This window comes from Rathayibacter sp. PhB151, assembly GCF_004366415.1.
GTDB lineage: Bacteria > Actinomycetota > Actinomycetes > Actinomycetales > Microbacteriaceae > Rathayibacter > Rathayibacter festucae.
In genome coordinates this window covers 1-57,671 of sequence record NZ_SOEN01000008.1, presented here as the reverse complement: position 1 = coordinate 57,671, position 57,671 = coordinate 1, and the positions used below count along the sequence as shown (strand labels likewise).

Here is a 57,671-nt window from a genome sequence, read left to right as displayed (position 1 = left end):
CCGTCGCAGCCGAATGCTTGCCTGGGAAACCATAGCTGAATCACTTTCCTGGTCAAGTGAAATCCGGCTACGCTCGGGGGATGCCCGATCCCGACGACTCCCCGCTCGACGGGGAGGACCTCGCGGCCTGGAGCGCGCTCGCGACCCTCCTCGAGTGGCTTCCCGCGGCGCTCGACGCGCAGCTGCTGAAGGACTCCGGCCTCAGCCACTTCGAGTACGGCGTCCTCTACGCCCTGGCCGCCGCGCCGGAGCGGACGCTGCGGATGAGCGCACTGGCCGGCTTCGCGAACAGCTCGCTGTCGCGGTTGTCGCGGGCGGTCTCGCGACTGGAGAAGCGCGGCTGGGTCGAGCGGCGGGCCGACCCGGAAGACGGGCGCACGACCCTCGCGACACTGACCGCGGCGGGACTCGCTCAGCAGGCGAGCGCGGCTCCGGGGCACGAGGCCCTGGTGCGCGACGTCGTCCTCGGACCGCTCAGCGAGCGGCAGCGCCGGGAGCTGCGCGGGATCGCCACGACCATCGCCGGCGCGCTCCGCCCGGACGGCTCGTGGTCGGCGCCGCGGGGCGGCCGTGCCGCGGGGTGAGCCCTCGCGGCGCGGCCGAACGGCGGCCTCACCGGGGCGTCACCAGGTGAACGTGTAGCCGGGAAGGTTGAAGACGCTCTGGTAGAACCACGCGACGGAGGGGTTCCCGGCGGGCATCTCCCCGGGGTAGCTCCGCTCCGCGAGGACCGTGCCCGAGGCGTCCTTCACCTGGAGGTCGACCTCGCGATCATCGCCCTGGAGGATGGTCTGCCACGCGGGACCACCGGGCTGGAGGAGCGGGGACACCTCCTTGAAGGAGTCGCCGTTGCCCTGCTGGTAGCGCACCTCGAGGTACGCGGCGCTCGGAGCCTGCGGGGGGTTCGTGAAGGTCAGCGTCCTCTTGGGGGCCGGGGTCGCGGCCGGGTCGACCACCCGGTACTCGACGGTCCGCTCCTCGACCGGGACGAGTCGGTAGCCGGGCGTCTCGAGGTCGCGCGCGGGTCCGGTCAGGAGCGCCGAGAGGTCGTGCGCGGGGGCCAGCGCGGCCGCGACCGGTCCGCTGCCCTCCGTCGGTGCCGCCGTCGCCGGGGCGGCGGACAGCCCTGCGAGCAAGGCCGCCGTCGAGCAGATCGCCGTCGTCTTCCAGAGTCTCATCGTGATCCCTTCTCTCGCCGCGCGCGGGAGGACCCGGTCGATCGGGTCACCGCTCGCGGACCGTGGATCCCACAGTCTGCGAGTGACGCGCCGGATCTCCCCAGTCCGCGTCGGAGAACGATCGGGATGGCACGGAACGGTGCGACCGGCGTCCGGTCGCCGGGCGCGTGGAGCACTCCCCGGCGGAGTCAGCTCACGACGATGCGGGTGAAGACGGTGCTCTCGTCGGGGGCCGCGTTCACGTAGGCGTAGCGGCGGGCGGTCGAGAAGGCGACGTGCTGCCCGGTCGCGAGCCGGAGGTCCGGCTCGCCCTCGCGCTCGAGCAGGAGCACACCCGCGGTGACGAGGAGGATCTCGTGCCAGCCGTCGGGATCGGGCTGCGCCTGGTAGCGGTCGCCGGGGCCGAGGGTCCAGGTCCAGAGCTGCGCCTCGGCGCGGGCCGGGACGGAGGCGAGCAGCACGGCGACGCTCCCCGCGTCCTCGCCGCGCCAGGCCACCTCGTCGATCGCCGTGGGAACGGAGCCGGGAGCGGAGACGAGGGCGGTGAAGCTGGAGCCGAGCGCGCTCGCGAGGCGGTCGACGCCGGTGAGGCTGATGTTCGCCTCGCCCGCCTCGACGTTGACGATCGTGCGCCGGCTGATGCCGGAGAGCTCGGCGAGCGCCGCCTGACTCAGCCCGGCGTCCAGCCGCGCCCGGCGGAGGTTGCTGCCGACGTGAGCGAGGACGGCGGAGGGCTCTGGCGTGCGCATCGTTCTGCACTCTATAGTGTGCAGAATGCTGCGCAACCGCCTTCTCTCCGCCGTCCGGTTCTCACGACCCGAGTGGGCGCTGATCGGCATCACGGCGCTCTGGGGCGGCACCTTCCTGGCGGTGCACGTGGCGATGCAGCACAGCGGTCCGCTCTTCTTCGTCGGGGTGCGGTTCCTGGCGGCGGGAGTCATCAGCGCGGTGGTCTTCCACCGATCGCTGCGCGGGATGCGGCGGATCGATCTCGGCGCGGGGGCCGCGATCGGGGTGATGATCGTCCTCGGCTACGGGCTGCAGACCTCCGGGCTGCAGACGATCCCGAGCAGCACCTCCGCCTTCCTCACCGCGCTCTACGTGCCGCTGGTGCCGCTGCTGCAGTGGGTCGTGCTGCGGAAGCGGCCCGGTGCCCTCACGCTGGTCGGCGTCGGGCTCGCGTTCGTCGGGCTGCTGCTGATCGCGGGGCCGCAGACGGGAGTGGGACTGGGCCCGGGCGAGCTGGCGACGCTGATCAGCACCCTCCCGATCGCCGCCGAGATCATCCTGATCAGCGCGTTCGCCGGCCGGGTCGACCTCGGGCGCGTGACCGTGGTGCAGCTCCTGGTCGCCGGGCTGCTCTCCTTCGCCGGCATGCCCTTCGCGGGCGAGGCGATCCCGGCGTTCTCCTGGGTCTGGCTGATCGCCGCCCTCGCCCTCGGGGCCAGCAGCTGCCTCATCCAGCTGACGATGAACTGGGCCCAGCGCTCCGTCTCGCCGACCCGCGCGACGATCATCTACTCCGCCGAGCCGGTCTGGGGCGGCGTGATCGGACGGCTCGCCGGCGACCGGCTGCCGGCGCTCGCGCTGGCGGGGGCGGCGCTGATCGTCGCGGGGACGCTGGTGAGCGAGCTGCGGCCTCGGCGGGCGGGCGGGGACGCGGCGGAGGTGGACGCGCAGGCACCGGAGGGGGCTCCGGAGGCGGCCGTTCCTGCCCCGGAGCGGCTGGACCGCACCTCCGGCTCGTGAGAACGCCTCCGGCTCTGTTCCACGAGTCGAACCTCGCGCCTCCTGACCTCCGGCTCGCAGAAGCACCCTCGGCTCGCCGGAATCCGCAGGTTCCGCGCGCCCGGGGCGGTTTCACGAGCCGAACCTCGGGCGCGACGAGCTACGGCTCGCAGGAACACCCGCGGCTCGCCGGATCCCGCAGATTCCACGTGCCCGGGGCGGCTTCACGAGCCGAACCTCCGACGCGACGAGCTCCGGCTCGCAGAAACACCTTCGGCTCGCCGGGAACCGCGGATTCCGCGTGCCCGGGGCGGTTTCACGAGCCGAACCTCGGCGCGACGAGCTCCGGCTCGCAGAAACAGCTTCGGCTCGCCGGAACCCGCCGATTTCGCGTGCCCGGAGCGGTTTGACGAGCCGAACCTTCGGCGCGACGAGCTCCGGCTCGCAGAAACACCTTCGGCTCGCCGGAATCCGCCGATTCCGCGTGCCGGACGCGGTTCCGCGTGCCGGACGTCGGACGGAGCGACCGCATGCCCAGCAGAGCCAGGCCGGCGGACGACCAGACCCCGGGACTGGCCCGCGGGCAGGAAGTTAGGTTAGGTTAACCTTCGCAACCCCGTCACCCCCTCCGAAGGATCGCCGTGCCCGTCTCCCGCATCCCCCTCCGCCGCACGCCTCTGCGCGTCTCCGCCGTCGCCGCGCTCGGGCTCTCCGCCCTGCTGCTGACCGGCTGCTCCGCGGGGGCCGACGCCGCCGGCACCGACGGAGGCACCGACGCCGCCGCGACCGGCGCGGGCTTCCCCGTCACCGTCGAGCACGCCTTCGGCGAGACGACCGTCGAGTCGGCGGACCGCGTGGTCGCGACCAGCTGGACCAACCAGGACGTGGCGCTCGCCCTCGGCGTGACCCCGGTCGGCTTCGCGAAGGCGTCCTACGGCGACGAGGACGGTGACGGCCTGCTCGCCTGGACCAAGGAGGCGCTCGACGCGAGCGGCGCCGAGACGCCGACCCTCTTCGACGAGACCGACGGCGTGCCGTTCGAGGCGATCTCCGACCTCACCCCCGACGTGATCCTCTCCGCCTACTCCGGCCTCACGCAGCAGGACTACGACACCCTCAGCCAGATCGCCCCGACCGTCGCCTACCCCGGTCTGCCCTGGGCGACCACCTGGCAGGACTCCGCGAAGCTCGACGGCGAGGCGCTCGGACTGGGCGACGAGGCCGAGGCGAAGGTCGCCGAGGTCGAGGGCGAGATCGACGCCGCCGTCGCCGCGAAGCCCTCGCTGGCCGGCAAGACCTTCACCTACGGCTGGTACGACCCGACCGACGCCAGCACCTTCACCTACTACACCGGCAACGACGCGCGCGTGAAGTTCGTCGAGGACCTCGGCCTCGAGCTCGCCCCGAGCGTCGTCTCGCTCACCGGCGACTCCGAGCTGTTCAGCGGCACGGTCAGCTCCGAGAACGCCGACCAGCTCGACGCCGACGTGCTCATTGTCTACGGCGACGACACCACCCTCGCGGCGCTGCAGGCCGACCCGCTGCTCTCCAAGATCCCCGCGGTCGCCCGCGGCTCGGTCTACGTCCTCACCGACGACTCCTCCGAGGCGATGGCGACCTCGTCGCCGAACCTGCTGAGCATCCCGTGGGTGCTCGACGAGTACACGACCGGCCTCGCGACCGCCGCCGACAAGGTGTCGTGACCGCCGAGGCCACGGCACCCCACCGGCGCCCCGGACGCGACGACACTCGCCTCCGGGGCGCCGGTGCGCGCTGGCGCGTCCCGGCGCTGATCGCCGTGCTCGCCGCGCTGGTCGTCGCGTCGGTGCTCTCGCTGGTCTACGGCTCGCGCGAGATCCCGCTCGGCGAGATCTGGCCGGCGCTCACCGCACCCGACCCGGACTCGATCGTCGACGCGGCGGTGCAGGGGCGCGTCCCGCGCACGGTCCTGGCGCTGCTCGTCGGCGCCGCGCTCGGGCTCGCCGGCGCGGTGATGCAGGGGATGACCCGCAACCCGCTCGCCGATCCGGGGATCCTGGGGCTGAACGCGGGCGCGTCCCTCGCGGTCGTGCTCGGGATCTCGACGGTCGGAGCGACGACGCTCCCCCAGTTCATCTGGCTCGCCTTCCTCGGCGCGGCGGCGGCCGGCGCCTTCGTCTACGCGGTCGCCTCGCTGGGTCGCGAGGGCGCCACTCCCCTCAAGCTCGCGCTCGCCGGCGCCGCGACCGCCGCGGCCCTCGCCTCGCTGATCAGCGCGGTGCTGCTCACCCAGGACGCGACGCTCAACCGCTTCCGGTTCTGGCAGGTCGGCGGAGTGGGCGGCGCCGAGTTCACGAGCATCGTCCAGGTCCTGCCGTTCCTCGCGGTCGGCGGTGCGCTCGCGATCGGCAGTGCTCGCGGGCTCGACGCCCTCGCTCTCGGCGACGACCTCGCCAAGGGGCTCGGCCGCCGCGTCGGCCGGACGCGCCTGGTCGCGGGGCTCGCCGCGGTGCTGCTCTGCGGAGCGGCGACCGCGATCGCGGGGCCGATCGGCTTCATCGGGCTCACCGTGCCGCATCTCGCGCGGCGGTTCACCGGGCCGTCGCACTCCTGGCTGCTCCCCTCCTCCGCACTGCTCGGCGCGCTGCTGCTCCTGGTCGCCGACGTGATCGGGCGGGTCGTCGCGCGACCGAGCGATGTGGAGGTGGGCATCGTCACCGCGCTGATCGGGGCGCCGGTGCTGATCGCGATCGTGCGCCGCTCGAAGGTGCGGGCCCTGTGAGCGCCGCCCCGTCGCTCCGCTCTTCTGCGGGTGCTCCCCCGCTCGGCGTCGCCGCGGGCCGTCGCCGCCGAGCCCGCCGCACCGCGCTGGGCTGCACCGTGCTCGCGCTGGTCGCCCTCGCGCTCGCCGTCGTGTCGCTCACCGTCGGCAGCACCGTCTACTCGCCGCTCGAGGTGCTGCGGGTGATGCTCGGCGAGACCGTGCCGGGCGCCTCCTTCACCGTCGGCACCCTGCGGCTGCCGCGCACGCTCACCGCCGCGCTGGTCGGCCTGGGCTTCGGGATGGGCGGCGTGATCTTCCAGACGATGCTGCGGAACGCGCTCGCCAGCCCGGACATCATCGGCATCACCTCGGGTGCGAGCGCGGCGGCGGTCGTCGCGATCGCGTTCTTCGGACTCTCGGGAGGCGCGGTCTCGGTGATCGCGGTCGCAGCGGCCCTCGTCACGGCGCTGCTGATCGCCCGGCTCGCCGACGGCAGCGGAGTGATCGGCGCCCGGCTGATCCTGATCGGCATCGGGATCGCCGCGATGCTGCAGAGCGTCATCGCCTACGTGCAGACGCGCGCGCAGTTCGAGGACGTGCAGGAGTCGCTGCGCTGGCTGACCGGGAGCCTCAACTCCGCGTCGTGGGCGGGGGTGCCGGCGCTCGCGCTGTCGATGCTGGTGCTCGTGCCGCTCGCGCTGCTGCTGGCCGGGCGGCTCTCGATGCTGCAGCTCGGCGACGAGTCGGCGACCGCGCTGGGCGTCGACGTGCGGCGCAGCCGCCTGGGGCTGCTCGCGGTGGCGGTGTGCCTCGTCGCGGTCGCGACCGCGGCCACCGGTCCGATCGCGTTCGTCGCCTTCGTCTCCGGGCCGATCGCGCGGCGGCTCGTGCCGGACGCGCGCGTGCCGCTGATCCCGTCCGCGCTGGTCGGGATCGTCGTCGTGCTCGCAGCGGACCTGGTCGCGCAGCACGTCGCCGGGCTCGCCTTCTCGGGCGCCCGCTTCCCCGTCGGAGTGGTGACGGGTGCGCTCGGCGCGCCGTTCCTGCTCTGGCTCCTCGCCCGCCGCAACCGCACCGGAGGATCACTGTGACCGCCCCGACCTTCCCCGTGGCCGCCGGTCACTCCACGCTGTCCGTCGACGGCGTGACGCTCGCCTACGACGAGCGCGTGGTCGTCGACGGGCTGTCGCTGACCGTGCCGACCGGGGCGATCAGCGTGATCGTCGGGGCGAACGCCTGCGGCAAGTCGACGCTGCTGCGCGCGATGGCGCGGCTGATCACGCCGAGCGCCGGGGCCGTGCTGCTCGACGGCGAGGCGATCCACCGGCTCCCGACGCGGCAGGTCGCGCAGCGGGTGGGGCTGCTGCCGCAGACGCCGATCGCGCCCGAGGGGATCGCCGTGGCGGATCTGGTGGCGCGCGGGCGGTACCCGCACCGCGGCTGGTTCGGGCGGGGCGCCTCCGCGGACGACGACGCGATCGTGGAGGACGCCCTGCGCGCGACCGGGACGCTGGAGATCGCGGACCGGCCGGTGGACGAGCTGTCCGGCGGGCAGCGGCAGCGGGTGTGGATCGCGCTGGCGCTCGCCCAGCGGACCGACGTGCTGCTGCTGGACGAGCCGACGACCTACCTCGACGTGTCGCACCAGGTCGAGGTGCTGGACCTGCTGACCGACCTCAACCGCGAGCGCGGCACGACGATCGTGATCGTGCTGCACGACCTGAATCTGGCGGCGCGGTACGCGGACCACCTCTTCGCGGTGCGGGCGGGCGCGCTGTACGCCTCGGGCACGCCGGCCGAGGTGGTGACCGCGGAGACGGTGCGCGCGGTCTTCGGCATGGAGTCGCGCGTGATCGCGGACCCGGTGTCCGGGACGCCGCTGGTGCTGCCGATCGGCCGGCACCACTCGAGTTGACGGGCCTCGACACGCCCCTGCGGGGCCACTCGACCAGCGTCTTGCGCCGAGACGTCCTCGGACGGTCGAGGCGTCCCGGTACTGCTGGACGCCTCGACCGTTGCAGGACGCCTCGGCGGGGTGCACTCCATGCTGATCGAGTAGGCCGCGCAGCGGGCGTATCGAGATCCACCGGTGCCGAACGGGCGGTCTGCAGACCAGCCGTTTTGACGACCGTGGGTCTGCTGCGCCCCTCCGGGCCGCTCGACCAGCATGCAGGGGTCGCTGCACGTCTCGGCGGGGTGCTGCCAGACTCTCCGGCGTGGAGATCGTGGAGCTCGGTACCGGCGTGTTCGGCACCGCCGCGTTCCGGCACCTGCTGTGGCTCGCGGTGGAGGTCGACGAGGCGGCGATAGACGCGATCATCGTGGACGAGCTGCCGGGCCTCCGCGTTCAGGGCGCGGTGGAGGGCGGAGCCGTCACGGCATTCGTCGCCTACGAGGAGCGACCCGACGGGGTGCTGATCGACTACCTCGCCTCGGCCGAGTCGCAGCGCGGGACGGGGCTGGGCCGGGCACTCCTCGCGGAGATCGCCCACCTGCACCCGCACGCCGCGCTCCGCGCCCAGACCGACGACGACGCGATCGGCTTCTACCGGTCCCTCGGCTTCGCGGACTCGCCGGCGCCACCGGACCCGCGCTGGCCGGACCGACCCCGCTATGACTGCGTCCTCGCCGGGTGAGCTCCCTGCTGATCGAGCAGCCCGCGCAGCGGGCGTATCGAGATCCACCACCGTCAGAACGCGAGTCTGCAGACCCGCCCTGCTGATGACGGCGGGTCTCGAGACGCCCCTGCGGGGCCACTCGACCAGGGCGCTGCGGCGAGACGTCCTCGGACGGTCGAGGCGTCCCGGTGCTGCTGGACGCCTCGACGGTTGCAGGACGCCTCGGCGGGGTGCACTCCATGCTGATCGAGCAGGCCGCGTAGCGGGCGCATCGAGATCCACCGGTGCCTAACGGGTGGTCCGCAGACCAGCCGCCCTGACGACGGCCGGTCTCGCTGCGCCCCTCCGAGGCCGCTCGACCAGCGTGCGGTGTGCGGTGGGAGCGGTTTCCTGGGGCGGGTGTCGGAGGCGTGTGGCACCCTCCTCCGAGGAGTCCGCAGGCGGCGGACGGAGCGGAGCGGCATGATCGAGCTGGACCTGAGCGGACGGACGGCCCTGGTGACGGGGTCGGGGCAGGGCATCGGACTGGCGATCGCCGTCGGGCTGGCGCGCGCCGGCGCCGAGGTGGTCGTCAACGCGCGGTCGGAGCGATCGGTGCGGCGCGCGATCAAGGACGTGCGCGCGGCGGTGCCCGACGCCACCGTGCGCGGTGTGGCCGCCGACGTCTCCAGCGAGGCCGGGACGGCGAAGCTGCTCGAGTCCGTGCCGCGCGTGGACGTGCTGGTCAACAACCTCGGCATCTTCGGCAGCACCGAGCCGCTCGACATCACCGACGACGAGTGGCGCCGCTACTTCGAAGTCAACGTGCTCACCGGCGTCCGCCTCACCCGCGCCTACCTGCCCGCGATGACGGAGGCGGGCTGGGGCCGCGTCCTCTACATCGGCAGCGACTCCGCCGTCGTCACGCCGGCCGAGATGATCCACTACGGCGTCTCGAAGACCGCGCTGCTCGGCGTCTCCCGCGGCTTCGCGAAGGCCGCCGCCGGCACCGGCGTCACCGTCAACAGCGTGCTCGCCGGGCCGACCCACACCGGCGGCGTCGAGGACTTCGTCTACGAGCTCGTCGACCACTCCCTCCCCTGGGAGGAGGCGCAGCGCGAGTTCATGCGGCTGCACCGCCCGCAGTCGCTGCTCCAGCGCCTGATCGAGCCGGAGGAGATCGCCAACATGGTCGTCTACCTGTCATCGCCGCTCGCCTCGGCGACCACGGGCGCCGCGGTGCGGGTGGACGGCGGGTACATCGACGCGATCGTGCCGTGAGGTGCCGGGAGGTGCCGGGAGGTGCCGGGAGGCAGGGGCGTGAGCTGCGGCAGTGCCGGGCTCCCCTCCTCCGCCCACCGGCCCGGCCCCTCGACCCGGATCAGCACTCCCCGGATCGCCCTGCTTGAATGAGTCGATGACCTCCCGCGCCGACCACCTCGCCGACTTCGCCGAGTTCCTCACCGCCTCGCCCTCCTCCTTCCACGCCGCGGCGGAGACCGCGCGGCGGCTGGCGGCGGCGGGGTTCGACGCGGTCGACGAGACCGCCGCGTGGCCTGCCGAGCCCGGGCGCTACTTCGTCCTCCGCGACGGCGCGGTCATCGCCTGGCACGTCCCGGCCGGGGCCACCGCGGTGACGCCGTTCCGCATCCTCGGCGCGCACACCGACTCCCCCGGCTTCAAGCTCAAGCCCCGGCCGACGGTCGAGTCGAAGGGCTGGCTGCAGGCCGGTGTCGAGGTCTACGGCGGACCGCTGCTCAACTCCTGGCTCGACCGCGAGCTCGAGCTGGCCGGGCGGATCGTCACCTGCGACGGCGCCGAGGTGCTCGTGCGCACCGGGCCGTTCCTGCGCATCCCGCAGCTCGCGATCCACCTCGACCGCGAGGCGAACGACGGCCTGAAGCTCGACCGGCAGAAGCACACCGTCCCCGTCTACGGCCTGGGCGACGCGGACGGGAACGACCTGCTCGAGATCCTCGCGGCGAAGGCCGGGCTCGACGGCGCCGCCGACATCGCCGGTTACGACCTCATCACCGCGGACACCCAGCCGCCCGCTCGCTTCGGCCTCGACGACGCGCTCTTCGCGGCCGGGCGGATGGACGACCTCAGCTCGATGCACGCGGGGCTCGTGGCGCTGCTCGCGGCGAGCGGCGGGGATGCGGACTCGGACTCGAACGCGGAGCCGGGGCACATCAGCATGCTCGCCGCCTTCGACCACGAGGAGCTCGGCTCGGCCAGCCGCTCCGGAGCGAGCGGTCCCTTCCTCGAGGACGTGCTCACCCGCATCGGCGCCGCGCTCGGCGCGGGTGTCGACGAGCGCGCCCGCGCGATGGCGCGGTCCTGGTGCCTCTCCGCCGACGCCGGCCACTCCCTGCACCCGAACTACCCGGAGAAGCACGACCCGGTGAACCAGCCCGTCGCCGGCAAGGGCCCGCTGCTCAAGATCAACGCCTCGCAGCGATACGCGACCGACGCGCGCGGCGCCGCGCTCTGGGCCGGAGTGTGCGCGCGGGCCGGAGTGGAGTTCCAGGAGTTCGTCTCGAACAACACGGTCCCCTGCGGCTCCACGATCGGCCCGCTCACCGCGACCCGCCTCGGCATCTCGACCGTCGACGTCGGGGTCCCGCTGCTGTCGATGCACTCCGCGCGCGAGCTCGCCCACGTCGACGACCTCGTCGCCCTGACCCGCGCGATCGAGGCGTTCTTCGCCGCTGCCGACTGAGGCCGGCGGGTCGGCGGGCCGCCGTCTCGACGGGGCCGGATCTCGATACGCGCGCTGCGCGCGCTACTCGATCAGCAAGGAAGGGCGCTCCGCGCGCTACTCGATCAGCAGGGAGAGGCGCCCCGCGCGCTACCCGATCAGCAGGGAGAGGCGCCCCGCGCGCTACCCGATCAGCAGGGAGGGGCGCCCGAGCGCTGCTCGATCGGCAGGAGGGGGACTGCGCCCGCTGCTCGATCGGCATGCAAGGCGGCCTCTGCCTGATCATGCTGGTCGAGTAGCCCCGGAGGGGCGTCTCGAGACCCGCCGCCGCCGCGAGGGCGGCTCTGCAGACTCGACCTCTGATGCTGATGGCTCGCGCGACGCGCGCTGCTCGCCGCTCGATCAGCATGGGCCGAACCCCGCCCATTCGACGAGAAGTGTCGGTAAGGCTCGCGCAGAACAGCGTTTCTCGTCGAATGGACGCATCACCTCCGAGTGAGGACCGTCGCGGGCGGGCGATCAGCGGGCTCCCCAGGATCGCAACCCCCTTGTCGGGGTCCCCGGGTACGGGGTGGTCTGGGGCATGCGCGAAGTGAAGCTCGTCCGTCTCGTCAGCCGTCTCGAGAACGTCGCCGCCCTCGATCCGCTCGTCGACCGGGTCAAGAAGGTGGTCGACGCGGTCATCCGGCCGCAGCCCGTGCGAGACGTGCTGCACGGCGTCCCGATCGGGCACCCCGTGCATCCGCTGCTCGTGCTCGTGCCGACCGGCGCATGGGTGTCGGCGGCGGTCCTCGATCTGCTGCCCGGCAACGAGCGCGCGGCGCGCACCCTCGTCGGCCTGGGGATCGTCAGCGTGCTGCCCACCGCCGCCGCCGGCTACACCGACTGGTCCGAGCTGCACGAGCAGCAGAAGCGCGTCGGGCTCGTCCACGCGGCGGCCAACGTCGCCGGGACCGTCCTCTACACCGCGTCCTTCGTCCAGCGCGTGCGCGGGCGGCGCACCAGCGGGAAGGTGCTCAGCGCGCTCGGCCTCGCCGTCGTCTCCGGCGGCGGCTACCTCGGCGGCCACCTCAGCTACCGCCAGGCGGCCGGCGCGAATCACACCGAGGACGTGCCGCACCGCTTCCCGACCGGCTGGCAGCCCCTCGGCCCGCTCGCCGAGCTGCCGCAGAACTCCCCCGTGAAGAGGACCGTCGCCGAGACCCCGCTGCTCGCCGTCCGCCGCGGCGACCGCGTCGACGTGCTCTCGAACGTCTGCAGCCACCTCTCCGGACCCCTCGACGAGGGCGAGTTCCGCGGCACCGGCGCCGATGCCTGCATCACCTGCCCCTGGCACGCGAGCGCCTTCTCGCTCGAGACCGGCGAGGTCGTCCGCGGCCCCGCCACCTCGCCCCAGCCGCGCTTCGAGACGCGCGTCACCGACGGCCTGGTGGAGGTGCTGCTGCCGCACGCGGGGTGAGCGCGACCCCCGCGGCGCCACGGTGCCGGCGGAGCAGCAGTGTCCGGGCGCTTCCCGCCCACGCCGGACCGTCCCGTCGAGCGACCCTGGCCGAGGACTCCTCGCCGCGGTCGTCCCGAATGGACGCGCAACGGGCTTCGGCTGCGCTCAGACCCCGTCGTCCGTCCACTCGCGGGCGGGCACGCGGGCGACCGGACGCGAAGAGGGCTGTGGGACGTGCCACGAGCCCGTTCCGGGTCCACTCGCGCGCGAACCACGGCAGCTGCGGCGCTGGACGACGGCGGGTGCCCGACTCGGCGGTCAGCTCCGCTCCGCAGGTCCAGGCGCGCCTCCCCCGCTCCGCCGCTCCTCCGCCAGCGCTGCGAGCTGCTCGCGGCAGCGCGCCAGCAGCGCGTCCTTCTGCTGCTGCGGCTCCAGCGGGAACAGCTCGCCGGGGCGGGTCCAGTCGGCCGTGGCCGGGATCGCGGCCTCCTCGTCGATCCACTCGGAGAAGGCCGTCGTCAGGCGGTCGGCCTCAGCGCGGCGCCCGAGCGCCAGGAGCGCGCGGATCGCGGAGACCGTCTGCTCGTCATAGCGCGGCGCCGTCACGGCGTCGCCGGTCAGCCCGGCCGCCGCCTCCCAGTCGTCGGCGGCGCCCGCGTCGTCGCCGAGGCGCGCACGCGCGGCACCGCGGCGGAGCAGCAGCCCGGCGGGGACGGCCGACGGCGGGCGCTCCTCGCCGAGGCAGGCGGGCGGCGCGAGAGCGGCGCAGAGGAAGGTCAGCGCGTCGGCGGGCGACGACGCATCGGCGAGCGCGATCATCGTCGCGTCCCAGACCTCGAGCACACGCCCTTCGGGGATCCGGCTCCCGGGGCCCTCCCCCTCCCCGAGCACCCGGCCCAGCAGCAGGCCCTGAGCGCGACCCGCGCGGCCGTCGGCGACCAGCAGCGCCGCGTACTCCAGGGTCAGATCGTCGCGTTCGAGGACGAGTGCCTCGTTCTCCTCGAGGAGGGCGAGCCGCCCCTCGTGCCCGAGGAGCACCCGGAGCCGGTCGTACTCGACGAGGAGCTCTGCGTCGCCGGGGGCGAGGTGCCGCGCGCGCTCGAGGTAGGCGAGCCCCGCCTCGGCGTCGCCGTAGGCGGTGCAGGAGGCCGCTCCCAGCGCGCGCAGCGCGGCCACCCGCACCCACGCCCTCGGGTCGTGGGCGGCGGCGGTCCACGAGGCCGCGAAGGCGTCCTCGACCCGACCCACTGCGGCGTACCAGCCGCCGAGGAGGAAGCGGGCGGTGGTGTCCTCGGCGTCCGCCGCCTCCAGCGCCTCGACGTCCTCGAGGCGGACCGGGCGGCAGCCCTCGAGCGGCGCCTGCTGCGCGGTCCGCCGGGCGGCCCGCGCCTGGTCGGGCCGACCCTGCCGCTCGTGCAGCAGTGCGGCGTGGTAGTGCACCAGCGGCACCACCCCGGTCCGCTCGGAGGGCGTGCGCCGCGCGGCATCGGCTGCGAGCGCGAGGGCGAGCAGCCGCAGTGCGTCGTCCGGCAGGCCTGCGTCACGGTACTCCAGCGCGACGTCGAGCAGCGCGTCGGCGTCGGCGTCGAGCGGGCGGCCGGCGAGGTCGCGCGCCCAGTGGTCGAGCGGATCGCGCGCGAGCACGCTCTCGAGCAGCGCCCTCGACTGCTGCGCCCGCCGGCAGCGCCGGAGCACGACGGCGAGCAGGACCGTCGCCCGCGCGTGCTGCCCGTCGATCGCGCGCACCTCGCGCAGCACGGCCTCGGCCTCCTCGAGACGGTCCGCCGCCAGGAGGAGCCGCCCGAGCGCGACACCGGACGAGACGCGCCAGGCCCTCGCCCTCCGCGCCGTGCTCAGAGCCTCGAGCGCCTCCTCCGGCCGTCCCTGCCGGGCGAGGAGCTCGCCCAGCCGGTGGTGCGCCTCGCCGTCGGCCGGCACCACGCCCAGGGAGGTCAGCCGCTCGATCGCGGAGCGGAGGTGGCCCTCCGCCTCGTCGAAGCGGGCCGCGACGGCGAGCGACCGCGCGAGCGCGACATGGCAGCGGGTGTCGCCGGGGTCCCGCCAGACCGCCTCCTCCCAGTAGTGCTCGGGCGCGCATCCGGAGCGCGGGCGCTCCTCGAGGTGCAGGCCGAGGAGGAACAGCTCGTCGTTGGACGCGACGTCCTCCGGGGCGGGCGGAGGGGGCGGCGCCGCAGCGCTTCCCCTGGACGTTCCACTGGTACTGTCTGCGGGAATGGCAGCGCTGTCATCGAGCATGTCGCCCAGTCAAGATCAGATTCGGGGCCGGGACGGAGGACGGAAACCGTGGAACTTCTGGACGGAACGCTGATGCGGTGCGCACGGACGCCGAAGATCCTCGGCGCGGGCTTCCCGGGCGAGACGATGCACGTCCTGCCGCGACCCCGCGTGCGGGAGGCGCTGACGCAGCCGGGGACGTCGCACCTCCTGGTCACCGACTGCGGCCACTTCCCCGAGGCGCGCGGGCACGGGCGGGTGCGCACCAGCCCGATCGCGGACGCCGTCGTCCTGGTCTGCACCCGGGGCTCCGGCTGGTGCACGACGGCGGCGGGGACCTTCGCCGTGACCGCGGGGCAGATCGTCCTGCTGCCGCCCGGCGAGCCGCACGGCTACGGGTCCGACGCCGCCGACCCGTGGACGCTGTGGTGGCTGCACCTCGCCGGCAGCGATCTGCCCGAGTTCCTGCAGGCCGCGCGCGCGACGGTCGACGCGCCGGTGCGCACCCTGTCCGACGTCTACGCCGCGGTCGCGCTGATCTCGGCGGCGATCACGCACCTGGGCTGCGACTCGACGACGAACAGCCTGCTCGCCGCATCGGGCGCCGCCTGGCACCTGCTGGCGATCCTCGCCTCGGACCGCCCGCCCGGTGACGCGCGCAGCACCGCCCTCGACCGGGCCGCGCAGTTCCTCCACGACCACCCCGCGGAGCGGATCGAGGTGGCGGAGCTCGCCTCGATGGCCTGCCTGAGCCCGTCGCACTTCGCGGCCCTCTTCCGGCGCCGGTTCGGGATGCCGGTGCTGCAGTACCGGACCGAGCTGCGGATGGCGCGGGCCCGCGAGCTGCTCGACATGACGGAGCGGCCGATCGCCGAGGTGGCCGCCGCCGCCGGCTACGAGGACTCCTTCTACTTCGCCCGGCAGTTCAAGCGGATCCACGGCCTGACTCCGCACGCGTACCGGACGCGGAACTGAGCCGAGCGAAACCGAGCGGCGCGGAGGCTAGCGGCGCGGAGGCTAGCGGCGCGGAGGACAGCGTCGCGGGCCCGGACTCCCCGGACGCCAGGACGAGGCCGTTCAGCCGCCGCTGCAGCTCGACGTTCGACCAGCCCGGGTGCTGCGGTGCGGAGTTGGAGCCGACGAGCGTGCCCCAGTAGCCGAGGTCGATGCAGCGCTGGACGGCGTAGCCGGCGAGGACCTGACCGGCCGGCCCGTCCTCGAACTCCGCCTCCAGCGGCGTGTAGCCGATCCAGCCCTCGCCGACCACGGCGGGCACTCCGCGGCGGCGGGCCCAGGTCGCCACCGCGCGCAGCCGGACGTCGATCGCCTCCCGCATCGCGACCTCGTAGCGGCCGTAGTGCGAGGAGAGCCAGGCGTCCCAGGCGACCGGATCGACCCGGTCGTAGGCGTAGAACATGCTCGGGCTGATGCCGGTCGCCGCGAGCCGCCACGGTTCGACGGCGTGCGCCACGGCGTCGAACTCGGGCGCCCCCTCGCGCAGCAGCGACCTCAGCTCGGCGCTCGGGAACACCGGCGGCTCGGCCCGCACTCCCGCCCACTCCTCCAGCGCCGCGAGGACCCCGTAGACGTAGAAGTGCACGTGCGCGACCTGCGCGTTCTCCGGCACGGAGTCGAGGTCGAGGTACGGCGGGATCCCGTAGCAGACGGTCGACAGGACGTCCGGATGCTCCGCCTGCAGGATCTCCAGCGCGGCGGTCAGGTACGGCTTCTGCGCCCAGAAGGTGTCGAGCCCCTCCGCCGGCACCTCGCCGAGCCGGGACAGGTCGACCTCGTTGTGCACCTCGACGTAGGCGATGCGGTCGGCCAGCCCCTCGGCCTCGAGGAAGGCGATCAGCCGCGATTCGGCGCGGGCGAGAGCCTCGTGCCGCTCGGTCGGCGGGATCGCCGTCAGCATGTCGTACCAGGACGAGTCGCTGAGGAACGCGGGGCTCTGCTGGTACTCCCAGGAGGAGACGATGACGTGCACGTCGTGCGCGGCCGCCTGGCGGAACAGCTCGACCAGGCGCGCCCGCAGGTCGAGCACCGCGCCGCCGACGGCGTCGTACCAGCGCGTGCCCCGGCCGATGTCACCGCCCATGTTCGAGAAGCGCAGCTGCGAGGTGTCGATCGAGTGGTCGCCGAACAGCAGGAGCGGAGCCGCGCAGATCCGGACCGTGTTGCAGCCGCGCTCCACCGCCTCGTCGAACGCGCGCCCGAGGTCGTGGAAGGGCTCGCCCGGCATCGTCCGCGTGTACCAGGAGAAGTCCCAGAGCGAGAGGGTCAGCCGCGGCGGCAGGTGGGCGGGCGGAGGGGCTGATCGGGTCGCGCGGGTCATGCCGGGTGCTCCTTCGGGCCGGAACGGTGCTCCCACGCTAGGCCTCGTGCCGCCCGACCCACACGGGCGATCCTCCGGAGAAGACTGGAGGATTCGCTGATCATTCAAGAACCGCCAGTCACGACCAGTCTCTGCCACCTGGACGATGGGACGGTCGGCAGACCGGTGCGGTGCGAGCGCGCTGGTGCTCAGCCGCGCGGCGCCGCGACGGACCCGCCCGGGCGCCACGGCCCGCCGATGCGCTCCTGCAGCAGCGGCGCGGCCGGGTCGGCGAGGCGCGCGAGCAGCGCCTCCACCCCGCGGCGGCCGAGCGCGTGGCCCGGCGCGACGAGCAGGTCGAGCGCCGGATCCGCGAGGTCCGCGACGTCGGGGTCGGAGGCGAGCAGGACGATCGAGAGGTCCTCGGGCACCCGCACGCCGCGGTGGCGCAGCTCGTGCGCGAAGCCGACCGCGGCGCCGCCGTTGATCACCAGGACCGCTGTGGCCGCCTCCGGGTCGAGCGAGCGGGCCAGCGCGCGGCCGCCGGCCGGCGACTCCTCGCAGTGCAGGAGCGCGGCGGTCAGGCCGCGGGCCGCGGCCGCCCGCTCGAACGCCTCCCGGGTCCGCGCGTACGGGCCGAAGTCCGCGCCGCCCTCCGGCCCGAGCACGAGCGCGACCCGGCGGTGCCCGAGCGCGGTCAGGCGCTCGAGCGCCTCCTCGACCATGCCCTCGAAGTCGATGTCCACCCAGTCCAGCGACGAGGGGTCGCGGGTGCGGCCGAGCAGGGCGAACGGGGTGCCGGAGTCGCGCAGGACCGCCACCCGCTCGTCGTCCGAGGTCACCTGCATCAGCACGACGCCGTCGAGCAGCCCGTCGGCGCGCAGATCGGCGAGCTTCTCCGCGCCGCCGACCGTGGGCCAGAGCACGATCGAGTAGCCGCTCTCGGCGGCCGCCTCCGCGGCGCCGGCGAGGAACGTCGTCGCGGTGTTCAGCGGACGCGAGGGGACCAGCGGGTAGACGATCGCGATCATCATCGAGCGCCGGCGGGCCAGCGCGCGGGCGAGGGCGTGCGGGCGGTAGCCGAGCTCGCGCATCGCCTCCCGGACCCGCTCGGCCGTCTCCGGCGAGACCGGCTTGCTGGCGTTGACGACGAAGGAGACGGTCGCGATCGACACGCCGGCGCGGCGCGCGACGTCCTGCATGGTCGCCATCGCGCCTCCCTCCGCTCGACGCGCCCCGTCGCGGTTGACGCGGGGGCGCGGTGTCCCGCAGTCTAAGAGCACTCGCCGGTAAAGCGCTTAACCGCTGCATCGGCGCACTCGACACCTCCGACGAAGAAGGACCCTCCGTGACCACACCCGCCGCTCCCCTCCGCGTCCTCGTCTGGGGCGAGAACCGCCACGAGCAGATCGAGGAGAAGGTCCGCGCGATCTACCCCGACGGCATGCACACGACGATCGCCGCCGGCATCACCGAGAACCTCGGCGAGCGCGCGACCGTCTCGACCACCACGCTCGACGAGCCCGAGCACGGCCTCACCGAGGAGGTCCTCGCCGGCACCGACGTGCTGGTCTGGTGGGGCCACATGGCGCACGACGCCGTCGCCGACGAGATCGTCGAGCGCGTGCACCGCCACGTCCTCTCCGGCATGGGGCTCGTCGTCCTGCACTCCGGCCACTGGTCGAAGATCTTCGGGAAGCTGATGGGCACGACCTGCACGCTGCGCTGGCGCTCGGCCGAGGACCGCGAGATCGTCTGGACCGTCGATCCGACCCACCCCATCGCGCAGGGCGTGCCGCATCCCTTCACGATCCCGCAGCAGGAGATGTACGGCGAGTTCTTCGACGTCCCCGCGCCCGACGAGCTGGTCTTCCTCTCCACCTTCTCCGGCGGCGAGGTCTTCCGCTCCGGGATGACCTGGAAGCGCGGCCACGGCCGGATTTTCTTCTTCTCGCCCGGCGACCAGGACTTCCCCGTCTACCACCACGCCGACGTCCGCCGCGTGATCGCGAACGGCGTCGAGTGGGCGCGCTCCGACCGCCCCGAGCGCCGCCTGCCCGTGCTGCAGCGCTACGAGTCCGGCGAGTTCTTCGCCGGCGAGGACTACCGCGGGGCGCTCGTCCGATGACCGTCCGTCTCGTCCAGGTCGGAGCGGGCGCCATGGGGCGCGCGTGGATCCGCACCATCCGCGACCACCCCGACGCCGAGCTGGTCGGCCTCGTCGACCTCGATGTCGCGCTCGCCGAGCGGGCCGCCGAGGAGGAGGGGGTCGGGCCGATCGCGGTCGGCAGCTCCGTCGCCGAGGTCGCCGCGCGCTCCGGTGCCGACGCGGTCGTCAACGTGACCGTGCCGCGCGCGCACCTGCCGGTGAGCAGCGAGGCGCTCTTCGCCGGGCTGCCGGTGCTGTCGGAGAAGCCGATCGCGCCGACGATCGCCGAGTCGCTGATCCTCGCCGCGACGAGCGAGGTCGCCGGGCGGCTGCTGATGACCAGCCAGTCGCGGCGCTACTACCCCGCGATCGCCGCGTTCCGCGAGCAGGTCGCCGGGCTCGGGGAGCTGGGGACGGCGTCGGTGCTCTTCGCGAAGGCGCCGCACTTCGGCGGCTTCCGCGAGGAGATGCCGCACGTGCTGCTGGTGGACATGGCGATCCACGCCTTCGACGCGGCGCGCTACGTCCTGGACCGCGACCCGGTCGCCGTCTACTGCGAGGAGTACAACCCGGGCTGGAGCTGGTACGCCGACGGCGCCGCGGCGAGCGCCGTCTTCGAGTTCGCCGGCGGCGTCCGCTTCAGCTACACCGGCAGCTGGTGCGCCGACGGGCTCGAGACATCCTGGAACGGCGACTGGCGCGTGACCGGCGCGGGCGGCACCGCGCACTGGGACGGCGACGGCGCCCCCTCCTGGCATGCGCGCGAGTCGGAGGCGGTGCAGACCGCGACGCTCGAGCCCGGCCCGCAGGAGATAGCCGGCTCGCTCGCCGAGTTCGTGCGCGTGCTCGGGACCGGCGCCGTGCCCTCGGGCGAGGTGCACGCGAACGTGCGGAGCCTCGCGATGGTCGAGGCGGCGGTGCGCTCCTCCGAGACGGGCGCCCGCGTCCGGATCGACGACGTGCTGGAGGAGGGCTACGCCGAGGCGCTCGCGCTGGCGCGCGACGAGCGCGTGCGCGCCGCCCTGGCCGGCTGGGGCTCGGCGGCGGCGGGCCTCGCGGCCCGCTGATGCGGCGGGCGAGGGCGCGCCGGCCCATGCTGGTCGAGTAGCCGCGGCACGCGGCGTATCGAGACCCGGCGTCCTCAGCAGGAAGGGTCTGCAGACCACTGTTCTGACGCGGGTGGATCTCGATACGGCCGCTCCGCGGCCTACTCGATCAGCATGCACCTCCCCCACGTGCGGGTTGCATGCTGGTCGAGTAGCCGCGGCACGCGGCGTATCGAGACCCGGCGTCACCAGCAGGGCGGGTCCGCAGACTCCTCCTTCCGACCCCGCCGCCCCCGGGCGTTCGCCCGCCGGACACCTGCGCGCGCCGTCGCGTTCACCCGGAGAGGCCAGCGTGGGCGGGTTCCTTCGAAACCGCTCAGGAGACCCGTGCCCCGTCACTTCGCCCCCCGCCGCACCGCCGGCGCCGCGCTCACCCTCGTCCTCGCGAGCTGCACCGTCGGCGCCGCGCTGCCCGCCACCGCCGCCGGCGACTCCTTCTTCACCCGCGTCGCCACGGTGCCCGCGTACCTCAACGCCGCCGACCCGGCCGTCGACTCCGCCGTCGCCGAGATCTCCAGCGCCTCGCCCGACGGCCGCCTGGTCTACTCCACCGACTCCGCCGGCCAGCGGATCAACGTCCTCGACATCAGCGACCCGGATGCGCCGAAGCCCCTCGGCGGCGTCGGCGTCGGCGGCGAGCCCACCTCGGTCTACGCGACCGGCGAGTACGTGCTCGCGGTCGTCGACACCTCCGACGGCGACTTCGCGAACCCCTCGGGCCACGTCAGCGTCCTGCACGCCAGCGACCTCGCCCCGGTCGCGACGATCGAGCTCGGCGGCCAGCCCGACTCCATCGACGTCACCACCGCAGGCGACCTCGCCGTCATCGCGATCGAGAACCAGCGCGACGAGGAGTTCACGCCCGAGGGCGCCGAGGAGGGCGACCTCCCGCAGGCCCCCGCGGGCGAGCTCGTCATCATGGACCTCACCGCCGACCCGTCCGCCTGGGTCGCCGAGCACATCGCGCTCACCGGCCTCGCGGGCCTCGACACCCCGAGCGACCCGGAGCCCGAGTACGTCTCGATCAACCCCGCCGACACCGCCGTCGCGGTGACCCTGCAGGAGAACAACGCCGTCGCGATCCTCGACCTGGCCACCCGCACCGTCACCGCGTCCTACTCGGCCGGCACCGCCTCCGTCTCCGGGATCGACACCCTCGACGACGACCACATCGCGCTGACCGACTCGATCACCGACGTCCCGCGCGAGCCCGACGCGATCGGCTGGGTCGGCGACGACCACGTCGCGATCGCGAACGAGGGCGACTGGAAGGGCGGCACCCGCGGCTGGTCGATCCTCGACGCGGCCTCCGGCGCCGTGGTCTGGGACGCCGGCAACACCTTCGACCACCTCGCCGTCAGCCTCGGCCTCTACCCCGACAAGCGGTCCGACGCGAAGGGCTCCGAGCCGGAGGGACTGCTCTCGGCGACCTTCGACGGCGTGCCCTACGTCTTCGTCGGCGCAGAGCGCGCCAACTTCGTCGCGGTCTACGACGTCTCCGACCCCACCGCGCCCCGCCTCGTGCAGGCGCTGCCGTCCACGCCCGGCCCGGAGGGGCTGCTCGCCCTGCCCGAGCGCGACCTGCTGGTCGTCTCGAGCGAGACCGACGACGCCGAGGCCGCGGTCCGCGCGAGCGTGCAGCTCTACGCTCTCGGCGCCTCCTCCCCCGCCTTCCCGACCATCGCGTCGGCCGACGTCGACGGCTCGCCGCTGCCGTGGGGCGCGCTCTCGGGCCTCTCGGGCGACCCGGCCGCCGCGGATCGTCTCTACGCCGTGAGCGACAGCGCCTACGCGCCGAGCACGGTCTACTCCGTCGACACCTCGGTCGTCCCGGCGCTGATCGACTCCACGCTCACCGTGACGGAGGCGGGCGAGCCGGCCGCCCTCGACCTCGAGGGCATCGCCGCTCGCGAGGACGGCGGCTTCTGGGCCGTGACCGAGGGCGCGACCGGTCCCGAGAACGCGCTGCTGCGCCTGGACGCCTCCGCCGCCGTGCTCGAGCGCATCGCGCTCCCCGCCGAGCTGGGCGACGCGCTCGGCTCGCAGGGCTTCGAGGGCGTCACGATCGAGGCTGGCGAGGGCGGCGAGATCGTCTGGACCGCACTGCAGCGGGAGGCGTCGACCGACGCCGACGGGATCGTCCGGATCGGCCGCTATGACGTCGCTGCAGGCAGCTGGAGCTTCTTCGGCTACCCGCTGGAGGCGCCGTCCGGCGCCGAGGGCGACTGGAACGGCCTCTCCGAGATCACGCTGACGCCCGCCGGGACCCTCGCGGTCATCGAGCGCGACAAGCGCAACGGACCGGACGCGGCGCTCAAGGCCGTGTACACGGTGCCGCTGCCGACCGGCCCGGGCGCCGCGATCGGCGAGGAGCTCCCCGTGCTGGAGAAGACGCTCGCCGTCGACGTCCTGCCCGCGCTCGAGGCCGGCAACGGCTGGACGCAGGAGAAGCTCGAGGGCCTGGGCATCACCGGCTCCGGCGAGGTCTTCGCGGTCACCGACAACGACGGCGTCGACGACGCGAACGGCGAGACGGTGCTCGCGTCGCTCGGCTCCGCGGCCGACGTGTTCGGAGCGGCGGTGACGCCGACCCCGGTGCCGACGACCGAGCCGACCGCGGTGCCGACGGCCGGACCGACCGCAGTGCCCACGACCGAGCCGACCGCTGCGCCCACCGCACAGCCCACGGCCGGACCCACGTCGCAGCCCTCGGCCGCGCCGACGCATCCCGCCGGTGCCGTGCCGCCGCGGACGGGCTCCGGCTCCGGCTCGCTCGCCTCCACCGGCGTCGAGACCGGCTGGCTCTCGGCCGCCGCGCTGTCCCTCCTCGCCGGCGGAGCCCTCGTGCTCGGCCTCGCCCGGCGGCGCCGCACGGCGCGCTGACCGAAGCGGATCTCGATACGGCCGCTGCGCGGCCTACTCGATCAGCATGATTCCTCTGCTGGTCGAGGAGGCCGCGGCAGGCGGCCCCACATGCTGGTCGAGTAGCCGTGGCACGCGGCGTATCGAGACCGCCCTCACCAGCAGGGCGGGTCTGCGGACTCCGCTTCTGACGCCGGTGGATCTCGGTACGCCCGCTCCGCGGGCTACTCGATCAGCAGGAGTGCGCGGCCCCGCTCCCAGGAGCATCCGCACCCTTCCTGCGCCGACGGCGGGCCTCAGGCGAGCTCGGAGACGGTGCGCCGGATGACGCGGATCTCGCTGCCGTCGGAGAACAGCTCGGGTGAGCCGGCGCGGATCCGCTCCACGTCGTCGAAGACCGCCCGCAGGTGGGAGCGGAGGGCGACGACGGCCCCGTCGCCGTCGCCGCGCCCGATCGCGTCGACCACGGCCTCGTGCTGATCGATGAGGGCGTGGATCGGGCGCGCGTCGACGAGGCTGAGCCGGCGCGCGCGATCGAGATGGGCCTTCGCGGAGTTCACCGCGTTCCAGGCGCTGCCGTGGCCCGAGAGATCGAGCAGTCCGCGGTGGAAGTCCTCGTCGAGGCGGAAGAAGCGCTCGACGTCCTGCTCGGTGTCCGCCTCCCGCTGCTCGTCGAGGATGTCGCGCAGGGCCGCCAGCCCCGCCCGATCCGGTTCGCCGTGCTCGCCGACCTGCTGGAGGGAGGAGCACTCGATCGCCTCGCGGATGAACTGGGCCTCGGCGACCCGCTCAGGATCGACGCGCGAGACGAAGCTGCCGCGCTGCGGGAAGATCTGCACCAGGCCCTCCTCGCGCAGGAGGATCAGGCTCTCTCGGACCGGCGTCCGGGAGATGCCGAGCTCGGCGGAGAGCTCGTTCTCGGAGAGCGGGGAGCCCGGCTTGAGGTCGAGCGAGATGATGCGTCGCCGCAGGGCGTCGACCGTGCGATCGCGCGCCGATGCGGTCCTGATCGCGGGCTCGCTCCGTGTCGCCATCGTCCGAGTCTAATCGGCGTTGACACAACTGCCATGGCAGTGCTTGTATGGCAGTTGTCGGCCGCTGCAGATCCTCCGTGCCGCCGTTCCGACCCGCATGCAAAGGAGCACCGGATGTCTCAGCGATCCACCGCGTCGTCCTCGACGCAGACCCCCGATCAGAAGGGGGCGCGCACCACCAAGGACCTCGCCAAGGTCGCCGTCTCGGGCTGGCTCGGCACCGCGATGGAGTTCATGGACTTCCAGCTCTACTCGCTGGCCGCCGCCATCGTCTTCAACCGGATCTTCTTCCCCGAGTTCGATCCGGCGGTCGGCCTCATCGCGGCCATGGCCACCTACGGCGTCGGCTACGTCGCCCGGCTCCTCGGCGCGATCTACTTCGGCCGGATGGGCGACCGCATCGGCCGCAAGAAGGTGCTCTTCATCACGATCGCCCTGATGGGCGTCTCGACCACGCTGATCGGCGTCCTGCCCACCTATCAGCAGGTCGGGGTGCTCGCCCCGATCCTGCTGGTGTTCCTCCGCCTGCTGCAGGGCTTCGGCGCCGGCGCCGAGATCGCCGGAGCGACCGTGATGCTCGCCGAGTACGCCCCGGTCAAGAAGCGCGGACTGATCTCCTCGCTCGTCTCGCTCGGCACCAACTCCGGCACCCTGGCCGCCTCCGCCCTCTGGGCGGTCCTGGTCGCGACCCTCCCCGACGAGGACCTGATCACCTGGGGCTGGCGCGTGCCGTTCCTGGCCAGCTTCGTGCTGCTCATCCTCGCCGTCTGGATCCGGACCTCGCTCAAGGAGAGCCCCGTCTTCGAGCAGCGCGACGACCTCGTCGACGGCGTGGCGCTGACCAAGAAGCAGCTCGCCGAGCAGGCGCTCATCGCCGGCACCGGCAGCATCGAGACCGCGCTGAAGCAGAAGAAGGGGAAGGCGTTCCTGATCGCGCTCGGCCTGCGCTTCGGCCAGGCGGGCAACTCCGGCCTGATCCAGACCTTCCTGATCGGCTACATCGCCACGGTGATGCTCAGCGACAAGGCGATCGGCACGAGTGCGATCGTGATCGGCTCGCTCTTCGGCTTCGTCACCGTTCCCCTCGTCGGAATCCTGGGCGACCGCTTCGGCCGGCGCCCGCTCTACCTCTTCTTCACCTCGCTCACCATCCTGTTCGCGATCCCGATGATGCTGATGGTGACCAGCGGCGATCCCGTCCTGATGACGATCGGCATCGTGGTCGGCCTGAACATCGGCGTCCTCGCGCTCTTCTCGCTCGAGTCGGTGACGATGGCCGAGCTCTTCGGCTCCCGCACCCGCTTCACCCAGCTGGCGCTCGCCAAGGAGATCGGCGGCATCCTCACCACCGCCATCGGGCCGGTGCTGGCCGCGACCCTCACCGCCGTGACAGGGTCCTGGTGGCCGCTCGCCGCGATGGTGATCGGCTACTCCCTCGTGACGCTGGTCTCGGCGCTGCTGAGCCCCGAGGTCCGCGGACGCGACATGGTGCGACTGGAGGACGCGGTATGAGAGCCGTCGTGGTGCACGGCGCAGGAGATCTGCGCATCGACGAGCGGCCGGAGCCGGTCGCCGGACCCGGCCAGGTCGTGCTCGCGGTCGAGTGGGGCGGCGTCTGCGGATCCGATCTCAGCTACTGGAAGCACGGCTCCTCCGGGACCGCGCGCCTCGTGGACCCGCTCGTCCTCGGGCACGAGTTCGCCGGCCGCATCGCCGAGCTCGGCGAGGGCGTCGAGGGCTGGGAGATCGGGCAGGCCGTCACCGTCCACCCGTCCGAGCTCCTCGGCGACCCGGGCCTGCCCGAGCGGATCGCCGGCCGCACCAACCTGCACCCCGCGATCCGCTACTACGGCTCGGCGGCCTTCCGCCCTCACGCCGACGGCGGGTTCAGCGAGCGGAAGACGGTGCACGCCTACCAGCTCCGCGCACTGCCCGACGGCGTGGACACCCGGCACGGCGCACTCGCCGAGCCGCTGGCCGTGGCGATGCACGCGGTCCACCGCGCGGGCGACGTGCGGGGCAGGGACGTGGTCGTGAACGGAGCCGGCCCCATCGGCTCCCTCCTCATCGCCGCCCTCCGCCACGCCGGCGCCGGCCGCATCGTGGCCGCCGACCTGAGCGCGGCCTCGCTGGCGATCGCCCGTCGCATGGGCGCCGACGAGACGCGCGACGTCTCCGCCGGCGACGCCCTCCCCGAGGACTCCGAGCTCGTCTTCGAGGCCTCGGGAGCCCCGGCCGCGCTGGGCTCCGTCCTGCACGCGACCGCCCGCGGCGGCACCGTGGTGCAGGTCGGCAACCTGCCCGGCGCTCCGGCGCCCGCCGCGCTGGGCGATCTCGTCACCCGCGAGATCACCTGGATCGGCAGCTTCCGCTTCGTCGATGAGATCACGGACGCGGTCGTCGCGATGCGCGACGGCCTCGACCTCTCTCCCCTGATGACCCACGAGTTCGACCTGGACGACGCCGAGGAGGCGCTGCGGACCGCGGCGGACCCGGCGTCGGGCAGCAGCAAGGTGATGCTCCGCCTCGGCGGGCGTCGCACCGAGACGGAGGACGCTCCCGTGAAGAAGGTGGCACCGTGAAGATCACCGACGCCCGAGTGGTGGTCTCCTCCCCGGGGAGGAACTACGTGACGCTCGTCCTCGAGACCGAGGACGGGGTGATCGGTGTCGGCGACGCCACGCTCAACGGCCGCGAGCTCTCCGTCGCCTCCTACCTCGAGGACCACCTCTGCCCCCTCCTGATCGGCCGCGACGCGCGCCGCATCGAGGACACCTGGCAGTACTTCTACAAGGGCGCCTACTGGCGCCGCGGCCCGGTCACGATGACCGCTATCGCCGCCATCGACGTGGCGCTCTGGGACATCAAGGGCAAGGCCGCCGGGATGCCCGTCTACCAGCTGCTCGGCGGCGCGGCCCGCGACGGCGTGATGGTCTACGGCCACGCCAGCGGCTCGACGCTCGACGAGCTCGACGAGGACTTCCAGGACCACCTCGACCTCGGCTACAAGGCGATCCGCGCCCAGGCCGCGATCCCGGGCCTCGAGAAGACCTATGGCATCGCCCCGGCGGACGGGAAGCTCTACGAGCCCGCGAGCGGGAACGTGCCGCAGGAGGACTCGTGGGAGACGACCGCCTACCTCGACTTCGCGCCGACGATGATGGCGCACCTGCGCGAGGAGTTCGGCTACGGCGTGCACCTGCTGCACGACGTGCACCACCGCCTCTCCCCCATCGAGGCGGGTCGCCTCGGCGCCGCGGTCGAGCCCTACCGTCCCTTCTGGATCGAGGACCCGACCCCGGCCGAGGACCAGTCGGCCTTCCGCCTGATCCGCAGCCACACCACCACGCCCCTCGCGGTCGGTGAGATCTTCAATTCGATCTGGGACTGCCAGCAGCTGATCACCGAGCGGTTGATCGACTACATCCGCACCTCGGTGTCCCACGCCGGCGGCATCACCCACCTCCGCCGGATCTTCTCGCTGGCCGACCTGTACGGCGTGCGCTCCGGATCGCACGGCGCGGGCGACCTGTCGCCGATCGCGATGTCGGCCGCTCTGCACGTCGATCTGAGCATCCCGAACTTCGGGATCCAGGAGTACATGGGCCACCGCGATCCGGTCGACGAGGTGTTCCGCTCCAGCTACCGCTTCGACGACGGCTACATGCACCCGGGCGACGCGCCCGGCCTGGGCGTCGAGTTCGACGAGGAGGCCGCACAGCGCTTCCCGTACGACCCGAAGTACCTGCCGGTGAACCGCCGGCTCGACGGATCGGTGCACGACTGGTGAGCGCCGTCGACAGCACTCCCGCCTTCGACGTCGTCGCGATCGGCGAGGTCCTCGTCGAGGTCGCCACCGAGAGCGCCTTCGGACACGGCGTCCCCGCGCTGCTCGGGATCTCCGGTGACGCGCTGAACGTCGCCGCGTCCGCCGCCGCCGCCGGCGCCCGGGTGGGCCTGCTCGCCGTGCTGACCGACGACGAGCTCGGCCGCGCGATCGCCGACCGGGTCCGGGCGCTCGGGATCTCCCCCGATCTGCTCCGCTTCCGCCGCGGCCAGCAGGGCGTGTACCTCGTGCACAGCGACCCCGACGGCGAGCGCGAGTTCTCCTACGCCCGCTCAGGCAGCGTCGGCTCGACGCTCTCGATCGGCGACGTCGACGACGACGTGCTCCGCTTCGCCGGAGCGGTCGTCGCCAGCGGCATCGCCTGCGCGATCTCGGAGTCCTCCCGCTCGCTCGTGCTGCACGCCGCCGAGGTCTCCGGCCGGTTCGTCTACGACCCGAACCACCGCCCCCGGCTCATCGACGCCGCCGACGCCGCGGCCGACCTGCGGAGGATCGCCGCCTCGGCCGCGCTCGTCACCCCCTCCTTCCCCGGCGAGACCACGGCTCTGCTCGACGCCGTCACCGCGGCCGAGGCCGCGCGCGCGCTGCTCGCCCTCGGCGCGGGCGTCGTCGCCGTCACCTGCGGCTCGAAGGGCGTCCACGTCGAGTCGGCCGACGAGTCGTTCTGGGTCGACGCCGTCCCCGCTCCGCTCGTCGTCGACCAGACGGGCGCCGGCGACGCCTTCGTGGGCACCCTCACCGCCCGCATCGTCCTCGGCGACTCCCTCGCCGAGGCCACCGCACTCGCCGCGGCCGCCGCATCCCTCGTCGTCGGGGGCCGCGGCGGGACCGGCCTCGTCCCGACCCTGGAGCAGACCAGGACGCACGCGGGAGCGAGAGCATGACCCGCCTGTCCCTCGCGGCGCTGTCCGCCGCCGGCCTCGGCCCGTCGATCCCGCGCGAGCGGCTCGAGCCGGGGATCGTCCACCTGGGCCTCGGCGCCTTCGCCCGCGCGCACACCGCCGTCTTCACCGAGGACGCCGTCCTCCGGACCGGGGACACTCGATGGGGCATCACCGGAGTGACGCAGACCTCCGACACCGTCGTGCGGCAGCTGTCGCCGCAGGACGGGCTCTACACCGTCGTCGAGCGCGGCGAGGGATCCCGGCCTCCTCGGATCGTCTCCGCCGTCACCGGTGTCCTCGCCGGGCGGAGCGACTCCACGGCGGTCGTCGACCGGATCGCCGATCCGAGGACGGCGGTCGTCACGCTGACCGTCACCGAGAAGGGCTACCGGATCCGCCCCGAGACGGGCGGGCTCGACAGCGACGACCCGGACGTGCGGGCCGACCTCTCGGGACGGCCGCCGGTCACCGCCGTGGGCCAGATCACCCGCGGCCTGCAGAGGCGCCTCCGCGACGACCTCGGCCCGGTCTCGGTCGTGTCCTGCGACAACCTGCCGGCGAACGGCGCCCTCACCCGCGCCCTCGTCCTCGACTTCGCTGCAGCGCTGCCGTCCGGCGAGTCGGCCCCGCTGCACGAGTGGATCTCGGAGCGCGTCCGCTTCCCGAGCACGATGGTGGACCGGATGGTGCCCGCCACGACTCCGGCGGACCTCGACGCGATCGAGCGCGCGACGGGCCTGCGCGACGAGGGCGGCGTGGTCGCCGAGCCCTTCGGGCAGTGGGTGCTCGAGGACGACTTCGCCGCCGGCCGCCCCGCGTGGGAGTCGGCCGGCGCGCTCCTCACGAGCGACGTCGAGCCGTGGGAGTCGGCCAAGCTGCGGCTGCTCAACGCCAGCCACTCGCTCCTCGCCTACCTCGGGCTCGCCGCCGACCTGACGACGATCGCCGAGACCGTCGACGACCCCGCCTTCCGCCGGGCCGCGGAGAGCATGATGGCGGAGGACGCGCTGCCGACCATCGCTCTCCCCGCCGATCTCGACGGTCCGGCCTACTCGGAGTCGGTGCTCCGGCGCTTCGCGAACCCCGCTCTCGGGCACACGACGGCCAAGGTCGCGTCCGACGGGTCGCAGAAGATCCCGCTGCGGCTGCTGAGCACCGTCCGGGCCTCGCTCGCCGCCGGCCGCGAGCCGCGCTGGGCCGCCCTGGGTGTCGCCGCCTGGCTGCACCACGTGGCGACCGCGTCCGCGATCTCCGACCCCTGGGCGGCGGAGCTCACGGCGCTCCTGCCCGACGACCGCTCGTCGACGGCGGTCGTGCCGGCGCTTCTGCGCTCCCGCAAGGTCTTCGGACCCGACCTCGCCGAGAACGCCGTGTTCACCGCCCTGCTCACCGACTGGTACCGGATCCTCGATCGGCACGGCGCCCGAGGCCTCAGAGAAGAGATCGCCGCATGACCACAGCACTGGACGTGATGCGGGTCTCGCCCGTCATCCCCGTCGTCACCCTCCTGGACCCCGAGACCGCCGTCCCCGTCGCGCGGGCGCTGCTCGCGGGCGGCGTGGGGCTGATCGAGCTCACGCTCCGCACCGAGACCGCCCTCGAGTCGCTGGCGCTGATCGCGGCGGACGTGCCCGAGATGCTCCTCGGCGCCGGCACCGTCCTCTCGGCCGCGCAGGCCGATGCCGCGCTGGCGGCGGGGGCGCAGTTCCTCGTGAGTCCCGGACTCACCCGGACGCTCCACCGCCACTTCCGCACGCTCGGGATCCCCGTGCTGCCTGGGGTCTCGACGGTGGGCGAGGTGATGACGGCGCTCGAGGAGGGGGCGACCGAGCTGAAGTTCTTCCCGGCGGGGCCGGCCGGCGGGGCTCCCTACCTGGCCGCCCTCGGCGCACCGATCCCGCACGCGACCTTCTGCCCGACCGGAGGGATCTCGGTCGAGAACGCCGGCGACTACCTGTCGCTGCCGAACGTCGCCTGCGTCGGCGGGAGCTGGCTCACGCCGCAGTCCGCGATCGATGCTCAGGACTGGGACCGGATCACGGCGATCAGCGCGGCGGCCGCCGCACTCGCCCCGTCCGCAGGCTAGGGGCGCCGCACCTCCGGGTACAGCACCTCGATCGGCGCGGCCAGGCCCGCCTTGACCTGCGCGCTGAGCTCGTCGGCGACGATCTCGACGGCGCCGTTCTCGACGCCGTCGAGGACCGCGTCGACGAGGTCGGCGGGCGCCAGCTTGGGATCGTCGCTATGGGCCGCCATCGCGGTGTCGACGTAGCCGACGTGCACGCCGGTGACGAGCACTCCGCGAGGGGCGAGCTCGAGGCGGAGCGAGTTCGTCGCCGACCAGAGGGCGGCCTTCGACGCGCTGTACGCGCCGCCGAAGGCGTACCAGCTCGCGACCGAGTGCATGTCGATGAGCACGGCGTCCGCGGCGGCGACGAGCAGCGGGGCGAACGCCCGGGCGACCAGCAGCGGAGCGAAGAAGTTGATCTCCATCGTCCGGCGGAGGTCCTCCTCCGTCACCTCGAGGACGCTCGCCGTCGCGGGCAGACCGCCCGCGTTGTTGATCAGAACCGTGACGTCGGAGGCCGCGGCGACCGCCACCGCGATCGAGGCGGAGTCGGTGACGTCGAGGGTCAGGGGGACGACGCGGTCGTCGTCCCACTCGCGAGGGCTGCGCGCGGAGGCGTACACCTTCGCGGCACCGCGGGCCAGCGCGGCGTGCACGAAGGCCGAGCCGATACCGCCGTTCGCTCCGGTGACGAGGACGACGGACTGGGAGAGGGGGGGCACGGGGTTCTTCTTCCTGAGGGGTGAGCGGGAGGAGTGAGCGGGAGGAGTGGGAGCTACTTCGGGAGGTTCGACCGCAGGGCAGCCGCGAGGACCCGGTCGAGGACGCGGTCCGGCAGGATGCGTGCCAGGCGCGTGAGCACCGCGGCGTCGCGGCCGATCGTGTAGCGGGTCCGCGGCCGGGCGTCGGTGGCCGCGGCCACGATGACCTGCGCCGCCTGCGAGGCGTCACGACCGGTGCGGAGGAACCCCTCGGACTGGGCGAGGATCGCCTGCATCAGGCCGCCGTACCGGCGCTCCTGCTCCGGGGTCATGCCGCCGACCAGCTTCCTCGCCGTCACTCCTCCGCGACCGACCATCTCGGTCCGGACCGCTCCCGGCTCGACGATCGCCACGGTGACGCCGTGCGGCGCGACTTCGCGGCGGAGCGCGTCGCTGACCGCCTCGAGCGCGAACTTCGATCCGGAGTAGGCGCCGTAGGTCGGCTGCGCCAGCCGGCCGCCGAGCGAGCTCATCATGACGACGCGCCCTCGGCTGCGCAGCAGCGCCGGCAGCAGAGCCTGGGTCACCTCGATGTGGCCGAAGAAGTTCACGTCGAACTGCCGGCGCCACTCGGCCATCGGGAGCACCTCGACCGGGGCGTTCACGGCGATGCCCGCGTTGTTGATCAGGGCGCGGAGGGGGCGGCCGTCGGCCCGCACGAGGGCTGCGAGGCCGGCGACCTGCTCGGGCACGGTGATGTCGATGATCACGGGGCGGACCCGTGCCGACGCCAGCTGCTCCCCGTCGGCCTCGCGGCGGACGCCGGCGAGGACGTGGTGGCCGCGGGCGGCGAGCTCGCGGACGGTCGCGGCCCCCATCCCGGTGGAGGCGCCGGTGACGACGATGAGCTCTGATTCAGGTGACGATGTCATCTCAACAAGGTAGCACTCCGGTTGACGTTGTCAACTGTAGAATGAGGGGATGGTCAGTCGTCTCGAATCCGCCGCGGCCACGCGCCGCGCCCTGCTCGATGCCGCCCGCGCGCTCCTGATCGAGGGCGGGCCGCAGAGGGTCACGCTGCGGGAGGTCGGCGCCCGCGCCGACGTCTCGCGGGGCGCGGCCTATCGCCACTTCGCCGACAAGGAGAGCCTCCTGGCCGCGGTCGGCGCGGAGAGCTGGGACCGGATCACCGCCGAGCTGGCGGCCCTCGGTCCCGCCGCTCCGGGCGGTGGGGCGGCACTCCTCCACAGCGCCCTCGAGGCGCTCCTCGCCGTCGGGCAGCACGAGCCGGAGGTGTTCCGGATGATGTTCACGATGCCCGCGGGAGACCCCACTCTCGCGATCGAGGCGGCCGGACGTGCGCAGGCCGAGTTCCTCCGGATCGTCGGGAGAGTGGTCGGCGACGAGCACGCCCATCTCTACGGAGCGATGCTGCTCACCAGCGCACACGGCATCGCGAGCATGCACGCCAGCGGGCACCTCTCGCCGCAGATGTGGCGGACGACACCGGAGGACCTGGTGGCGGCACTGGTGGCGCTCGTGGCCGGCAGCACCGAAGCCGCTCGCTGAGCGGGCGGCCCCCGGGGCGCGGCCTCCTCGATCAGCATGGACGACCTGCTCCGCGAGCTGCTCACTCAGCAGAAGCACGCAGCGCATCGAGCCCTGACCCCTCCCCGCAGAACTGAGTACACTCGGTTCTTCAGCTCCGGGAGGTCCGATGTCCACTGCGCTGCCCTCGGCCGCCCCCGGGCGCCGCGAGCGGAACAAGCTCGCCAAGCTCGAGCGCATCACCGCGGCCGCGAGCGAGCTGTTCGCCGAGCACGGCGTCGACGAGGTCACCACGCAGCAGATCGCCGAGCGCGCCGACATCGGCACCGGCACCCTGTTCCTCTACGCGAGGACGAAGAGCGAGCTGCTCCTGCTCGTGCAGAACGCCCACTACGCCGAGGCCCTCGAGCGCGGCCGTGCCGCCGCCGCGGACGCCGCCACCGTGCTCGACGCCGTCCTCGCGCTGGTCGCGCCGATCGTCGCCTGCAACCGCGCCCACGTCGGCAACGGCCGGGTCTACCTCCGCGAGATGGTCTTCGGCGACCCGGCGGAGCCGCACCACGCCGAGGCGCGCTCGATCGTCGGGCGGAGCGAGGAGGCGATCGCCGGGATCCTCGAGCGCGGCGGCGTCCAGGCGGCGGCGACAGTGGCCGGCGTCGTCTCCGCGGTCGTCTTCGTCACCCTCGCGGCGAGCGACGAGCCCGACGTCGCGGCGATCCTCCCCGCGATCCGCGCTCAGCTCGCTGCGGTCCTGCCGGCCTGACCGACAGCCCGGCCCGACCGCCAACCCGGCCCGACCGCCACCTCGGCCGCTGATCAGGGCCGCAGGAACTCCGCCGCGACGGGAGCGAACTCCTCCCAGTACTGGAAGATCCCGCCGTGCCCCGAGTCCGGGTAGAGGATCAGCTCGGACCCCGCGATGCGCCGGTGCAGATCCTCGGACAGGACCGACGGCACCATGCGGTCGTGGTCGCCGTTGGCGATCAGGGTCGGCTGCGTGATGACGGACAGGTCCGACGGCGCGGAGCGGCCGAAGCGCTGGATCGCCTTCAGCTGGGTCGTGAAGGCCTTGGTGCTGACCGCGTCGTCGCGGTCGATGGTGCGCTCCTTCAGTCGGCTCACAAACTGCTTCGCGGCCTTCCTGCCGGCGGCGTCGCGGGGAAAGAAGAGGAACTCCTTGATGTCCGAGCGGGTGAGGACGGAGCGGACGAGGTCGAAGTAGGTGACCCCGACCACCTTGTCCATGTCCTTCCCGCCGCGGGGCCCGGTACCGGTGAGCACGAGCCTGCGGACGAGCTCGGGGTGCTTCACGACGAGGTCCTGCGCGATCATCCCGCCCATCGAGAACGAGAAGACGTCGATCTTCTCGAGACCGAGGCCCCGGAGGAAGAGGTACGCGTCGTCGGCGGCCTCCTCGATCGTGCCCGGCACCGTGCCTCCGGAGGCTCCGACGCCCTGCTGGTCGAAGGCGATCACGTGCCGCCGCGCCGCGATCGCGTCGACGATGCGCGGGTCCCAGTTGTCGAGATTCGCGGCGAGGTGCCCGAAGAAGACGACGGGGACGCCCTCCTCCGGACCCAGCTCGCGGTAGGCGAAGGTCTTGCCCTGGGTGGTGACGCTCCTCGCGGGGGCGAGCGCGTACGAGGTGATGACGGGATCGGCGGTGCTCATGGTGTCTACTCCTTCAGGGGCCGGCGGGCGGGAGGAGCGGTCAGAGACCGAGGACGACGGTCTTGCCGCGGGCGCGGGAGGCTCCGAGCGAGGCGAGTGCGGCGGGCGTCTCGTGGAAGGGGAAGGTGGCACCGACGACCGGGCGGATCGCGCCGGCGTCGACGAGCTCGGCGATGCGGGTCAGCTGCTCGCCGCTCGACTCCATGAAGAGGAACTCGTAGTGGACGCCCAGCGAGCGGGCGCGGCGGCGGACCCCGAGGCTGAGGGCGGCGATCGCGAGGCGGAGGACGGGGTTCAGCCCCTTCTTCTTCGCGAAGGCGGGGTCGGGCGGGCCGGAGATGCCCACGGCCCGGCCACCCGGAGCCAGCACGCGCAGCGACTTCGCGAGGTTCTCGCCGCCGAGGCTGTCGAGGACGACGTCGTAGCCGGAGACCTCCTTCTCGAAGTCCCGGCTGCGGTAGTCGATGACCAGGTCGGCGCCGAGGTCGTGGAGGAAGCCGGACTGGGCCGCCGACGCGGTGGTCGCGACGAAGGCGCCGAGGTGCTTGGCCAGCTGGATCGCGACGGTGCCGACTCCGCCGGAGCCGGCGTGGATGAGGACCTTCGATCCGGGGCCGACCTTCCCCTTCACGACGAGCGCCTGCCAGGCGGTCAGCGCCACCAGCGGGAGCGAGGCCGCCTCGGTGAGGCCGATCGAGGACGGGGCCAGGGCCACGTCGGCCTCGTCGATCGCGATGCGCTCGGCGAAGGTCCCGATGCGGTGGTCGCGGGGGCGGGCGTAGACCGTGTCGCCGACGGCGAAGCCGCTGACCGCCGACCCGACGCGCAGGACGGTCCCGGCGACGTCGTGGCCGAGGACGAGCGGCGTCTTGTACGGGAGGATCGCCGTGAACTCGCCGAGGCGGATCTTCTCGTCGAGCTGGTTCAGCCCCGCGGCCGCCACCCTCACGAGGACGTCGCGCGGACCGATGACCGGCTCGGGGACGTCGGTCTCGTGCAGAGGCTGCTTGTACCTGTCGATCACGAACGCGCGCACGGGGACTCCTGGAGAAGATCGGCGGCCCGGCCGGATGTGGCGAGCGCACTCATTACTGAGTGTACTCACTATTGACGACGTCGAGGCGAGCCGGTCAGCCCTTCACGGCCGAGCCGGCGACCGACTGCACGAAGTAGCGCTGGAAGATCAGGAACACGATCAGCACCGGCAGCACCAGCAGCGTGCCGAAGGCGAACGTCTGCCCCCAGTCGGGCGGGACCTGCGCCGAGAACACGCTCATCTCCAGCGGCAGCGGCCGGGCGGCGGGATCCGAGGTGACCAGCGAGGGCCAGAGGTACTGGCCCCAGGAGGAGAGGAAGGTCAGGATCGCGACGGTCGCGAAGACCGGGCGCGAGTTCGGCACGACGACGCGCACGAAGGTCCCCCAGGCGCCGAGGCCGTCGAGCCGGGCCGCCTCCTCCATGCTCTTGGGCACGTTGAGGAAGAACGTGTAGAAGAGGAAGACCGAGAACGCGTTGGCGATGAACGGGATCATCTGCACGAGGAGGGTGTCGCGCTGCCCCTGCAGCAGGGACATCAGCGGGATCGCGACCGACTCGAACGGCACGATGACGAGCAGCACGATCAGCAGGAACACCTTGTCGCGGCCCACCCACTCCAGCCGGGCGAAGGCGTAGCCCGCCAGAGAGTTGACGACGAGCCCCGCCACGACGATCACGAGCGAGATCACGAACGAGTTGGCGAAGAACTGCCAGAAGTGGCCGGTCGCGTCCGAGCTCAGCGCCGTGAAGACGCTGGCGTAGTTGTCGAAGGAGAGGTTCGTCGGCAGGAAGCCGGCGAAGCCGTCGAGCACCTCCGCGGACGGCTTGAGGCTGCCGATCAGGAGGTAGTAGATCGGCGCGAACATGAGCGCCGCGGCGGCGATCATCACGACGTAGTCGCGGACGGTGCGCGCCGTGCGCGCGGTGCGGACAGTGCGGGCGGTGCGGCGCCCCGATGCTGTGCTCAACTCTCGCTCCCTTGGCGGAGGACCCGACGCTGGATCAGGGTGATGACGACGATGATCAGGAAGAGGACCACCGAGATGGCGGACGCCCGCCCGAGGTTGCTCTCGCTGTAGATCGCCTGGGTCGCGTTGTAGAGCAGGGTCTGGGTGCCCTCCTCGTTGGCGCCGGCGGTGCGGATCAGGATGAAGACCTGGTCGTAGACGCGGAACGCCAGGATCGTCGTCAGCAGCGTGACGAAGATCAGCGTGTTGCGGATGCCCGGGACCGTGATGTGGACGAACTGCTGCCAGCCGTTCGCGCGGTCGAGCCGGGCCGCCTCGTAGCGCTCCTCTGGGATCTCCTGCAGTGCGGCGAGCAGGATCACCATCTGGAAGCCGACGCCCTGCCAGATCGAGAGCAGGATCACCGAGCCGAGCGCGGTCGCCGACGAGCCGAGCCAGTCGTGCGCCGGGACGAGCCCGCCGGTGAGGAAGGTGACGGAGGAGTTCAGCAGCCCGTCGCTGCTGCGATCGAGGATGAGCCGCCAGACGACCGCGACGAGGGCCATCGGGAAGACGACCGGCATGAAGAAGAAGGTGCGGAAGAAGCGCACGCCGGCGAGCTTGCGGTTCAGCAGCACGGCCAGCAGCAGCGCCAGGCCGGTCTGCACCGGGATCACGACGATCGCGAAGACGAGGTTGTTGACCAGCGAGCGCAGGAACGCCCCCGAGATCACCGGATCGGTGAAGAGCCGGACGTAGTTGGTGAGCCCCCAGAACTTCGCGGGGCGGGACTGGTCGACCTGGACGTTGTAGAGCGAGAGCACGATCGCCGCGACGAACGGGACGGCGACGAAGGCGATCAGTCCGAGGACCGCCGGGGCGGCCATGAGGGCGCCGTCGCGGGTGTCCTTCCAGCGGAAGCGGGGTCGGGCGCGGGTGAGAGCGACGGGTCGCATCGGCGTCGATACGGGTGAGGCCACGGTCGGAGTCCTTCGATTGTCGGCGTCGGTGCCGGACGGCAGGAGGGGGTGGGCGGGCGCCCGGCTGCGAGCGCCCGCCCGGATCGGCTACTTGTAGTCGTCGTTGTCCGCGAAGCTCTGGTCGATCGCGGTGGCCGCGTCGGTCAGGGACTCCTTCGGATCCGCGCCGCCCCAGACCGCGGCGAGGGCTCCGGAGAACTTCGCGGTGATCGTCGGGTAGCCGGCGGTGACGGGGCGGTAGACGGCGATGCAGTCGTCCGTGATCGCGTCCGCTGCGCAGGCGTTCGCGAGCTGCTGGCCCCAGAGGGCCAGCCCGCCGCCGTCCTGGTAGAGGGCGTCGGCGGCGAAGGCGGTCTTCGTCGCGGGCGGGGCGCCGTTGGCGGTGGTCATCGCGCCGACGTTCTGGTCGTTCAGGAGGTAGTCCAGGAATGCTCCGGCCGCGTCGCCGTTCTTCGTGCCGGAGCCGATGCCCCAGGTCCAGGAGCCGGCGCCGGCCTTGGCGCCGTCGCCGAAGTCCGGCAGCGGCAGGGCGACGAGGTTCTCGCCGAGCGCCTCGGAGAAGGTCGGGTAGTTCCAGTGCCCGCCCCAGGCGACCGCGACCCGGCCGTCGACGAACGCGTTTCCGTCGGAGTTGGGGTCGGAGTAGTCCTTCCAGGACGCGAAGTCGGTCAGCGCCTGCACGCTGGCGTCCGAGTCCACGGCGCCGGCGGCCTTGCCGTCCTCGATCAGGTTGCCGCCCGCGGACTGGATGAGGGGCGCGAAGCCGTAGGTGCCCCACTCCCCCGACAGGCTGGCCTCGTTGAGGTCGATGGACTTGCCCGAAGGGTTCGCCGCGGCGAGCGTCTTCAGCGCGGCCGAGAACTCATCAGCCGTCCAGGCCGTGTCGAACGAGGTCGGCACGCTGATCCCCGAGGCGTCGAGCAGGGTCTTGTTCCCGTAGAGGCCCATGGCGGAGTCGAACATCGCCAGCGCGTAGAGCTCGTCGTCCGAGGTGCCCTCGGCGACGGAGCCGGGGGTGGCGTTGTCGAGGGTGGCCTGGTCGACGAAGTCGCTGATCGGGGTGATCTTGTCGTTGTAGACGAAGCTCGCGAGCGTCGGTCCGTCGATCTCGAGCACGTCGGGGAGCTGGTCCTTCGGCGTGCTGGTGATCGTGGTGGTGTACGTGTCACCGGAGATGATCCGCAGCTTCGCGGTCACCTCGTCCTGCGAGCTGTTGAAGCCGTCGACCGCGGCCTGCAGAGCGGCGTTCTCGCTGTCCTGGCCCTGGTGGGCCCAGACGTTGATCTCTCCGGTGCCGTCGCCGGCGGCGGCGTCCGTGCCGCCACCGCCTCCGGCCGAGCAGCCGGTCATCGTGGCGATCGCCGTGGCGACCGCGACGGCGACCAGGGCGCCGCGGCGGATGGTGCGTGTGTTTCTCATGGTTCTCCTTGGTGCTGTGCGACCGCATCCGTCCTCGGATGCGGGGTGCAGGCTGAGTGGTAGCGGCCGGGACGCGCCTGCGGGCCCCGGCGGGATCGGGACCGCTAGCGAGCGGCGGCGGCGAGCTCGGCCGAGCCGAGGGCGATCGGGTCGACGATTCCGCCGAGGAAGACGCCGCTCTCGTCGGCGGCGCGGAAGGCGAGGAACTGCCATCGGCCGGCGCGATCGCGGATGACGCGGCCCGAGTAGAGCGAGTCCTTCGTCAGGGGTCGTGCGCCGGAGAGGTCGTAGCACCGGGTCGGGTCGTTCACCTCGACCGCCCAGGTGCCCGCTCGCGGGTGGGCTCGGGCGTGCGCCGGGGTCATCGAGTCCTCCGTCGAGGAGAAGAGCAGCAGCCAGCGGCCGTCGACGAACTCGACCTGCGGAACCTCGAGGTGCGCGAATCCGGCACCCGGGCGCGAGAGCGGCGGGCGCACCTCCCAGCTGACGAGGTCGGGCGAGACGGCGTGGCCGATCACTCCGCGGTCGTCGAGCGGCCCCTCGGTGGAGCGCGCCGTGACGAGCATGTGCCAGCCGTCGCCACTCGGGTCGCGGAAGACCCACGGGTCGCGCCAGGCCTCCTCCTTCCACTCGGAGGTGCCCCAGGTCTCGTACCAGCGCGGGTCGGCGACGACGACCGGGCCGGGCTGCTTCTCCCAGCTGCGCAGGTCGGCGGACACGGCGACGCCGATGGTCTCGATGTTCGCGACGAGCGGTTCGGGGTGGAGGAAGCGCGAGCCGGTGTAGAACATCCGCCACAGCCCGTCGTCGCCGCGGACGACGCTCCCGGTCCAGGTGGCGGTCTCGTCGAACGAGCCGATGTCTCCCGGCGCGAACGGCGAGCCCTCGAGCACGGTCCAGGACGACAGGTCCGAGGAGACGGCGTGGCCGATGCGGGCGGCCCGGTGGCGACGGCCCTCCTCGCCGAGCGAGGTCGGTGCGTGTAGGAAGAAGGCGTGGAACTCGTCGCCGTCGTCGGCCAGCCAGAAGTCCCAGACCCACGAGCCCTCGAGGGTCAGCATCCGAGCGCCTCCTCGGCGATGGTCGACCGCATGTGCATCCCTCTCCGTTGAACGAGTAGCGGTGCTAAACCGCTTGACTGGCGAAGTTATGCGGTTTAGCCCGCCAAGTCAATCGCTTTAGCAGAATCGATCTACGATGGGACGACCAGGAACGGCGGAGGGGGCGCGATGGCGCGGCAGCGAGTGACGATGGCCGACGTCGCGCGGAAGGCCGGCGTCTCGACGACCGCCGTCTCTCTCGTGCTGAACGACCGGCAGGGCACGCGCCTGTCCGAGGACGCCGCGAAGCGGGTGCGCGCCGCGGCCGACGAGCTCGGCTACCGGCCGAACCTCACCGCCCGGGCGCTGAGCACGCGGAAGTCGCGGATCATCGGCTTCATCTCGGAGCAGGTCACCGTCGACCGGCTCGCGAGCGGCCTCATCCGCGGGGCGCTGCGCGAGGCGAAGCGGCAGAACCACGTGCTCTTCATCGCCGAGACCGAGGGCGAGGCGGATGCCCTCGACGAGGCCGTCGACGCCCTCACCGACCGTCAGGTCGACGGCATCATCTACGCCGCGACCCGGCCGCACGCCCTCCGTCTGCCGGCCCGCGTGGGCGGAACGCCCGTGGTGATGCTGAACGCCGTCGCCGACGATCCCGAGGGCTCCCCGGGCGGTCCGCGGCCCGATGCCGTGCTGGCCGACGAGCGCGCGGGAGCGGTCGACGTCGTCGATCTGCTCCTCGACGCCGGACACTCCGAGGGCGTCGTGATCGTCGGCCGCTCCGTCGACCAGCCCGACGACGAGTGGCTCAGCCTGGCCGTGCAGCGCCGGCTCGAGGGCATCTGGGAGTCGCTGGGCGCGCACGGGGTCCGCCCGATCGCCCAGCTGCCCTGCCTGCCGTGGTCGGTGAAGGCCGGCTACGAGGCGGTCCGCGACCTGCTCGCCGCAGGCGTCACGCCGCACGCCCTGATCTGCCTGAACGACCGGCTCTCGTTCGGCGCCTACCGCGCGCTCGGTGAGGCCGGTCTCCAGGTGGGGCGCGACGTCTCGGTGGTCTCGTTCGACGACGACGACATCGCGGTGTACCTGCACCCGATGCTCACCACCGCCGCCGCGCCCTTCGAGGAGATGGGCGCCCTCGCCGTCCGCCTCCTCCTCGACGACGACCGCGAGCCCGGCGAGCACCTCGTGCCGATGCCCACCCGCGTCCGCGACTCCGTCCACCTCACCCGCGCCCGCGCCGCCGAGCTGCAGCAGCAGAGCCCCGAGCCCGACTGGACCCGCTGACCGGCTGCCCGGCTGCCCGGCTGCGCGGCTGCCCGGCTGCCCGCGGAACCATGCTGGTCGAGTAGCCGCGCAGCGGCGTATCGAGACCCACCGTCCCCAGCACGGCTGGCCTGCAGACTCCACTTCTGCCGCCGGTGGATCTCGATACGCCCGCTGCGCGGGCTACTCGATCAGCGGAGTGGGCCCTGCGAGACGGCCAGCACCTCCGGCACGCGGAAGCGCCTTCGTCTCACCGGAAGCCATGAATTCGACGAGCCCGACGTCATCTCACGAGCCGAAGCCGCGGGACCGGGACCTCCGGCACGCGGAAACACCTCCGGCTCGTCGAATCCGTGGATTCTGACGAGCCGGAGGTCGTTCCGCGTGCCGGAGGTGCGGCCCGGGGGGGGGGTCAGCTGCCGGAGGGGGCGTCCGACTCCTCGGGGGTGGCGGTGTCGCTGGGGGCGGAGGGGGTCGCACCGGCGTCGGGAGCGTCACCGGCGGCAGGGCCGGTGCCGGGGCGTGCGGGACCGGCGGGCGCCTCACCGGCGGCCGGCGGCGCGGGCGGGGTCGGGGCGGAGCCGTCGGCTGGGGGCGCCGGGAGGTCGCAGGCGCCCGAGGGGGCGGCCGGCGGGGTCGGCGGCGTCACGGCGTCGCCGTCCGCGGGCGCGGCGGGCGGAGTGGGGAGCACACCGTCGGCCGGCGGGGTCGCCGTCGCGCCGTCGGTGGGCGCGGCGGGAGGCGTGGGCGCCTCGCCGTCGGCAGGGGCAGCCGGCGGGGTCGGCGTCTCGCCGTCGGCGGGAGCGGCCGGAGGCGTCGGCGCCTCGCCGTCAGCGGGGGCCGCCGGCGGGGTCGGCATCGAGCCGTCCGCGGGAGGCGTGGGCGCCTCGCCCTCGGCCGGAGCCGCGGGAGGCGTCGGCGCCTCGCCGTCAGCAGGCGCCGCGGGCGGGGTTGGCGCCTCACCCTCGGCAGGCGCGGCGGGCGGCGTCGGCATCGTGCCGTCCGCACCGGGCGCCGGGGGCTTCGGCAGTCCGGCGCCCGCGGGTCCGCAGGCGGCCGGGCCGGTCGAGGCCGGACCGGTGAGGGTCGGCGCGTCGCTGGAGTCCGGGGTCGGCGTCGCACTGGCCGTCGCGCTCGGCGTCGTCTCGATCGTGCTCGAGCTCGTCGAGCCGGAGGTGGGCGCGGAATCGGCGAAGGCGGCGGTCGAGCCGATCGCCGCGAAGCCGAGCGCGCCGGCGGCGATGCAGAGGGCGATCGTGCGGGTCCGGGGGCGGCGCGGGCCGAAACCCGAGCCCTGGGTTCCGGGGGTGCGGCTGTCGGGGGTCTTGCTCATGGGAGTCTCCTCGGTCCGGCCCGGTGCCGTTCCCGTTCGGGAGCGGTTGCGGCCGGTTCCATTTCAGATTCCGAGCCGAATCTGAAGCGGTCCTTAAGAACAGAGGCTCCCCAGCGGAGTGGCGGTCGACGCCGATCCGCGCCCCCTACGGTCGGAGCATGCTCCCCTCCGCCCGCGTGCTCCTCGTCGAGGACGACGATGCCATCCGCTCCTCCGTCGAGGCCGCCCTCCGCGGCGAGCGCTACACCGTGCGCGCCCTGCCGACCGGCGAGGACCTCGCCCGCGAGCTCGCCGACTTCGCGCCCGACCTGGTCGTGCTCGACTGGATGCTGCCCGGCCCGAGCGGCATCGTGCTCGCCGAGCGGATCCGGCGCACCAGCGACGCGGCCGTGATCATGCTGACCGCGCGCGACGCCGTCGACGACCGGCTCCGCGGCTTCGACGAGGGCGTCGACGACTACGTGGTGAAGCCGTTCGTGCTCGCCGAGCTGGTCGCCCGGGTCACCGCGGTGCTCCGCCGGCGCGGCCGCGTCCCCTCGATCATCGAGATCGGCGACCTGGTCGTCGACCCCGACGCCGGACGCGCCCGCCGCGGCGGCGAGCCCCTCGACCTCACCGCGACCGAGTTCCGGCTGCTCGCGTTCCTCGCGGGAAGCCGCGGCCGCACGCTGACCAAGACGCAGATCCTCACCCAGGTCTGGGGCTACGACCACGTCGACCCCAACCTCGTCGAGGTGCACCTCAGCTCGCTCCGCAAGAAGATGGAGGCGCACGGCGACCGCCTCATCCACACCGTCCGCGGGCTCGGCTACCGGGTGGAGGCATGAGCGTGCCGGCAGGCGCCGACGCCGCGGGCACCGCCTCCGCACGCCCCGCCTCCGCCCCGCTGCGCACCGGCTCCCTGCGCCTGCGCACTGTGCTCGCCGTGCTCGCCCTTCTGGCGGTGCTGCTGCTGGCGCTGTCCGCGACGGTGCAGGTCGTACTCGGCGAGCGCCTCCGCGACCAGATCGAGGAGCGCCTGGCCGACCGCGCCTCCGCGGCCGCCGCCCTGGTCGGCACGATCGCCGACGACGAGCTCGCCTCGCGGCTCTCGGCGCAGGGTGTCGCGGTGCGGATCCAGAGCCCCGACGGCGAGGAGGTCGTCGCCGGCCCGAGCCCCGAGCAGCTGCGTCAGGGGCCGGGAGCGGCGGACCAGCTGGGCGAGCCGCCGAGCCCGCCCGGCAGCACCGGCGCCACCGCTCCCACGCCGCGCGACGCCACCGTCACCGTCGCCTCGAGCAGCGTCTCCGGCGACGACGGCCTGATCACCCTGCAGTCCGTCCTCAGCGACGGAACCGTCCTGACGCTCAGCAGCGAGGCGGGCTCGGTGGGCTCGACCCTCGCGTCGCTGAACGGGATCCTGCTCGGCGCCTCGGCCGTGTTCCTCCTGCTCGCCGCCGGCGCCCTCGTCCTGGTGGTCCGCGCGACCCTGCGCCCGCTCGAGCGGATGACGACCGTCGCCCGCTCGATCGCGCACGGCGACCGCGGCCGGCGCCTGCGCCCCTCGCGGCCCGGCACCGAGCTCGGCCGCACGGCCACGGCGTTCGACGAGATGCTCGACGACCTCGAGCAGGCCGAGCAGTCCGCCCTGGCCGCCGAGCGCCGGATGCGCGCCTTCGTCTCGGACGCCGCGCACGAGCTGCGCACCCCGGTCGCCGGCATCCAGGCGGCCGCCGACGCGCTGGTCCGCGCCGACGGCACCGAGGAGGAGCGCGAGCGGCTGTCGGTGCACGTGGTCCGCGAATCGCTGCGGGCCGGCCGGCTCATCCAGGACATGCTGCTGATGGCGCGGCTCGACGAGGGTCTCGCCCTGGACGCCCGGCCGCTGGACGCCGGCGCGGTGGCGGCCGCCGCGATCGAGCGGCAGCTGCTGCGCGACTCCGGCCCCGAGATCGTCCTGCATCGCGACCCCGCAGCGCCGCCCGTGCACGCCGACGCCGACCGGCTCGGCCAGATCGTCGGCAACCTGCTAGAGAACGCCGCCCGCTTCGCCCGTTCCCGGATCGACGTCACGCTCGCGCATGCCGACGGCCGGGTCACCGTGACGGTCGACGACGACGGCCCCGGCGTCCCCGAGGCCGACCGCGACCGCGTCTTCGACCGGCTCGTCCGCCTCGACGACGCCCGCAACCGCGCGGACGGCGGCTCTGGCCTCGGCCTGCCCATCGCCCGCGGCCTCGCGCGCGCCCTCGGCGGCGACCTCGTCTGCCTCCCCGGGGCCGCCGGAGCGCGCTTCCGCGTGATCCTGCCCGCCGGGGCGGGCTCGACCGCCGGCTCCGCGCAGAACATCAGCTGAGAGCACCTCTCATCGCCCATCAGCGATGAGCGGCATTCCTGGCTGATGTTCTGCACGCAGGACCCCGCAGACCGCCCGCGTGAGCTCTCCACGAGCCCTCCGCGCGCCCGCGCGTGAGAACTCGCACAGCACATCCGGCGAATGCGCAAGTACGTGTTCAGGGGACGCCTCCCGCGCGACGATGGGCGGGATGGACACGATCGACGAGCGCAGCGCCTGGGTGCGGACCGTCGTCGAGCGCGACTTCGGCGTCCGTCTGGTCGACTTCCTGCCGATCATCGGCGGCCTCGACCACGGCGCTCAGGTCTGGTTCGCGACCGACGACGCCGGCGCCCCGTGGAGCGTCAAGGCCTCCCGCCGCGACGGCCGCTTCGGCCTCGCCCTCGCCTCCGCCCTCGGCGACGCGCGGGCGCCCGGCATCGCCGCGCCCACCCGCGCCAGCGACGGCCGCCCCTGGACCGAGGACTCCGGCCTCCTCGTCTCGCTCGCCCCCTGGATCATCGGCGACGACGCCGTCGACTCCGGTGAGGACGCGCTGCCCTGGGAGGAATTCGGCGCGGTGCTGCGCGGCGTGCACGACTCCGCCCCGCCCGCCGGCGCCGTCCCGCCGCGCCGCGGGATCCGCCGCGCCCAGCGCCCGCCCGCCGCGCTGCTCGCCGAGGTCGACGAGCACCTGACCACCGAGCTGCGCGACCGCCTGCACGCCCTCGCCCGCGCCGAGCGGCGCCTGAAGCGCTCGCGCGTCCCCACAGCCCGCGTCCCCGTGCACGGCGACCCGCACCCCGGCAACGTCGTGATCGACGCGCACGGCAGTCCCTGGCTGATCGACTTCGACGAGGCCACCGTCGCCCCGCGCGAGGTCGACCTGCTCCTGGTCGAGCTCGGTGTGATCTTCGCCCGCCCGATCACCGACGCCCAGCGCCGCGCCTTCCGGGCCGGCTACGGCGAGACCCTGATCGACGACGAGCGGATCGCCCGCTTCGGCTGCGTCCGCGCGGTCGAGGACGTCGCGACCACCGTCCTCCGCTCGCTCGCTCCGGCTCGGACGCCGGACGAGGAGGAGGAGCGGCGGGCGCTCCTCGAGGGCCAGCTCGGCCCGCACGGCCTGGTCTCGCTCGTCGAGACCGCCCTCGACCGGCTCGGGCAGCCGGCCGCCTAGACCACCCCGCGGCATCCCACCTCGCAGCACCGCACCCCGCCGCACCGCACTCCGCAGCACCGCACCCGCACAGCACCCGTAGAAGTACAGCACCCATAGAAGTAAGGACCCGCCCCTCATGCGCAGACGACTCCTCCCCCTCGCCGCCCTCGCGGCCTCCACCCTCGCCCTCACCGCCTGCAGCGGCTTCGGCGGCGGTGGCGGCGACTCCGCCGACGGCGACTCCATCACCTTCACCACCTGGGCCAGCGAGTCGGAGCAGGCGGCCTTCGAGTCGCTGATCACCGACTTCGAGGCCGCGAACGACGGCGCGAGCGTCGAGCTCAACGTCGTCCCCTACGACCAGATGTTCAGCAACATCGACGCGCAGCTCAGCTCGGGCGAGGCGCCCGACGTCTTCCGCGTCGACTACGGCAACCTCGGCGTCTACTCCAGCCAGGGCCAGCTGCTCGACCTCAGCGACCGCATCGACGAGTTCGACTCCTTCACCCCCGCCTTCCAGGAGGCCGTGTCGTTCGAGGGCACCCCCTACGGCGTCCCGCACCAGACCGACGTCTCGGCGCTGCTCGTCAACACCGAGCTGCTCGCCGCCGCGGGCGTCACCGACATCCCGACCACGGCCGCCGACGCCTGGACCTGGGAGGAGTTCGCCGACGTCTCGACGAAGCTCCGCGCCTCGCTCCCCGCCGAGCAGTACCCGTTCGCCGCCAACTGGCAGCTCGGCGGCACCCCGCGCTGGCTGAGCTGGCTGTTCGAGGCCGACGGCGCCCTGCTCGAGGAGGACGGCACCACGCCCGCCATCGACTCCGAGGCCGGCGCCAAGGCCCTCGGCTTCACCAAGAGCTTCTTCGAGAACGACTGGGTCCCGCCGACCAGCTCGGTCAAGTCCGCCACCTACGCCGACTCCTTCTTCACCGAGCAGAGCGTCGCGATGTCCTTCGTCGGCTCGTTCCTCGTGCCGGACGTCGACAACCTCGCCGACTTCGAGTGGACCGCCACCCCGATGCCCGTCGACGCCCGCGGCGCGACCGACCTCGGCGGCAACGCCCTCGTCGCCACCGCCGAGACCGACAACCCCGACCTCGCGGCCGAGTTCCTCTCCTTCATGACCGAGGCCGAGAACATGGCCGAGTTCTGCGCCGCCACCAACGAGCTGCCGACCCGCACCGACATCGACCCCGCCTCGATCGACTTCGCCGTCCGTGCCGACGTGATGCCCGTCTTCGTCGAGCAGGCCGCCACGATCACCCCGCGCGACGTGCAGCAGCTCACCTCTCCGTTCCTCGCGCAGATCTCGGTCGCGATGCAGGACCAGCTCGAGGAGGCGTTCGTCGGCGGCCGCAGCACCGAGGAGGCGCTGTCCGGCTTGAGCGACGCGATCGCGCAGGCCACCAGCTGATGACGGCCGTCCCCCTCCGCGGGTCGCCGCCGCGCCGGCGCCGCACCGCCCGCACTCGCGAGGCGCTCGCGGGCTTCGGCTTCGTCGGCCCGAACCTGCTGCTGATGGCGCTGTTCCTGTTCGTGCCGATCCTCTGGGCGATCCAGCTGTCGTTCCAGGAGTCGCGCGGCTTCGGCACCCCGGAGTGGGTCGGCCTCGCCAACTACGCGCGGATGGGCGCGGACCCGGTGTTCTGGCAGAGCCTCGGCAACACGCTGATCTTCACCGCGGTGACGGTCCCACTGGAGCTGCTCGGCGGTCTCGGGCTGGCGGTGCTGCTCAACTCGGTGCTGCCGGCCCGCGGGATCTTCCGCACGATCATCGTGCTGCCGCTGGTCATCTCCGGAGTCGCGTCCGGCATGATCGCGGTCACGATCTTCAGCGAGTCCTCCGGCATCGTCAACAAGGTGCTGTCCTCGCTCGGGGCGTCGCCGGTCTCCTGGCAGTCCGACGGCACCGCCGCGATGATCTCGGTGATGCTCACCGCGGTCTGGCTGCGGATCGGCTTCAACATGGTGATCTACATCGCCGGCCTGCAGGGCGTCTCGCCCGAGCTCTACGAGGCGGCGCGGATCGACGGCGCCACCCGCTGGCAGCAGTTCCGGTCGCTGACGGTGCCGCTGGTCGGCCCGTCGACGTTCTTCCTGCTGATCATGAACGTGATCGCCTCGTTCCAGGTCTTCGACATCGTCTTCGTGATGACCGGCGGCGGGCCGGGCTTCTCCACCTCCGTGCTCGGCACCTACGCCTACCGCAACGGCTTCCAGGTGCGCGAGCAGGGCTACGGCGCCGCGCTCGGCGTCGTCATCCTGCTCGTCTCCCTCGCCTTCACCTACCTGCAGTGGCGCACGAGCCGCACCCGCGACCTCGTCGAATAGGAGCCTCCTGTGACGTCCTCCACCCTCACCACGCCCGCCGCCGTCGCGGCCGCGACCGTCCGCGACGCGCCCAAGCGCCGCCGCTCCACTCGCGACGGCTCGCGCACCGGACTCGTCGTCCGCATCGTCGTCGCCGTGATCGCCTCGGCGATCGTCTTCTTCCCGCTCTACTGGATGCTCGTCATCGCGTTCTCGCCGCGCGGCGAGGTGTTCTCGCCCGGCCCGCCGCAGTTCTGGCCGAGCGAGATCTCGCTGGAGAACTTCGCCACCGTCTTCGCCCGCTTCCCGGTCGGCGAGTGGTTCGTCAACTCCGTCGTCATCGGCGCCTTCGTCACCGCGTTCACCGTGGTGCTCAACCTGCTGGCAGGCTGGGGGTTCGCGCGGCTGCGCTTCCCGGGCCGCAACCTGCTCTTCCTGCTGGCGCTCGCGACGATGATGATCCCGGTGCAGGCGATCATGGTCGCCCAGTTCAAGCTCGTCACCGGGCTGCAGATCTACGGCACCTACTGGTCGGTGATCCTGCCCGGAGCGGCGGCGGCCTTCGGGATCTTCCTCGCCCGGCAGTTCTTCCTCTCCATCCCGGAGGAGCTGATCGAGGCCGCGCGGATCGACGGGGCCGGCCACCTGCGCGTGTTCCTGCAGATCGTCCTGCCGCTGAGCAAGCCGCTGATCGCGGTGCTCATCCTGCTGACCCTGCTCGGCAGCTGGAACGACTTCGCCTGGCCGCTGATCGCCCTGAAGGACAACGAGCTGTTCACGCTGCCGATCGGCCTGCTCTACCTCAAGGGCCAGTCGACGCCGGACTACTCCGCGAGCATGGCGCTCGCGCTGATCTCGGTGCTGCCGATGGTGCTGCTGTTCCTCGCGTTCCAGCGCTACTTCGTCCAGGGCTTCGCCCGCAGCGGCATCCGCTGAGCCGCCCATGCTGATCGAGTAGCCCGCGCAGCGGGCGTATCGAGATCCCCCACCCCCGGAAGTCGAGTCCGCAGACCCACTCAGCCGGCACCGGCGGCTCGTCGCCGGGCTCTCGGCCCGCCGCCTAGTCTGAGAGCGTCCGCCGCACGAACGAGGAGACCTGGGTGAACGTCCGCGAGCTGCTCGGCCACCCGGAGCTGCAGCTCACCCTGGTCGGCGGCGACGACGTGCAGCTGGCCCGTGCGATCTCGGGCACCTACACGATCGACCTGCCGGATCCGGGACGCTTCCTCTCCCCCGGCGACGTGGTGCTGACGAGCGCGCTCTGGACCTCCGGCCGGGAGAGCGTGGAGCGCTTCGTCGGCGGCGTCGCCGACCGCGGAGTCGTGGCCATCGTCGTCGGCCTGATCGCGGTCGGCTCGCTCCCGGAGGGGATGCTCGAGGTCTGCCGCCGGCACGGCATCGCCCTGCTGACGGTGGCGCCGGACGTGTCGTTCAAGACCATCGCGCAGACGGTCGCCGGAGTGATCGCGCAGGCCGACCTGCCGACGCTCGGCCGCGAGGCGCGGTTCGCCCGGCGCCTGCTCGCTGACCCCGCCTCGGGCGAGGGCGTCCAGGTCGCTCTGCGCGCCTTCTTCGAGGAGTTCGCACACGGCAGCTGGGCGGTCGACCGCGCCGGCACCCTGGTCGCCTCCGCCGGCGGACTGCCCACGGCCGCCGACTACGGTGCCGCCTGGGAGGCCTCGCTCTCCTCCCCCGACAGCCGCTGGGAGGTCACCGAGCACGGCCGCTCGCTCTCCCGCCGGGCCCTCTTCTCCGCCGCCGGCGAGCGGCTCGGGGTGCTCGTCGTCACCGGCGATCAGCGCGGTTGGTCGGAGGAGACCGCGGACGGCGTCGAGCTGCTCGCCGGCGCGGTCGCCGGCCGGCTCGACCTCGCCCGCCAGCGCGAGCGCGCGTCGGCCGCGCCGCTGCTCGATCTGCTCCGGGCGCTCCTGCACGACGAGCTGCCCGAGTCCGAGACCGCCGTGCGGCTGCGGCTGCTCGGCTTCCGCCTCGGCGCGCCGCTCCGGGTGGTCGTCGCGCGCACCGACGACCCGTCGCTGCCCCCGGAGGCGCTGCTGCAGCCGCTGCGCGCGGCCGCCGAGCGCGAGCACGCGCGGGCGCTGGGCGCGGTGCTCGACGGGGCCGCCGTGCTGCTGCTCGGCGATCCCGCGGACGAGAGGTCGTCGCCCGGGCCCGCGCTGCGCTCCGCGGTCGAGGCGGCGCCGTGGCTGCTGCACGAGCGCCGGATCGCGATCGGCGTGGGCGATGCCTCGCGCGCCGTCGAGCAGCTGGGGGTCTCACTCCTCGCGGCCAGGGAGCGCGCGAGCCGCGCTTCCTCCGACGAGCCCGTCTCGATCGTCGAGCACACGGTCCCCGTCTCGAGCGACGCCCTGCTCGAGCTGGTCGCGCCGCGCACCCGCGCGGCCTTCGCGCTCGCCGTCCTCGGACCGCTCGTCCGCTACGACGACGAGCACCGCAGCGACATGGTCGAGACCCTGCGCGTCTTCCTCGAGAGCGGCGGCTCCTGGCGCCAGGCCGCCGACCGCCTGCACCTGCACGCCAGCACCCTCCGCTACCGGATGCAGCGGATCGAGGCGCTGACCGGCCGCGACCTCTCCGCGATGGCCGACCGCGTCGACCTGCACCTGGCGCTGCGCTTCCTGTAGCGGGCCGAGCGGCGCCGGAGGACACGGCTGCGCCAGTCGACCGTGCCGCGTCAGCGTGCGCTACGGGCGCCAGACCGTCCCGTCCGTGCCAGATGTTCGACGGTCCGAATGTGAGGATGCGAGCATTCGTCGTCTCACCTTCCATCCACTTCCGAGGAGCCTCCGTGCATCGTCGTCCCGACTCCCTTCGCCCGCGCCGCTGCGCCGGCACCCCGTTCACCGTCGCCGCCTCCCTCGCCCTGACCGTCGGGCTGCTCGGCTCGGCCACGGCCGCCCACGCCGCCGTGGCGCCGACGGCCACTCCGACCCCCACCGCGAGCGCGACCGCCGCTTCCGCCTCCCTGAGCGCGACCGCCCGCGGCGAGCTCCTCCTCAAGCCCGGCGAGAAGCTGGCCTCCGGCACACCGCTGAGGTGGACCATCACGGTCACCAATACAGGCGACGTCCCCCTCCACAACGTCGCCACCACTTTCAGCGCCGGACTGATCACCCTCCAGCCCGGCGAGAAGCACGACTTCATCGAGCAGGACCTCCTCACCCAGAACATCATCAGCAACGGCTACGCCCTCCTCACCACCCAGGCCACCGCACTCACCCCCACCGACACCGAGATCACCACCCCCATCACCGCCCGACACGACCTCCCCACCCCCGCGCCCGCACCCGCGCCCACGCCCACGCCCACGGCCATCCCCACGGCCACGCCGACGCCGACGCCCAGACCGACGACACCTGTGCCCGCTCCGACGACACCTGTGCCCGCTCCGACGACACCGGCGCCCACTCCGACGACACCGGCACCGACTCCGACACCCGCGCGGGGCGCCTCCCTGAGCGCGACCGCCCGCGGCGAGCTCCTTCTCAAGCCGGGCGAGAAGCCCCAGGTCGGCAGCCAGGTGAAGTGGACCATCACGGTCACGAACACCGGCGATGTCCCTCTCACCAACGTCGCCGCCGCGCTCGTCGAAGGCGGCTTCGACCTGCAGCCCGGCCAGACCCGCGAACTGACTGTGCTCGGCGATATCTACCAGAAGGAAATCACCGACGGCTACCTGGACGCCGACCTCCCCATCAGCGGAAAGACCCCGAATGGCGCAACTGTCGCCACTCCCCTCTCCAGCCGGATCGACCTCCGCACGCCCACCCCCGCTCCGACTCCGACCACGCCGGCGCCCACTCCGACGACACCTGCACCCACCCCGACCACGCCGGCGCCCGTCCCCGCCGGTGAGGGCGCCCTGACGGCGACCGTGCGCGGCGAGCTCGTGCTCAAGCCGGGCGAGAAGCCGGCGCTCGGCACCGAGGTGAAGTGGACCATCATCATCACGAACACCGGCGACGTCCCCCTCGACAACGTCGCCACAACGTTCGCCGGGCCCGGCCTCCATCTGGAACCCGGCCAGGGCCGCGAGTTCGCCTCGTCGACCACCCTCGACAAGAAGGAACTCGCGGACGGCTACGCCTACTTCGACGAGTTCACCGGCGGTACGACACCTGACGGTGAAGCAGTCCTCGCACGCGTCAGCGGCCAATTCGCCCTCTCCAGCCCGACGCCCGCACCCACCCCGACACCGGTGCTGAGCCCCTTGGTCAAGGCTTCCGCCCACGGTGAGCTCGTCCTCCTGCCCGGCGAGACCGCGAAGGTCGGCACCGAGGTGACGTGGACCATCACGGTCACCAACATCGGAAAAGTCCCCGTCCGCGACGTCACCGCCAAGCCCGACGGCGACAGCCTCGATCTCGAGCCCGGCAAGAGCGGCGAGCTGAAGACGTCGACCACCTTGACTCAAGGTGACCTCACCGACGGGTTCGCCGTCCTCAAGACGCTCCTCACCGCGAAGAGCCCCGAAGGTGTCGAGACAACGACCTTCCTCACCTCCAAGCTCACCTTCGCCGCCCCGGTTCCTCCGGCGCCCACGCCCTCGCCCACACCCACCTCGCCCGCACCTACCTCGACGCCCACCCCTCCGGGACCCACACCCACACCCACCACACCCGCACCTCCGTCGACGCCCACCCCGAGCCCGACCCCTGCGAGCCCCACACCGGCCACTCCGACGGCGGCTCCGGTCGCCCCGGGACCCGCACCCGCGACAGGCACCCCGGCAGCTGTCCTGCCCGCGACCGCCGGTACGACGGGCTCGACGGGCCCGATGGGCTCGACCGGATCCACCGGCTCAGCCGGCTCGGCCGGCGCGGCCGCGAAGAGCTCGACTGCGACGAGCCCGGCCGCCGCTGAGACATCGAAGCGCCGCCTCGCCGAGACCGGGTCCGACGCAGCGGGCGTGCTGTCCGCCGCTGGGATCCTCACCGCACTCGGCGCGATCGGCGTGCTCGTCGGCCGCCGTCGTCGCCGCACCCGTCCGGCCACCGACCGAGCCGGCCACTGACCGATCGCCGGTGACGTCGACGCCCTTCGACGCCACCGGCGATCCACCACGGCCCGGGCCCGCTTCTTCAGCGGACCCGGGCCGTTCCCGCGCTCACCGCACGATCGCCCCCACCGCGGGCGGGAAGATCGCGCAGCCCGTGACCGCCGAGCTCATCAGTCTCAAATCCATCGCCCGCGCCACGGTGCGCTGCGGATGCCAGACCGTCTCGCCTGTGCCAGATGTTCGACAGCCGATCCGGCTGGATGCGAGCATTCGTCGTCTGTTCTTCCATCCACTCCTGAGGAGCCTCCATGCATCGTCGTCCTGACCCGCTCCGCCCGCGCCGCTGCGCCGGCACCCCGTTCACCGTCGCCGCCTCCCTCGCCCTGACCGTCGGGCTGCTCGGGTCCGCCACGGCCGCCCACGCCGCCGTGGCGCCGACGGCCACTCCGACCCCTACCGCGAGCGCCGGCGTCATCACCCCCGCGCTGAGCGCGACCAGCCGCGGTGAGCTCGTGCTCGTGCCGGGCGAGAAGCCGGCCGTCGGCACCCAGGTGAAGTGGTTCGTCACGGTCACGAACACTGGCGACGTCCCCCTCACCGACGTCGCCCCCGCACTCGTCGAAGTGCCCTTCACCCTCGAGCCCGGCCAGACCCGTGAAGTGACCTTGACGAGCACTCTCGACCAGAAGAACCTCACCAACGGCTACGCCGACCTCGACGCCCTGGTCTCGGGAGCAACGCCCACAGGTGCGAGAGTCGGGGCCGACCTTCTCGCCCGACTCCCCCTCTCGACGCCGACTCCGACTCCGACCACGCCTGCACCCGTCCCGGCAGGTCAGGGCGCGCTAACGGCGACCGTTCGCGGCGAGCTCGTCCTCAAGCCCGGCGAGAAGCCGACGGTCGGCACCGAGGTGAAATGGACCATCACGGTCACCAACACCGGCGACGTCCCCCTCGACGACACCGCCTCGAAATTCGCTGGACCCGGCCTGCATCTGGAACCCGGCCAGGCCCGCGAACTGACCTCGTCGACCACCCTCGACCAAGAGCGACTCGCGACCGGCTTCGCCAACCTCGATGATTTCGCCACGGCGACCAGACCTGACGGCGCATTAATCGCCGCACGCCTCAGCGGCCGCCTCGACCTCCCCAGCCCGAGTCCGACCACATCGGCACCCGTCCCAGCCGGTCAGGGCGTGCTCACGGCCACCGCCCGCGGCGAGCTCGTGCTCAAGCCCGGCGAGAAGCCGACGGTCGGCACCGAGGTGAAGTGGACCATCACCCTCACCAACACCGGCGACGTCCCCCTCGACGACGTCGCCTTCCCGATCGCGGGTTACCGCCTCGTCTTGAAGCCCGGCCAGTCCCGCGACCTGACATCGTCGACCATCCTCGACCAGAAGCTACTCGCGGCCGGATACCAGGACCTCGATGTGTTCACCGGCGCAACGATCCGTGACGGCGCACGAGTCTCCGCACGCATCCGCGGCCTCCTCGTCCTCCCCAGCCCGACTCCGAGCCCGACCGCACCGGCACCCGCTTCGGCGCTTCCGGGCCCCTCGCCGGCCACTCCGGCGCTCGCCCCGGCCGCCCCGGTGCCGGCGACCTGATCAGGTACCCCTGCGTCCTTCGTACCTGCCCGCCCGGCTCGACCGCGAAGAGTTCGGCTGGCACGAGCTCCTCGGCCACGACGGCATCGAAGCGCCGCCTCGCAGAGACCGGTTCCGGCGTGGCGGGAGCGATGTCCGCCACCGGGATCCTCACCCTCGGCACGGTCGCCCTTCGACGCCACCGGTGATCGGGAACGGCCCGGGCCCGCGTCTCAATCGGACCCGGGCCGTTCCCGCGCTCCCCGCACGATCACCACTGCGCAGGCGGGAGGGTCGCACGACCTGTCACAGCGGAGCTCACCAGCCCGAGAACCATCGCCCGCGCCAGCGTGCGCTGTGAACGCCAGACCGTCTTGCCTGCGCCAGATGTTCGACGGCCGATGCGGGTGGATGCGAGCATTCGTCGTCTCGTCTTTCATCACCTCTCGAGGAGCCCCGTGCACCGTCGTCCCGACTCCCTCCGCCCGCGCCGCTGCGCCGGGACCCCGTTCACCGTCGCCGCCTCCCTCGCCCTGTCCGTCGGGCTGCTCGGCTCCGCCACGGCCGCCCACGCCGCCGTGGTGCCGACGGCCACCCCGACGCCGATCGCGAGCGCGACTGCGAAGGGCGCCGCTTTCAGCGCGACCGCAGTCGGCGAGCTCGTCCTCCCGCCGGGCGGGAAGCCGACGGTCGGCACCCAGGTGAAGTGGACCGTCACGGTGACCAACACCGGCGACGTCCCCCTCGACGACGTGGCCCGAACGATCGCGGGACCCGGCCGCCATCTGGAACCCGGCCAGGCCCTCGAGCTGACTTCGTCGACCACCCTCACGCAGAAGCAACTCACGGAGGGCTCCGCTGTCCTCGACGAGTTCACCGGCGCGAGGACACCCGACGGCGTCTCGGTCTACACACGCGTCCGCGGCCGACTGACTCTCCCCAACCCGACGCCCACACCGACCCCGACTCCGACCACGCCGGCGCCCACTCCGACGGCCCCGACCCCCACCCCGACCACCCCGGCGCCGACACCCGCCCGGGGCGCTTCCTTGAGCGCGACCGCCCGCGGCGAACTCGTCCTCAAACCCGGCGAGAAGCCCCAGGTCGGCACCCAGGTGACGTGGACGGTCACGGTCACGAACACCGGCGACGTCCCCCTCGACGACGTCGCCACCGTCTTCGCCGAACCAGGCTTCCGCCTCGAACCCGGTCAGGCCCGCGAGGTGACCACGTCGACCACCCTCGACCAGAAGCAACTCGCGGACGGCTACGCCGACCTGGATGTGTTCGTCGACGCGACGACACCTCGCGGCGCATTGACCTACGCACACCTCAACGGCGAACTAGCCCTCCCCAGCCCGACACCCACGCCGACACCTCCCCCGACGCCCACTCCCACCCCGCCTGCACCCACCCCGACACCCACTCCCACCCCGCCTGCACCCACCCCGACACCCACTCCCACCCCGCCTGCACCCACCCCGACCCCTCCGGGCCCCACGCCCGCACCGACACCGACGCCCACCCCGGCCTCCCAGGGCGCGCTGGAGGTGTCCGCCAGCGGCGAGCTCGTCCTCGCGCCCGGCGAGAACCCCGCGGTCGGCACCGAGGTCGAGTGGACCATCACGGTCACCAACACCCGCGCCGACACCGTCTACGACATCACCAGCAGGACCGCGGAGAACTTCTTCGACCTGCAGCCCGGCGAGACCGACGAGCTGACCTCCACGACCGAGCTCACCCAGGCCGACCTCACCAACGGCTACACCGTGCTCGACGACATCGTCGACGGACTCGACCTCTCCGGGGAGGAGATCGAACCGATCAGCACACCCGTCACCGCCCGACTCGCCCTCCCGACGCCCACGCCCACCCCGCCGGCACCCACCCCGACCCCGCCGGCGACGCCCACCCCTCCGGCGCCCACCCCTCCGGCACCCACCCCGGCACCGGAGCCCTCACCGACCACCCCGGCCCCCGTCGTGCCCGCAGCCGCCGGCACCACGGGCTCCACCACGAAGAGCTCGAACGCCGCCGAGGCGTCGAAGAACCGCCTCGCGGAGACCGGGTCCGACGCGGCCGGCGCGCTCTCCACCGCCGGGATCCTCACCGCCCTCGGCGCGCTCGGCGTGCTCGTCGGGCGTCGTCGCCGGCGCAACCGCTCCGCCCACTGACCGCTCGCCGGCGGAGTCGACGCCCTTCGACACCGCCGCCGAGCCACGACGGCCTGAACCCGCCCTCCCGGACGGGTTCAGGCCGTTCTCGCGTTCCCCGGGCATCGCCACCAGCAGAACCCGGCCGATCGGGCCCATGACCGGCCCCTCCTCGACGCCGACATGCCCGCTAGCTCCGCGGCGCTCGGGATGTCGACCTCGTCGATCCCGGGCTCGCCGTGGATGCCGAGGCCGACCGCCATCCGGCCCTCGGGCACCGAGAACAG

General features: G+C 73.1%; 48 protein-coding genes. 33 read left to right on the top strand and 15 right to left on the bottom strand.

Annotated features, from left to right (window positions below):
- Positions 1-80: 80 nt before the first annotated feature.
- Positions 81-584 carry a MarR family winged helix-turn-helix transcriptional regulator gene (locus tag EDF35_RS14030; protein ID WP_133962796.1) on the top strand — a complete coding sequence of 168 codons (504 nt, stop codon included), beginning with the start codon at positions 81-83 and terminating at the stop codon, positions 582-584.
- A 39-nt stretch (positions 585-623) separates the two neighbouring features.
- Here the strand turns inward: EDF35_RS14030 and EDF35_RS14025 are convergent, their stop codons facing one another.
- Both EDF35_RS14025 and EDF35_RS14020 read right to left on the bottom strand, forming a co-directional pair.
- A complete protein-coding gene (locus EDF35_RS14025) occupies positions 624-1,178 on the bottom strand; it encodes a hypothetical protein (RefSeq protein ID WP_123706446.1) in 555 nt (184 codons plus the stop codon).
- A gap of 188 nt (positions 1,179-1,366) precedes the next feature.
- Entirely contained in the window at positions 1,367-1,927 is a 561-nt protein-coding gene (locus EDF35_RS14020; RefSeq protein ID WP_133962795.1) for a helix-turn-helix transcriptional regulator, read from the bottom strand.
- A 25-nt stretch (positions 1,928-1,952) separates the two neighbouring features.
- Here EDF35_RS14020 and EDF35_RS14015 point away from each other — a divergent pair, with 25 nt between their 5' ends.
- The 9 genes from EDF35_RS14015 to EDF35_RS13975 all read left to right on the top strand — a co-directional run bounded on the left by EDF35_RS14015 (position 1,953) and on the right by EDF35_RS13975 (position 12,406).
- Positions 1,953-2,927 carry a DMT family transporter gene (locus tag EDF35_RS14015; RefSeq protein WP_133962794.1) on the top strand — a complete coding sequence of 325 codons (975 nt, stop codon included), beginning with the start codon at positions 1,953-1,955 and terminating at the stop codon, positions 2,925-2,927.
- A gap of 620 nt (positions 2,928-3,547) precedes the next feature.
- Positions 3,548-4,609: an iron-siderophore ABC transporter substrate-binding protein gene (locus tag EDF35_RS14010; RefSeq protein ID WP_243839989.1), complete on the top strand. Its 1,062-nt coding sequence runs from the start codon at positions 3,548-3,550 to the stop codon at positions 4,607-4,609.
- 86 nt (positions 4,610-4,695) lie between these two features.
- Positions 4,696-5,667, top strand: a complete 972-nt coding sequence (locus EDF35_RS14005) for an iron chelate uptake ABC transporter family permease subunit (RefSeq protein ID WP_243600765.1) — start codon at positions 4,696-4,698, stop codon at positions 5,665-5,667.
- Positions 5,664-6,740: an iron chelate uptake ABC transporter family permease subunit gene (locus EDF35_RS14000; protein WP_133962792.1), complete on the top strand. Its 1,077-nt coding sequence runs from the start codon at positions 5,664-5,666 to the stop codon at positions 6,738-6,740. Before EDF35_RS14005 ends, EDF35_RS14000 begins: the two co-directional genes overlap by 4 nt.
- Complete coding sequence (locus EDF35_RS13995) at positions 6,737-7,564, top strand: ABC transporter ATP-binding protein (protein ID WP_279587526.1); 828 nt, start codon at positions 6,737-6,739, stop codon at positions 7,562-7,564. Before EDF35_RS14000 ends, EDF35_RS13995 begins: the two co-directional genes overlap by 4 nt.
- A gap of 301 nt (positions 7,565-7,865) precedes the next feature.
- Positions 7,866-8,285: a GNAT family N-acetyltransferase gene (locus EDF35_RS13990; RefSeq protein WP_123706441.1), complete on the top strand. Its 420-nt coding sequence runs from the start codon at positions 7,866-7,868 to the stop codon at positions 8,283-8,285.
- Between the two features lie 447 nt (positions 8,286-8,732).
- Entirely contained in the window at positions 8,733-9,527 is a 795-nt protein-coding gene (locus EDF35_RS13985; protein WP_123706525.1) for an SDR family oxidoreductase, read from the top strand.
- 136 nt (positions 9,528-9,663) lie between these two features.
- Positions 9,664-10,968: a M18 family aminopeptidase gene (locus EDF35_RS13980; protein WP_133962791.1), complete on the top strand. Its 1,305-nt coding sequence runs from the start codon at positions 9,664-9,666 to the stop codon at positions 10,966-10,968.
- 562 nt (positions 10,969-11,530) lie between these two features.
- Positions 11,531-12,406 (top strand): Rieske 2Fe-2S domain-containing protein, encoded by an 876-nt coding sequence (locus EDF35_RS13975; RefSeq protein ID WP_123732869.1) that lies wholly within the window; start codon positions 11,531-11,533, stop codon positions 12,404-12,406.
- Positions 12,407-12,706: 300 nt separating this feature from the next.
- On the opposite strand, the gene EDF35_RS13970 is transcribed toward EDF35_RS13975, so the two are convergent.
- Entirely contained in the window at positions 12,707-14,644 is a 1,938-nt protein-coding gene (locus EDF35_RS13970; RefSeq protein ID WP_166674117.1) for a tetratricopeptide repeat protein, read from the bottom strand.
- Positions 14,645-14,692: 48 nt separating this feature from the next.
- Between EDF35_RS13970 and EDF35_RS13965 the strand changes: the two genes are divergently transcribed.
- Positions 14,693-15,598, top strand: a complete 906-nt coding sequence (locus EDF35_RS13965) for an AraC family transcriptional regulator (protein WP_166674116.1) — start codon at positions 14,693-14,695, stop codon at positions 15,596-15,598.
- Here EDF35_RS13965 and EDF35_RS13960 read toward each other — a convergent pair.
- Together EDF35_RS13960 and EDF35_RS13955 are read right to left on the bottom strand one after the other, a co-directional pair.
- Complete coding sequence (locus EDF35_RS13960) at positions 15,549-16,958, bottom strand: cellulase-like family protein (protein WP_133962788.1); 1,410 nt, start codon at positions 16,956-16,958, stop codon at positions 15,549-15,551. The two genes, EDF35_RS13965 and EDF35_RS13960, sit on opposite strands and share 50 nt — an antisense overlap.
- 188 nt (positions 16,959-17,146) lie before the next feature.
- Positions 17,147-18,148: a LacI family DNA-binding transcriptional regulator gene (locus EDF35_RS13955; RefSeq protein ID WP_133962787.1), complete on the bottom strand. Its 1,002-nt coding sequence runs from the start codon at positions 18,146-18,148 to the stop codon at positions 17,147-17,149.
- A 137-nt stretch (positions 18,149-18,285) separates the two neighbouring features.
- Between EDF35_RS13955 and EDF35_RS13950 the strand changes: the two genes are divergently transcribed.
- The 3 genes from EDF35_RS13950 (at position 18,286) to EDF35_RS13940 (ending at position 23,075) form a co-directional block, all read left to right on the top strand.
- Positions 18,286-19,065 (top strand): ThuA domain-containing protein, encoded by a 780-nt coding sequence (locus EDF35_RS13950; protein ID WP_133962786.1) that lies wholly within the window; start codon positions 18,286-18,288, stop codon positions 19,063-19,065.
- Entirely contained in the window at positions 19,062-20,153 is a 1,092-nt protein-coding gene (locus tag EDF35_RS13945; protein ID WP_133962785.1) for a Gfo/Idh/MocA family oxidoreductase, read from the top strand. Before EDF35_RS13950 ends, EDF35_RS13945 begins: the two co-directional genes overlap by 4 nt.
- A gap of 366 nt (positions 20,154-20,519) precedes the next feature.
- Positions 20,520-23,075 (top strand): esterase-like activity of phytase family protein, encoded by a 2,556-nt coding sequence (locus EDF35_RS13940; RefSeq protein WP_243839988.1) that lies wholly within the window; start codon positions 20,520-20,522, stop codon positions 23,073-23,075.
- Positions 23,076-23,350: 275 nt separating this feature from the next.
- Here EDF35_RS13940 and EDF35_RS13935 read toward each other — a convergent pair whose 3' ends face one another.
- Positions 23,351-24,088: a GntR family transcriptional regulator gene (locus tag EDF35_RS13935; RefSeq protein ID WP_123706431.1), complete on the bottom strand. Its 738-nt coding sequence runs from the start codon at positions 24,086-24,088 to the stop codon at positions 23,351-23,353.
- 114 nt (positions 24,089-24,202) lie between these two features.
- On the opposite strand from EDF35_RS13935, the gene EDF35_RS13930 reads away from it, so the two are divergent.
- Genes EDF35_RS13930 through eda form a run of 6 tightly spaced genes read left to right on the top strand, consistent with a single transcriptional unit; the run spans position 24,203 to position 30,905 of the window.
- Positions 24,203-25,600, top strand: a complete 1,398-nt coding sequence (locus EDF35_RS13930) for an MFS transporter (protein ID WP_133962783.1) — start codon at positions 24,203-24,205, stop codon at positions 25,598-25,600.
- Positions 25,597-26,670: an L-idonate 5-dehydrogenase gene (locus EDF35_RS13925; protein ID WP_123706429.1), complete on the top strand. Its 1,074-nt coding sequence runs from the start codon at positions 25,597-25,599 to the stop codon at positions 26,668-26,670. Before EDF35_RS13930 ends, EDF35_RS13925 begins: the two co-directional genes overlap by 4 nt.
- Positions 26,667-27,878, top strand: coding sequence for a D-mannonate dehydratase ManD (manD, locus tag EDF35_RS13920; protein WP_133962782.1), 1,212 nt, complete (start codon positions 26,667-26,669; stop codon positions 27,876-27,878). Before EDF35_RS13925 ends, manD begins: the two co-directional genes overlap by 4 nt.
- Positions 27,875-28,819 carry a PfkB family carbohydrate kinase gene (locus tag EDF35_RS13915; protein ID WP_243839987.1) on the top strand — a complete coding sequence of 315 codons (945 nt, stop codon included), beginning with the start codon at positions 27,875-27,877 and terminating at the stop codon, positions 28,817-28,819. The genes manD and EDF35_RS13915 overlap by 4 nt, the downstream gene beginning before the upstream one ends.
- Positions 28,816-30,273: a mannitol dehydrogenase family protein gene (locus tag EDF35_RS13910; protein ID WP_133962781.1), complete on the top strand. Its 1,458-nt coding sequence runs from the start codon at positions 28,816-28,818 to the stop codon at positions 30,271-30,273. The genes EDF35_RS13915 and EDF35_RS13910 overlap by 4 nt, the downstream gene beginning before the upstream one ends.
- Entirely contained in the window at positions 30,270-30,905 is a 636-nt protein-coding gene (gene eda, locus EDF35_RS13905) for a bifunctional 4-hydroxy-2-oxoglutarate aldolase/2-dehydro-3-deoxy-phosphogluconate aldolase (protein ID WP_123706426.1), read from the top strand. The genes EDF35_RS13910 and eda overlap by 4 nt, the downstream gene beginning before the upstream one ends.
- Here the strand turns inward: eda and EDF35_RS13900 are convergent.
- Together EDF35_RS13900 and EDF35_RS13895 are read right to left on the bottom strand one after the other, a co-directional pair.
- A complete protein-coding gene (locus EDF35_RS13900; protein ID WP_133962780.1) occupies positions 30,902-31,609 on the bottom strand; it encodes an SDR family oxidoreductase in 708 nt (235 codons plus the stop codon). The genes eda and EDF35_RS13900 overlap by 4 nt on opposite strands.
- Before the next feature lie 53 nt (positions 31,610-31,662).
- Positions 31,663-32,520: an SDR family NAD(P)-dependent oxidoreductase gene (locus EDF35_RS13895; RefSeq protein WP_133962779.1), complete on the bottom strand. Its 858-nt coding sequence runs from the start codon at positions 32,518-32,520 to the stop codon at positions 31,663-31,665.
- Positions 32,521-32,569: 49 nt separating this feature from the next.
- Between EDF35_RS13895 and EDF35_RS13890 the strand changes: the two genes are divergently transcribed.
- Entirely contained in the window at positions 32,570-33,157 is a 588-nt protein-coding gene (locus EDF35_RS13890) for a TetR/AcrR family transcriptional regulator (RefSeq protein WP_133962778.1), read from the top strand.
- A 148-nt stretch (positions 33,158-33,305) separates the two neighbouring features.
- Positions 33,306-33,899, top strand: coding sequence for a TetR/AcrR family transcriptional regulator (locus tag EDF35_RS13885; RefSeq protein ID WP_133962777.1), 594 nt, complete (start codon positions 33,306-33,308; stop codon positions 33,897-33,899).
- Between the two features lie 53 nt (positions 33,900-33,952).
- Here the strand turns inward: EDF35_RS13885 and EDF35_RS13880 are convergent, their stop codons facing one another.
- The 6 genes from EDF35_RS13880 to EDF35_RS13855 all read right to left on the bottom strand — a co-directional run bounded on the left by EDF35_RS13880 (position 33,953) and on the right by EDF35_RS13855 (position 40,252).
- Positions 33,953-34,807, bottom strand: a complete 855-nt coding sequence (locus tag EDF35_RS13880) for an alpha/beta hydrolase (protein ID WP_133962776.1) — start codon at positions 34,805-34,807, stop codon at positions 33,953-33,955.
- 40 nt (positions 34,808-34,847) lie between these two features.
- The gene (locus EDF35_RS13875; protein ID WP_133962775.1) at positions 34,848-35,843 is read right to left on the bottom strand and encodes an NADP-dependent oxidoreductase; all 996 of its coding nucleotides are present in this window, start codon (positions 35,841-35,843) and stop codon (positions 34,848-34,850) included.
- Positions 35,844-35,937: 94 nt separating this feature from the next.
- Positions 35,938-36,813, bottom strand: coding sequence for a carbohydrate ABC transporter permease (locus EDF35_RS13870; RefSeq protein ID WP_166674115.1), 876 nt, complete (start codon positions 36,811-36,813; stop codon positions 35,938-35,940).
- Positions 36,810-37,772, bottom strand: a complete 963-nt coding sequence (locus EDF35_RS13865; protein ID WP_243839986.1) for a sugar ABC transporter permease — start codon at positions 37,770-37,772, stop codon at positions 36,810-36,812. The genes EDF35_RS13870 and EDF35_RS13865 overlap by 4 nt, the downstream gene beginning before the upstream one ends.
- A gap of 87 nt (positions 37,773-37,859) precedes the next feature.
- Positions 37,860-39,191 (bottom strand): extracellular solute-binding protein, encoded by a 1,332-nt coding sequence (locus EDF35_RS13860; protein ID WP_133962774.1) that lies wholly within the window; start codon positions 39,189-39,191, stop codon positions 37,860-37,862.
- A gap of 104 nt (positions 39,192-39,295) precedes the next feature.
- Entirely contained in the window at positions 39,296-40,252 is a 957-nt protein-coding gene (locus EDF35_RS13855; protein WP_133962773.1) for a glycosyl hydrolase family 32, read from the bottom strand.
- A gap of 168 nt (positions 40,253-40,420) precedes the next feature.
- Here EDF35_RS13855 and EDF35_RS13850 point away from each other — a divergent pair, with 168 nt between their 5' ends.
- On the top strand, positions 40,421-41,521 hold the full coding sequence (locus tag EDF35_RS13850; RefSeq protein ID WP_123706410.1) for a LacI family DNA-binding transcriptional regulator: 1,101 nt from the start codon (positions 40,421-40,423) through the stop codon (positions 41,519-41,521).
- Between the two features lie 391 nt (positions 41,522-41,912).
- On the opposite strand, the gene EDF35_RS20855 is transcribed toward EDF35_RS13850, so the two are convergent.
- Positions 41,913-42,833 carry a hypothetical protein gene (locus EDF35_RS20855; RefSeq protein WP_166674114.1) on the bottom strand — a complete coding sequence of 307 codons (921 nt, stop codon included), beginning with the start codon at positions 42,831-42,833 and terminating at the stop codon, positions 41,913-41,915.
- Positions 42,834-42,991: 158 nt separating this feature from the next.
- On the opposite strand from EDF35_RS20855, the gene EDF35_RS13830 reads away from it, so the two are divergent.
- The 10 genes from EDF35_RS13830 (at position 42,992) to EDF35_RS13785 (ending at position 57,405) form a co-directional block, all read left to right on the top strand.
- Entirely contained in the window at positions 42,992-43,660 is a 669-nt protein-coding gene (locus EDF35_RS13830) for a response regulator transcription factor (RefSeq protein WP_123446969.1), read from the top strand.
- Positions 43,657-45,168 carry a HAMP domain-containing sensor histidine kinase gene (locus EDF35_RS13825; protein ID WP_133962770.1) on the top strand — a complete coding sequence of 504 codons (1,512 nt, stop codon included), beginning with the start codon at positions 43,657-43,659 and terminating at the stop codon, positions 45,166-45,168. The genes EDF35_RS13830 and EDF35_RS13825 overlap by 4 nt, the downstream gene beginning before the upstream one ends.
- Before the next feature lie 190 nt (positions 45,169-45,358).
- The gene (locus EDF35_RS13820; protein WP_166674113.1) at positions 45,359-46,327 is read left to right on the top strand and encodes an aminoglycoside phosphotransferase family protein; all 969 of its coding nucleotides are present in this window, start codon (positions 45,359-45,361) and stop codon (positions 46,325-46,327) included.
- A gap of 118 nt (positions 46,328-46,445) precedes the next feature.
- Positions 46,446-47,726, top strand: coding sequence for a sugar ABC transporter substrate-binding protein (locus tag EDF35_RS13815; RefSeq protein ID WP_133962768.1), 1,281 nt, complete (start codon positions 46,446-46,448; stop codon positions 47,724-47,726).
- The gene (locus EDF35_RS13810; protein WP_123446973.1) at positions 47,726-48,643 is read left to right on the top strand and encodes a sugar ABC transporter permease; all 918 of its coding nucleotides are present in this window, start codon (positions 47,726-47,728) and stop codon (positions 48,641-48,643) included. Before EDF35_RS13815 ends, EDF35_RS13810 begins: the two co-directional genes overlap by 1 nt.
- A 9-nt stretch (positions 48,644-48,652) precedes the next feature.
- Positions 48,653-49,558 (top strand): carbohydrate ABC transporter permease, encoded by a 906-nt coding sequence (locus EDF35_RS13805; RefSeq protein ID WP_243839985.1) that lies wholly within the window; start codon positions 48,653-48,655, stop codon positions 49,556-49,558.
- Positions 49,559-49,722: 164 nt separating this feature from the next.
- Positions 49,723-51,267 (top strand): PucR family transcriptional regulator, encoded by a 1,545-nt coding sequence (locus EDF35_RS13800; RefSeq protein ID WP_133962767.1) that lies wholly within the window; start codon positions 49,723-49,725, stop codon positions 51,265-51,267.
- 164 nt (positions 51,268-51,431) lie between these two features.
- Positions 51,432-53,657: an LPXTG cell wall anchor domain-containing protein gene (locus EDF35_RS13795; protein ID WP_133962766.1), complete on the top strand. Its 2,226-nt coding sequence runs from the start codon at positions 51,432-51,434 to the stop codon at positions 53,655-53,657.
- Positions 53,658-53,950: 293 nt separating this feature from the next.
- Positions 53,951-55,252 (top strand): hypothetical protein, encoded by a 1,302-nt coding sequence (locus tag EDF35_RS13790; RefSeq protein WP_133962765.1) that lies wholly within the window; start codon positions 53,951-53,953, stop codon positions 55,250-55,252.
- A 437-nt stretch (positions 55,253-55,689) separates the two neighbouring features.
- Positions 55,690-57,405 carry an LPXTG cell wall anchor domain-containing protein gene (locus tag EDF35_RS13785; RefSeq protein WP_166674112.1) on the top strand — a complete coding sequence of 572 codons (1,716 nt, stop codon included), beginning with the start codon at positions 55,690-55,692 and terminating at the stop codon, positions 57,403-57,405.
- The last annotated feature ends 266 nt before the right edge of the window (positions 57,406-57,671 follow it).

Excerpts from the sequence above, each read along its gene's own strand:
- EDF35_RS14030 (WP_133962796.1), top strand. The coding sequence starts at position 81 with ATGCCCGATCCCGACGACTCCCCGCTCGACGGGGAGGACCTCGCGGCC.
- EDF35_RS14025 (WP_123706446.1), bottom strand. The coding sequence starts at position 1,178 with ATGAGACTCTGGAAGACGACGGCGATCTGCTCGACGGCGGCCTTGCTC.
- EDF35_RS14020 (WP_133962795.1), bottom strand. The coding sequence starts at position 1,927 with ATGCGCACGCCAGAGCCCTCCGCCGTCCTCGCTCACGTCGGCAGCAAC.
- EDF35_RS14015 (WP_133962794.1), top strand. The coding sequence starts at position 1,953 with ATGCTGCGCAACCGCCTTCTCTCCGCCGTCCGGTTCTCACGACCCGAG.
- EDF35_RS13980 (WP_133962791.1), top strand. The coding sequence starts at position 9,664 with ATGACCTCCCGCGCCGACCACCTCGCCGACTTCGCCGAGTTCCTCACC.
- EDF35_RS13975 (WP_123732869.1), top strand. The coding sequence starts at position 11,531 with ATGCGCGAAGTGAAGCTCGTCCGTCTCGTCAGCCGTCTCGAGAACGTC.
- EDF35_RS13970 (WP_166674117.1), bottom strand. The coding sequence starts at position 14,644 with ATGCTCGATGACAGCGCTGCCATTCCCGCAGACAGTACCAGTGGAACG.
- EDF35_RS13960 (WP_133962788.1), bottom strand. The coding sequence starts at position 16,958 with ATGACCCGCGCGACCCGATCAGCCCCTCCGCCCGCCCACCTGCCGCCG.
- EDF35_RS13955 (WP_133962787.1), bottom strand. The coding sequence starts at position 18,148 with ATGGCGACCATGCAGGACGTCGCGCGCCGCGCCGGCGTGTCGATCGCG.
- EDF35_RS13945 (WP_133962785.1), top strand. The coding sequence starts at position 19,062 with ATGACCGTCCGTCTCGTCCAGGTCGGAGCGGGCGCCATGGGGCGCGCG.
- EDF35_RS13935 (WP_123706431.1), bottom strand. The coding sequence starts at position 24,088 with ATGGCGACACGGAGCGAGCCCGCGATCAGGACCGCATCGGCGCGCGAT.
- EDF35_RS13930 (WP_133962783.1), top strand. The coding sequence starts at position 24,203 with ATGTCTCAGCGATCCACCGCGTCGTCCTCGACGCAGACCCCCGATCAG.
- EDF35_RS13925 (WP_123706429.1), top strand. The coding sequence starts at position 25,597 with ATGAGAGCCGTCGTGGTGCACGGCGCAGGAGATCTGCGCATCGACGAG.
- EDF35_RS13910 (WP_133962781.1), top strand. The coding sequence starts at position 28,816 with ATGACCCGCCTGTCCCTCGCGGCGCTGTCCGCCGCCGGCCTCGGCCCG.
- eda (WP_123706426.1), top strand. The coding sequence starts at position 30,270 with ATGACCACAGCACTGGACGTGATGCGGGTCTCGCCCGTCATCCCCGTC.
- EDF35_RS13895 (WP_133962779.1), bottom strand. The coding sequence starts at position 32,520 with ATGACATCGTCACCTGAATCAGAGCTCATCGTCGTCACCGGCGCCTCC.
- EDF35_RS13890 (WP_133962778.1), top strand. The coding sequence starts at position 32,570 with ATGGTCAGTCGTCTCGAATCCGCCGCGGCCACGCGCCGCGCCCTGCTC.
- EDF35_RS13885 (WP_133962777.1), top strand. The coding sequence starts at position 33,306 with ATGTCCACTGCGCTGCCCTCGGCCGCCCCCGGGCGCCGCGAGCGGAAC.
- EDF35_RS13880 (WP_133962776.1), bottom strand. The coding sequence starts at position 34,807 with ATGAGCACCGCCGATCCCGTCATCACCTCGTACGCGCTCGCCCCCGCG.
- EDF35_RS13860 (WP_133962774.1), bottom strand. The coding sequence starts at position 39,191 with ATGAGAAACACACGCACCATCCGCCGCGGCGCCCTGGTCGCCGTCGCG.
- EDF35_RS13855 (WP_133962773.1), bottom strand. The coding sequence starts at position 40,252 with ATGCTGACCCTCGAGGGCTCGTGGGTCTGGGACTTCTGGCTGGCCGAC.
- EDF35_RS13850 (WP_123706410.1), top strand. The coding sequence starts at position 40,421 with ATGGCGCGGCAGCGAGTGACGATGGCCGACGTCGCGCGGAAGGCCGGC.
- EDF35_RS20855 (WP_166674114.1), bottom strand. The coding sequence starts at position 42,833 with ATGAGCAAGACCCCCGACAGCCGCACCCCCGGAACCCAGGGCTCGGGT.
- EDF35_RS13830 (WP_123446969.1), top strand. The coding sequence starts at position 42,992 with ATGCTCCCCTCCGCCCGCGTGCTCCTCGTCGAGGACGACGATGCCATC.
- EDF35_RS13825 (WP_133962770.1), top strand. The coding sequence starts at position 43,657 with ATGAGCGTGCCGGCAGGCGCCGACGCCGCGGGCACCGCCTCCGCACGC.
- EDF35_RS13820 (WP_166674113.1), top strand. The coding sequence starts at position 45,359 with ATGGACACGATCGACGAGCGCAGCGCCTGGGTGCGGACCGTCGTCGAG.
- EDF35_RS13815 (WP_133962768.1), top strand. The coding sequence starts at position 46,446 with ATGCGCAGACGACTCCTCCCCCTCGCCGCCCTCGCGGCCTCCACCCTC.
- EDF35_RS13810 (WP_123446973.1), top strand. The coding sequence starts at position 47,726 with ATGACGGCCGTCCCCCTCCGCGGGTCGCCGCCGCGCCGGCGCCGCACC.
- EDF35_RS13790 (WP_133962765.1), top strand. The coding sequence starts at position 53,951 with ATGCATCGTCGTCCTGACCCGCTCCGCCCGCGCCGCTGCGCCGGCACC.